General features: G+C 54.4%; 47 protein-coding genes. 35 read left to right on the top strand and 12 right to left on the bottom strand.

Annotated features, from left to right (window positions below; genetic code table 11):
* The 3 genes from BLV48_RS16735 to BLV48_RS18825 form a co-directional block, all read left to right on the top strand.
* Positions 1 to 432, top strand: a 432-nt coding sequence (locus tag BLV48_RS16735) for an IS3 family transposase (RefSeq protein WP_139253952.1), incomplete at its 5' end; no start/stop codon positions are given.
* Between the two features lie 99 nt (positions 433 to 531).
* Positions 532 to 951 (top strand): GFA family protein, encoded by a 420-nt coding sequence (locus BLV48_RS16730; protein WP_091827939.1) that lies wholly within the window; start codon positions 532 to 534, stop codon positions 949 to 951.
* Positions 952 to 1,480: 529 nt separating this feature from the next.
* On the top strand, positions 1,481 to 1,861 hold the full coding sequence (locus BLV48_RS18825; protein WP_139253951.1) for a hypothetical protein: 381 nt from the start codon (positions 1,481 to 1,483) through the stop codon (positions 1,859 to 1,861).
* Positions 1,862 to 1,889: 28 nt separating this feature from the next.
* Here the strand turns inward: BLV48_RS18825 and BLV48_RS16725 are convergent, their stop codons facing one another.
* On the bottom strand, positions 1,890 to 2,840 hold the full coding sequence (locus BLV48_RS16725; protein ID WP_091827943.1) for an IS110 family RNA-guided transposase: 951 nt from the start codon (positions 2,838 to 2,840) through the stop codon (positions 1,890 to 1,892).
* Between the two features lie 412 nt (positions 2,841 to 3,252).
* Between BLV48_RS16725 and BLV48_RS16720 the strand changes: the two genes are divergently transcribed.
* From BLV48_RS16720 to BLV48_RS16710, 3 genes are all read left to right on the top strand, one after another.
* Positions 3,253 to 6,303, top strand: a complete 3,051-nt coding sequence (locus BLV48_RS16720) for an AAA domain-containing protein (RefSeq protein WP_091827938.1) — start codon at positions 3,253 to 3,255, stop codon at positions 6,301 to 6,303.
* A 289-nt stretch (positions 6,304 to 6,592) separates the two neighbouring features.
* The gene (locus tag BLV48_RS16715) at positions 6,593 to 6,991 is read left to right on the top strand and encodes a GFA family protein (RefSeq protein ID WP_091827937.1); all 399 of its coding nucleotides are present in this window, start codon (positions 6,593 to 6,595) and stop codon (positions 6,989 to 6,991) included.
* A 109-nt stretch (positions 6,992 to 7,100) separates the two neighbouring features.
* The gene (locus tag BLV48_RS16710; protein WP_091827936.1) at positions 7,101 to 7,637 is read left to right on the top strand and encodes a hypothetical protein; all 537 of its coding nucleotides are present in this window, start codon (positions 7,101 to 7,103) and stop codon (positions 7,635 to 7,637) included.
* Between the two features lie 195 nt (positions 7,638 to 7,832).
* Here BLV48_RS16710 and BLV48_RS16705 read toward each other — a convergent pair whose 3' ends face one another.
* Complete coding sequence (locus BLV48_RS16705; RefSeq protein ID WP_091827935.1) at positions 7,833 to 8,255, bottom strand: YidB family protein; 423 nt, start codon at positions 8,253 to 8,255, stop codon at positions 7,833 to 7,835.
* 296 nt (positions 8,256 to 8,551) lie between these two features.
* Here BLV48_RS16705 and BLV48_RS16700 point away from each other — a divergent pair, with 296 nt between their 5' ends.
* A complete protein-coding gene (locus BLV48_RS16700) occupies positions 8,552 to 9,475 on the top strand; it encodes an AraC family transcriptional regulator (protein WP_091827934.1) in 924 nt (307 codons plus the stop codon).
* A gap of 228 nt (positions 9,476 to 9,703) precedes the next feature.
* Here BLV48_RS16700 and BLV48_RS16695 read toward each other — a convergent pair whose 3' ends face one another.
* Positions 9,704 to 11,236, bottom strand: coding sequence for a LamG-like jellyroll fold domain-containing protein (locus BLV48_RS16695; protein WP_091827933.1), 1,533 nt, complete (start codon positions 11,234 to 11,236; stop codon positions 9,704 to 9,706).
* Positions 11,237 to 11,570: 334 nt separating this feature from the next.
* Between BLV48_RS16695 and BLV48_RS16690 the strand changes: the two genes are divergently transcribed.
* From BLV48_RS16690 to BLV48_RS16645, 10 genes are all read left to right on the top strand, one after another.
* Entirely contained in the window at positions 11,571 to 12,863 is a 1,293-nt protein-coding gene (locus BLV48_RS16690) for a GGDEF domain-containing protein (RefSeq protein ID WP_091827932.1), read from the top strand.
* Positions 12,864 to 12,870: 7 nt separating this feature from the next.
* The gene (locus tag BLV48_RS16685; RefSeq protein ID WP_091827931.1) at positions 12,871 to 13,089 is read left to right on the top strand and encodes a VF530 family protein; all 219 of its coding nucleotides are present in this window, start codon (positions 12,871 to 12,873) and stop codon (positions 13,087 to 13,089) included.
* 13 nt (positions 13,090 to 13,102) lie between these two features.
* The gene (locus tag BLV48_RS16680) at positions 13,103 to 14,587 is read left to right on the top strand and encodes a helicase HerA-like domain-containing protein (protein ID WP_091827930.1); all 1,485 of its coding nucleotides are present in this window, start codon (positions 13,103 to 13,105) and stop codon (positions 14,585 to 14,587) included.
* A 53-nt stretch (positions 14,588 to 14,640) separates the two neighbouring features.
* Entirely contained in the window at positions 14,641 to 15,027 is a 387-nt protein-coding gene (locus BLV48_RS16675) for a guanyl-specific ribonuclease (protein ID WP_091827929.1), read from the top strand.
* Complete coding sequence (locus BLV48_RS16670) at positions 15,020 to 15,385, top strand: barstar family protein (RefSeq protein ID WP_091827928.1); 366 nt, start codon at positions 15,020 to 15,022, stop codon at positions 15,383 to 15,385. The genes BLV48_RS16675 and BLV48_RS16670 overlap by 8 nt, the downstream gene beginning before the upstream one ends.
* A 72-nt stretch (positions 15,386 to 15,457) precedes the next feature.
* Complete coding sequence (locus tag BLV48_RS16665) at positions 15,458 to 17,647, top strand: OsmC domain/YcaO domain-containing protein (RefSeq protein ID WP_091827927.1); 2,190 nt, start codon at positions 15,458 to 15,460, stop codon at positions 17,645 to 17,647.
* A 37-nt stretch (positions 17,648 to 17,684) separates the two neighbouring features.
* A complete protein-coding gene (locus tag BLV48_RS16660; protein ID WP_091827926.1) occupies positions 17,685 to 18,404 on the top strand; it encodes an SIMPL domain-containing protein in 720 nt (239 codons plus the stop codon).
* A gap of 91 nt (positions 18,405 to 18,495) precedes the next feature.
* Entirely contained in the window at positions 18,496 to 19,305 is an 810-nt protein-coding gene (locus BLV48_RS16655; protein ID WP_254775069.1) for a response regulator, read from the top strand.
* A 3-nt stretch (positions 19,306 to 19,308) separates the two neighbouring features.
* Positions 19,309 to 19,995, top strand: a complete 687-nt coding sequence (locus BLV48_RS16650) for a hypothetical protein (RefSeq protein WP_091827925.1) — start codon at positions 19,309 to 19,311, stop codon at positions 19,993 to 19,995.
* 19 nt (positions 19,996 to 20,014) lie between these two features.
* Positions 20,015 to 20,848, top strand: coding sequence for a 23S rRNA (adenine(2030)-N(6))-methyltransferase RlmJ (locus BLV48_RS16645; protein WP_091827924.1), 834 nt, complete (start codon positions 20,015 to 20,017; stop codon positions 20,846 to 20,848).
* A 3-nt stretch (positions 20,849 to 20,851) separates the two neighbouring features.
* Here the strand turns inward: BLV48_RS16645 and BLV48_RS16640 are convergent, their stop codons facing one another.
* Positions 20,852 to 21,118 (bottom strand): hypothetical protein, encoded by a 267-nt coding sequence (locus BLV48_RS16640; protein WP_091827923.1) that lies wholly within the window; start codon positions 21,116 to 21,118, stop codon positions 20,852 to 20,854.
* A gap of 407 nt (positions 21,119 to 21,525) precedes the next feature.
* Here BLV48_RS16640 and BLV48_RS16635 point away from each other — a divergent pair, with 407 nt between their 5' ends.
* Together BLV48_RS16635 and ilvN are read left to right on the top strand one after the other, a co-directional pair.
* Positions 21,526 to 23,247: an acetolactate synthase 3 large subunit gene (locus tag BLV48_RS16635; RefSeq protein WP_091827922.1), complete on the top strand. Its 1,722-nt coding sequence runs from the start codon at positions 21,526 to 21,528 to the stop codon at positions 23,245 to 23,247.
* A gap of 2 nt (positions 23,248 to 23,249) precedes the next feature.
* Positions 23,250 to 23,741: an acetolactate synthase small subunit gene (gene ilvN / locus BLV48_RS16630; RefSeq protein ID WP_091827921.1), complete on the top strand. Its 492-nt coding sequence runs from the start codon at positions 23,250 to 23,252 to the stop codon at positions 23,739 to 23,741.
* A 77-nt stretch (positions 23,742 to 23,818) separates the two neighbouring features.
* On the opposite strand, the gene BLV48_RS16625 is transcribed toward ilvN, so the two are convergent.
* The 4 genes from BLV48_RS16625 to BLV48_RS16610 all read right to left on the bottom strand — a co-directional run bounded on the left by BLV48_RS16625 (position 23,819) and on the right by BLV48_RS16610 (position 27,844).
* On the bottom strand, positions 23,819 to 24,637 hold the full coding sequence (locus tag BLV48_RS16625) for an ABC transporter permease subunit (RefSeq protein ID WP_091827920.1): 819 nt from the start codon (positions 24,635 to 24,637) through the stop codon (positions 23,819 to 23,821).
* A complete protein-coding gene (locus tag BLV48_RS16620) occupies positions 24,634 to 25,539 on the bottom strand; it encodes an ABC transporter permease subunit (RefSeq protein ID WP_091827919.1) in 906 nt (301 codons plus the stop codon). The genes BLV48_RS16625 and BLV48_RS16620 overlap by 4 nt, the downstream gene beginning before the upstream one ends.
* Positions 25,536 to 26,675, bottom strand: a complete 1,140-nt coding sequence (locus BLV48_RS16615; RefSeq protein WP_091827918.1) for an ABC transporter ATP-binding protein — start codon at positions 26,673 to 26,675, stop codon at positions 25,536 to 25,538. Before BLV48_RS16615 ends, BLV48_RS16620 begins: the two co-directional genes overlap by 4 nt.
* A 74-nt stretch (positions 26,676 to 26,749) precedes the next feature.
* Positions 26,750 to 27,844 (bottom strand): polyamine ABC transporter substrate-binding protein, encoded by a 1,095-nt coding sequence (locus BLV48_RS16610; protein WP_091827941.1) that lies wholly within the window; start codon positions 27,842 to 27,844, stop codon positions 26,750 to 26,752.
* 255 nt (positions 27,845 to 28,099) lie between these two features.
* On the opposite strand from BLV48_RS16610, the gene BLV48_RS16605 reads away from it, so the two are divergent.
* The gene (locus tag BLV48_RS16605; RefSeq protein ID WP_091827917.1) at positions 28,100 to 28,930 is read left to right on the top strand and encodes a dienelactone hydrolase family protein; all 831 of its coding nucleotides are present in this window, start codon (positions 28,100 to 28,102) and stop codon (positions 28,928 to 28,930) included.
* A gap of 7 nt (positions 28,931 to 28,937) precedes the next feature.
* Here the strand turns inward: BLV48_RS16605 and BLV48_RS16600 are convergent, their stop codons facing one another.
* Positions 28,938 to 30,770 (bottom strand): SLC13 family permease, encoded by a 1,833-nt coding sequence (locus BLV48_RS16600; protein ID WP_091827916.1) that lies wholly within the window; start codon positions 30,768 to 30,770, stop codon positions 28,938 to 28,940.
* Positions 30,771 to 30,812: 42 nt separating this feature from the next.
* Positions 30,813 to 31,697: an HTH-type transcriptional activator IlvY gene (gene ilvY, locus BLV48_RS16595; RefSeq protein WP_091827915.1), complete on the bottom strand. Its 885-nt coding sequence runs from the start codon at positions 31,695 to 31,697 to the stop codon at positions 30,813 to 30,815.
* Positions 31,698 to 31,786: 89 nt separating this feature from the next.
* Between ilvY and ilvC the strand changes: the two genes are divergently transcribed.
* The 10 genes from ilvC to BLV48_RS16545 all read left to right on the top strand — a co-directional run bounded on the left by ilvC (position 31,787) and on the right by BLV48_RS16545 (position 40,796).
* Positions 31,787 to 32,854, top strand: a complete 1,068-nt coding sequence (gene ilvC, locus BLV48_RS16590) for a ketol-acid reductoisomerase (RefSeq protein WP_302847920.1) — start codon at positions 31,787 to 31,789, stop codon at positions 32,852 to 32,854.
* Positions 32,855 to 33,301: 447 nt separating this feature from the next.
* Complete coding sequence (locus BLV48_RS16585) at positions 33,302 to 33,871, top strand: protoglobin domain-containing protein (RefSeq protein WP_091827913.1); 570 nt, start codon at positions 33,302 to 33,304, stop codon at positions 33,869 to 33,871.
* A gap of 162 nt (positions 33,872 to 34,033) precedes the next feature.
* Positions 34,034 to 34,606, top strand: coding sequence for a protoglobin domain-containing protein (locus tag BLV48_RS16580; RefSeq protein WP_091827912.1), 573 nt, complete (start codon positions 34,034 to 34,036; stop codon positions 34,604 to 34,606).
* Positions 34,607 to 34,768: 162 nt separating this feature from the next.
* Positions 34,769 to 35,353: a protoglobin domain-containing protein gene (locus tag BLV48_RS16575; protein ID WP_091827911.1), complete on the top strand. Its 585-nt coding sequence runs from the start codon at positions 34,769 to 34,771 to the stop codon at positions 35,351 to 35,353.
* Positions 35,354 to 35,430: 77 nt separating this feature from the next.
* Positions 35,431 to 36,195, top strand: a complete 765-nt coding sequence (pssA, locus tag BLV48_RS16570) for a CDP-diacylglycerol--serine O-phosphatidyltransferase (RefSeq protein WP_091827910.1) — start codon at positions 35,431 to 35,433, stop codon at positions 36,193 to 36,195.
* Between the two features lie 98 nt (positions 36,196 to 36,293).
* The gene (locus BLV48_RS16565; RefSeq protein WP_091827909.1) at positions 36,294 to 36,497 is read left to right on the top strand and encodes a DUF2970 domain-containing protein; all 204 of its coding nucleotides are present in this window, start codon (positions 36,294 to 36,296) and stop codon (positions 36,495 to 36,497) included.
* 111 nt (positions 36,498 to 36,608) lie between these two features.
* Positions 36,609 to 37,757 carry a cytochrome c oxidase subunit II gene (gene coxB, locus BLV48_RS16560; protein WP_091827908.1) on the top strand — a complete coding sequence of 383 codons (1,149 nt, stop codon included), beginning with the start codon at positions 36,609 to 36,611 and terminating at the stop codon, positions 37,755 to 37,757.
* Positions 37,754 to 39,355, top strand: coding sequence for a cytochrome c oxidase subunit I (gene ctaD, locus BLV48_RS16555; RefSeq protein WP_175527712.1), 1,602 nt, complete (start codon positions 37,754 to 37,756; stop codon positions 39,353 to 39,355). Before coxB ends, ctaD begins: the two co-directional genes overlap by 4 nt.
* Positions 39,352 to 39,915, top strand: coding sequence for a cytochrome c oxidase assembly protein (locus BLV48_RS16550; protein WP_091827907.1), 564 nt, complete (start codon positions 39,352 to 39,354; stop codon positions 39,913 to 39,915). The genes ctaD and BLV48_RS16550 overlap by 4 nt, the downstream gene beginning before the upstream one ends.
* Complete coding sequence (locus tag BLV48_RS16545) at positions 39,912 to 40,796, top strand: cytochrome c oxidase subunit 3 (protein ID WP_091827906.1); 885 nt, start codon at positions 39,912 to 39,914, stop codon at positions 40,794 to 40,796. Before BLV48_RS16550 ends, BLV48_RS16545 begins: the two co-directional genes overlap by 4 nt.
* Here BLV48_RS16545 and BLV48_RS16540 read toward each other — a convergent pair.
* Positions 40,701 to 41,003 carry a DUF2909 domain-containing protein gene (locus BLV48_RS16540; protein WP_091827905.1) on the bottom strand — a complete coding sequence of 101 codons (303 nt, stop codon included), beginning with the start codon at positions 41,001 to 41,003 and terminating at the stop codon, positions 40,701 to 40,703. The two genes, BLV48_RS16545 and BLV48_RS16540, sit on opposite strands and share 96 nt — an antisense overlap.
* A 12-nt stretch (positions 41,004 to 41,015) precedes the next feature.
* Between BLV48_RS16540 and BLV48_RS16535 the strand changes: the two genes are divergently transcribed.
* The 5 genes from BLV48_RS16535 to BLV48_RS16515 all read left to right on the top strand — a co-directional run bounded on the left by BLV48_RS16535 (position 41,016) and on the right by BLV48_RS16515 (position 44,769).
* Positions 41,016 to 41,750, top strand: coding sequence for an SURF1 family protein (locus BLV48_RS16535; RefSeq protein ID WP_175527711.1), 735 nt, complete (start codon positions 41,016 to 41,018; stop codon positions 41,748 to 41,750).
* Positions 41,740 to 42,186 carry a hypothetical protein gene (locus BLV48_RS16530; RefSeq protein WP_091827903.1) on the top strand — a complete coding sequence of 149 codons (447 nt, stop codon included), beginning with the start codon at positions 41,740 to 41,742 and terminating at the stop codon, positions 42,184 to 42,186. The genes BLV48_RS16535 and BLV48_RS16530 overlap by 11 nt, the downstream gene beginning before the upstream one ends.
* Positions 42,183 to 43,187 (top strand): COX15/CtaA family protein, encoded by a 1,005-nt coding sequence (locus BLV48_RS16525; RefSeq protein ID WP_091827902.1) that lies wholly within the window; start codon positions 42,183 to 42,185, stop codon positions 43,185 to 43,187. Before BLV48_RS16530 ends, BLV48_RS16525 begins: the two co-directional genes overlap by 4 nt.
* Positions 43,162 to 44,067: a heme o synthase gene (cyoE, locus tag BLV48_RS16520; protein ID WP_091827901.1), complete on the top strand. Its 906-nt coding sequence runs from the start codon at positions 43,162 to 43,164 to the stop codon at positions 44,065 to 44,067. The genes BLV48_RS16525 and cyoE overlap by 26 nt, the downstream gene beginning before the upstream one ends.
* A 96-nt stretch (positions 44,068 to 44,163) precedes the next feature.
* Complete coding sequence (locus BLV48_RS16515) at positions 44,164 to 44,769, top strand: Yip1 family protein (RefSeq protein WP_091827900.1); 606 nt, start codon at positions 44,164 to 44,166, stop codon at positions 44,767 to 44,769.
* Between the two features lie 166 nt (positions 44,770 to 44,935).
* Here BLV48_RS16515 and BLV48_RS19245 read toward each other — a convergent pair.
* On the bottom strand, positions 44,936 to 45,139 hold a 204-nt coding region (locus tag BLV48_RS19245; RefSeq protein WP_217633044.1), incomplete at its 5' end, for a hypothetical protein.

The following is a 45,139-nucleotide window of genomic DNA, read 5'->3' as shown; positions in this document are numbered from 1 at the left end:
TGGCTGTATCTGGCTGCGGTAATCGACCTATATTCCCGTCGTATTGTGGGTTGGTCTTTGGGTAAGCAGAAGACGGTATCACTGACGAAGGCCTCATTACAGATGGCGCTGCGTAACCGACGACCTGATCCTGGTCTGATTTTTCATACGGATCGTGGGGTTGAATACCGTGCCCACGAGATCCAGTCGCTTCTAAAGCAACACGGAATTCTAGCCAGTGCCAACCGTCCAGGTATGTGTACAGACAATGCGGAAATGGAGTCGTTCTTTCATACCTTGAAAGGTGAGCTGATAAAGGAAAATGTCTTTTATGGCGAAATGCATCTGAGAGATAAGCTGGTCGGATACATCCAGCACTTTTATAATCGAGTTCGACTACACTCAAGCTTAAATTACCTAAGTCCAGTTGAATATGAAGTAATGACGGTATGAGCAGCGTAGGTGTCCGATTTATCGGGGGAAGATCACTGGTTTTCCGCTGCACTCCAAACCAGCCGCAAATGCGGGCGTTAAGTGCCAAAGGATTGATCGATGCAAGGTGAATGTCTCTGCGGAAGCGTGAAATTCGAAATTGATGGGGAGATACGGAATCTCTATCAGTGTCACTGCTCGCTGTGCCGCAAAGCCACTGGGGCTGCCGCTAACGCTGCCACATTTGTGCAAGGTTCTAGTTTTCGTTGGGTCTCAGGCCAAAGCGAGATCCGGTCGTACCAAAAGCCAAGTGGTTTCCGGAGCGATTTTTGCTCAAGTTGTGGAAGTCCGGTTCCAAATAGCCTGCGGGGCACCGAGATGGTTTGGGTTCCAGCCGGTTTGCTCGATGAACTCGCCGTATCAAGGGTTTCTGTTCACCTCCACACAGCCTCCGCCGCGCCATGGGAGCAAGAATTCGCTGAGTGCGTTCGATTGGAGGGCGGCCCTGAGAGCCTGGAATCACTTAACAAATTGTTGTAGTACGTTCCGGGCCTTCGGTCCTACACCGGACGCCCATTTCGCTGCGCTACACGGGCGCCGCTTAATATTGGCGTTATGTTTGTGAGGCAGTATGATATTTAAGAGTTTCAGATTGAGTGCCCGTTTTGGTAAAGCTCATGGGCTACTTCTTCGGGAACAGTACGACCAGTCTTATAATCTGCTGATCAGTATCCTTGAAGCCGGTCCTGAAGACTCCATGTTGCCATTAGTCCATGAAGACCTGGGCATTATTGAATATCATCGCGGTAATTTCGCAGCATCAATAACGCACATGGACTATTGTATTCGGCACTCAGTAGAATGTCCAAGCCAGTGGAATTCTGCTGACGACGTAGATCGGCTTGAAAGGATTTCCTGGTATAAAAAAGTCTGCGAAGGGAAGCACAATGAGAATAAAACATAACAAAAGCCTGATGTTCGCCGCTATCCCGGCTGGGACCTCCACTTTGCTGGCGCTACGTTCGGCCCCATAGGCAGGGGTTAATGTGCAAAAAGAATGGAGGCATTAATGAAATACGGACTTTTTCTTCTAACGGCGCTAGCTTTTTCTATTCCGGTAGCTGCTGGTCCTCTGACATTTAATGAGGCAAAAGTTAGGGCAGACTCTTCGGAAAGTGCTTTGTCTTCTTCCGATATCCAGAAGTTGGTAAATGCTCAAGGGGAGCTTGCATCACGTGCCTTCCCGGTTTGTGTCCAACGAACAAGCTCAAATCCCACCGACTTCATTGTTGTGGTTCAAATAGATATACGAGGGTCTGTAGTATATTCTTGGCGCGAAGGTGAATCTAGATTCGCTCAGTGCTTCCAAGAAATTATGGAAAAATCGTTTTCATATAGGCCGCAAGCAGAGCCGTTTTTCACAGCATTTGAGTACACAAATACACATTAACAAGTGACTGTGGTGTCTAGTTAAATATTTAAGCCATATTTTCGCCCCATCGTGTCTCATTCTTGAGCATGGTGTTGAGCACCACGATCAGCTTGCGCATGCAGGCAATGATGGCCACTTTGGGTAGCTTGCCCTGGGCTTTCAGATGCTCGTAGAAGCGTTTGAACACAGGGTTACACTGGATTGATGACAGCATCGCCATGAACATGACCGTGCGGATACGGTGACGGCCTCCGCGGATGCGCCGTTTGCCATTCCAGGAGCCGCTTTCGCGGTTCATGGGTGCGACACCGACGAGTGCAGCGATCTCTTTGCGATTGAGTTTGCCAAGCTCTGGTAGATCGCTGAGCAAGGTATAGGCGAGGACTTTACCGACGCCCGGCACGCTGGTCAGGATCTCCGTTTTGGTGCGCCAGTGTTTGACCTGCATGACGGCTTCATCGATCTGTTTGGTGATGGTACTGATTTGGGTTTGTAATGAGCGAAGCAGTGTTTTGATGGAACGATGCAGCGCTTTGGGCAAGATTTGGAGTCGGTTTTTCTCCATGGTTTGCATCTCAAGTAGCTGGCTGCGGCGAATCAGTAAGTCCTTGATAAGGCGAGACTGCTTATCAGGAATTGGCTTGATGTCAGGCTGTATGGTGGCGGCAAAACGGGCGATGACACTGGCATCGATCTTATCCGTTTTAGCCAGTACGCCAATGGCTTGGGCATATCGCCTGATGCTGATTGGATTGACCACGACAATGGGAAGATTGGCCTGGTCACAGGCGAAAACGAAGGCGTGCTCATGGCGCCCTGTGGCTTCGACCACAATGCGTTCGATGTTGCGCTTTTTCAGTACGTGAATGACTTTGAGAATGCTTTCCTCGTCGTTCGGAATTTGGAAATGGAGGTCCAGCGGATGCAGGACGATATCGAGTTTGGATTTGCCGACGTCTACGCCGACGTTGATTTGGATTTGGCTTTCTGTGTGTATGGTCATAAGCTAACTCTGCCTTGCTATGCGGGCTCGGGGCCTGTGATGCCCTTTGGGTGCCGATGACTGTTCGAGTTATCGCTAAAGAGTCATGCAGCGCTACGCACTTGTTATCGGTCTCTCGCAAGAGGAGCCGGCGCTACACCGAGCTGCTGCATGAAGGCCCTCAATGGCCGTTGAGGGTGGGTCCCAATTCACCCGGAAAACGCAGAGAATTATCCATACAAGTCAATCAACTTCGCGCCTACGGCGCCGGACGCAGCAAAGCTGCGCCGATTATTGAAGCGTTATGTGTATCCATATGGCTCTTGACTGAATTTAAAGCATGCCTGTTCATCTGGATGCATCAGGGAGCTGAATTCGCGTGCCCCTTAGATTATTTGGGCAAAAAACCACCTAATAAGAGCCAGTAATGACCCAGTATTTCAACCGAATTAGTCGCTATTTTCGCCAGTCATTAATCGACGCCGACAGGCTCTGCCCTGAAGATAAGGATATTCTTCCGGTATTGGGTCCGGATAAAAATCAAGACCCCAGAGCGGATTATATGGCACTCTCTGCTTCCCTTTGGCAGCAGGGGCGAGTCGATCCAGACTTAGCAGAGAAAATCATTGAAGAGCGGCAACCTAAAAATAAGCCGCCTTTACAACAGCTGGAAATCGTCATTTTTCCCCGTATCGATCACCTTAATTATCAGACAGGAGAACGCGACCAGAGAAAACGACGTGTACTGATGCCCTTGGTTGTGTTTGTTAGTTTACAGCGCGATGGCAGTTTGCAACCAACCAACAAAGCACCTTGGATCCCACGTATCTGGATTGGTCCAACCCAAAGTGCCACGCAGCCTTTCACCGAAATGGGCTTACTGGATGCATTTTTTACTCAGCATCCATTTGAAGGCATAGCAAACTGGTCGCAGCTCACTGCCTATTGCACCAGGCTGTTATGCAAAGCAACCGGTGAAACCTACCGTGAAGCCAGTGATGAGCTACCTGCTACACAACTGAGTGAGCTGGCTATATCGCCCGAATATACATTAAGCGACCAGTGCTTATTGCAGTTGAATACGCCCATTGTAGGTGCGAAAGCCAAGATGCTAAAGGTACTGGACTTTATGGTAGATAAAGGGTGCTTCCCTAAGCTCTATCAAATATACAGTAATCGTAAGAGCTCCAAGCTCAGTGCATACGCTGACAAACAGGACAATGCAGAACTAGCAAAACAGCATGTGGGCCAGATGTCGGGCGAGTTTCCGCTCTCGGTGAAACAGCGCAATGTACTGCATCACTTTATTGAACAAGAGTCAGGTGAGATTCTGGCAGTAAACGGGCCGCCAGGCACGGGAAAAACAACCTTGTTGCGCTCGGTTGTCGCTAATCTCTGGACACAAGCGGCACTGAGTCAAAGTGAGGCACCATTAATAGTCGCCACCTCAAACAATAATCAGGCGGTAACAAATATTTTGGAAAGCTTTGCTCGAATTGACGAAACAGGGCTGGATGAATGCCTGAAGGGGCGCTGGCTGCCAGAGGTAGACAGTTATGGTTTGTATTTCTGCTCGGGGAAAAAAGCTAACCAATATAATCCCTATCGCTACGCTGGTCCTAAAGGCGAGGGCTGCATGGAAGGCTGGCAAACTCAGACGTTTATCATTGAGGCGCAGAAAAATTTCCTCGCCAAAGCCGAAAACTGGAAGCAAATTGAGTGTAAGAGTGTTGATGATGCACTGGCTACTTTGCACAAAGAAATGTGTGCGACTCAGCATAAGATCAGACAGGGCTTTGACTATTTAGAAGCTTGGCAGTTGGTTTTGCGTAGTATTGAACAGCAGTATGGTTCAGTGGAATCCTTGGAAACAAGCATAACTGAGTTCAAAGCAGCTTTTACCGAACACTCTCAGGCCTATAAGCAAGAGAAAGTTCTACTGGATGCGGTTTATGAACTTTGGGAGTCGCGCAAATGGTGGGTCTCTTTATTGATGTGGTTGCCTGGGATTCGAAAGCAAGAATCACGTAAGACAGCACGATTGTTGAACCAATGGGACAAGACACTCGAAGTTTTCAGCGATGATGAGGTAGAAGCGGCGCTGAACCAGCAAATAGAGGGAATCCGCACCAAAATGAGCCAACTGCAGCAACAGCTCACTAGGGCGGAAGGCTGTTTATCGAGCTTCCATTTGCAGCAGGACAATCTTAATACTTGGCTTGTGCCTGCAGAAAAGCTGGCGCTTTTTAGCAAAACAGTACCCGAGCAAGTAGCGGAGCTGAATGACCGTTACTACCGTTTCCGCCTGTTTAAGTTGGCGACACACTACTTTGAAGGACGTTGGCTAAAGGAGACCAGAGCTTTTGTTGAAAGCAACGATCAGGACAAAAAATCACCATTCAAACTACTGCGCAAGCTTCGACGCTATGCCAAGTTAACGCCTTGCTTTGTCTCTACCTTTTATATGGTACCAAATACATTCATGGGGGGAGAGTTTAAAGATGGGAGTTGGGCCGATTTACCGCAGCTAGAAGAGATTGATTTGCTTATTGTAGATGAAGCAGGCCAGGCCCTTCCAGATATTTCTGCGGCCAGCTTTGCTTTAGCGAAACGAGCCTTGATAGTGGGTGATACCGACCAAATCGAACCGGTATGGAGCATCCCCGCCAGTGTTGATCGCTCTAACTTGGCTATGTTCAATCTATTGGAGGATGAGCAAGATTATGAACAATGGCTGGGTAGTGGCATGCTTGCAAGTAGTGGTAGCGTGATGCGACTGGCGCAAAGACAATGTCATTATCATCAGTTTGAACAGCTGCAGCGTGGTTTGTATCTCACTGAACATCGTCGCTGTTTTAACGATATTGTGAGCTATTGTAATGACTTGGTGTACCAGGGAGTACTTGAGCCTCTTCGTGGTAATGCTAAACATGAGGTTCCTTGGGGTACCATGGCTTTACAGCCTGTTTATTCGCCCTCCCAATCGCTTGGTGGCAGCCGAGGCAACGCTGGAGAGGCAAAAGCGATTGCTCAGTGGCTAGTAGAGCAACATCAAGCGCTGCTGGCTTATGCAAGGCAGCAAGATAAAGAGTTTAAAACCTTGGACGATGCCAGTGTGCTTCGTCGCGCTGTCGGCATTATCACGCCTTTTAGCAAACAGGCCGACTTAATTCGCACTGAACTCAGAAACGTAGGCATTGAAGGGCTTACCGTGGGTACTGTACATAGCTTGCAAGGCGACGAGCGTTTGATCGTACTGTTTTCAAGTGTATACGGCGAAAACAATAAAGATAGCAGCAAATTCTATGATGCTGGTCCGAACATGTTGAATGTTGCCGTTTCTCGGGCAAAAGATGCATTTATAGTATTTGGTGATCCGAATGTGTTCGGAGCGAACGCTGCAGGCTCGCCGTCTGGTTTGTTAAGACAAGGCCTTGTCTTAATACGTGGTGTTCAAAGAGCAGAAAAAGCGAACTAATTGCTTTAAGCGGGGCAAGTCACGTTTGATTGATCGAGGATACATACTTAGAGGCATGCGAGCATGCAGATCGATACCGCAATAATACTGATGAGTGCTATGGTAGAAGTTCATGAGTCTTCTCCTTTTTGTGCTTGGTCGCCATCCAGCTTAGCGGGTGAACCGCTGAGCTGGGGAGAAGGCTCAATCAGTATCAAGTGACAGTAGTCGCCTACAGGGGGGCTGGGGTCACCGCTGCCACGCAGTTCCGGCCTCTAAATTACGAGTTATCACTCAAGGAAAGGAATCCATGAAACAAACAGGAAGTTGCCTCTGTGGAGGTGTTCAATACGAAATCAACGGTCCGCTGACAGATGTTCTGCACTGTCACTGCTCAATGTGTAGGAAGCTTCATGCCTCTGCCTTCAGAACCCGTGCTAAGGTCAATTCCTCGGATTGGAACACCATACAGGGCCAAGAGTTGATAAAGTTTTATGAATCATCTCCGGGGGAGCACAAAGGTTTTTGCTCTAATTGTGGCTCCAGTCTCTACACGAAATTCGATGCACACCCTGAGATTTATGGCTTCCCCCTCGGAACACTTGATACTGACCCAGGTGTACAGGCCAAATGCCATGTGTTTGTAGGCAGCAAGGCCTCTTGGTTTGAGATTACAGATGATTTGCCTCAATACACTGAATATGATTAAAAATTGATAACAAAGCAATTAAACTAGTTCCGGCCCTTTGGTCCTCCACTGAGCCCAAACAACTACGCTTTTCCGCCCGCTTGTTGCGGGTTAAAAGTACAAGGAAGTCATGAAAAGTATCGAAATATTATCAGTAGGAATTAGGTTGCTAGGTATTTATGTGTTTGTTAATGTCTTTCGTTTAGGCGCTAATCAATACCAAGCAGTAATTCAGTATCGTTCAATATCTGAAGAAGATATGAGCCTCTTTGCCTATGTCTCTATCGGACTGGTGGTTTTGATGCTCATGGCTTCAATTACTATGATTAAATACCCTGCTCTTATATCTAGATGGATATTGCCTAAAACAAAAGAAAATGAAGTGATTTTTGATGGAACAGCTAAAGATATTGAAGTATCAATATTTACTGTAATTGGTGTATATATACTTTCATGGGCTATTCCTGATTTCGTTCAAAACGCCCTCTGGTGGTGGTATTCCTCCCATAGCAGAATAAGTGGAATGTGGCAGCAAGGAAGGGGCAACGAATACATTATTGATCAAATAGTGACCGTTCTTGAAATGGCTATAGGATTTTATCTTTGTTTTAGGTCGCAAGGAATTAGTACCTTATTACGAAAATTTCGTGAGGCTGGTTTGAAGTGATTTTTAACAAGGCACCGAAAGTCTGTTTCTTCGCTCCCTGGGATCTCAATAGCTTCGCTATTGAGATCCTTTAACACGGCCTTATGTGGCGCAAGATAATTGAGGGATATTCATGAATATCGCACAACTATGGATTACCGGGACGCATCTGACCTGGCCAAGTTGTGTGGACACTTGGAGCTCGAATCCCGCAGGTTAGAAAAGTTTGCCGAGCAGGCCCTTGGCCAGGCCGCCGACAGCGTTGCCCAACAGGTCGCCGTTTTCGCTGTTCTTATCGATCAGTTCCGGCAGCATCTGCGCCAGGCCGCTGGTGGCGGTGTCCTGCCCCAGTTCCAGGCTGTTGGCAAAGTTTGCAATGCGGTCGTTGCCGAGCACATCCAGCAGGGTCGAGGGTGAAAGGGCAGCGTTGTCACCTCCACTCAGCCAGGAAGAGGCCAGGTTGGCGAGCCCTTCGTTGCCGTTGGTAAATTGTGCGATCAGGGCACTTAGGTCCAGTTCGCCATTCTGGGTCGGCAGCAGGTTCTGCAGGGCCGTGACGACACTGCCCAGATTGAGTTGGTCACCGTTGCTGCCCAGTTTGCTGATGAATAGTTGTGCTGCCATGTTGATTAGGCTCATTTTATATCCTCGTGTCCCGTGAGTGTGTTGCACTCCGGTGGTATCGGTGTAAGTGCCGGCCAGAACGCTGCGCCTCTGACCGGGTGCGTGTGGGTTAGAGCTTGTCCAGCTCGGTATCAAAGAATGCCCGAACTACGTTTCATATTCGAGTCTTAGTTGTCGAGCAAGCCTCCGTAAGCAGCAGGTGACACCGCCAGCTCACAAGAAAAGACTGACGAATATTGTCAGAAATGGTTAGATAACATGGTTTCGTTGGAGTACGGGGCTCATGACCTGTATCGAAAAGTCAGGCGCTTATGAAAAAAGAATACAAGAAACGTATAGACCGAGTAGTTCAATACATTGAAGGGAATGTATATAAGCCAATATCGCTGGCTGAATTGGCAGATATAAGTAACTTTTCTGTATACCACTTTCACCGAATTTTTACAGGCCTTGTTGGTGAAACCGTCAACGATTACATTGCCAGGAGGCGAATTGAAAAAGCAGTAAATTTATTGGTTTTCAAACGTGACTTGTCTATTACCCAGGTGGCTCTGGAAAGTGGCTTTTCATCAGGTGCCAACTTTTCAAAAGCGGTAAAACTGTATTTTGGTTTTAGTCCATCAGAGATAAGGAATCCAGATAAAATAAAAAATAGCAAGATTGGAAAAATAAATAGCAAGTATGGAAAAGATTTTGATCCTTCATGTTTGTATCCTGCTCGCATCACTAATGGTGTGATGAATGAATTAAACATTGAGGGGAAGAAAATGAATGTTGAAGTAAGAGACCTTGAGGCTAAAAGAGTATGTACTTTAGCTTCAGAGGGAGGCTATGAGCCTGAGTATATATATAAAGCATGGGATAAGCTTATAGAGTGGGCTTCTAATAATGGAATCGAAAGCAAAGAGCAGGAGCGATTTGCGTTTGCGTTTGATAATCCAGCGGTTACACCCATCGATAAGTGCCGTTACACGGCTGCGATAGTGGTTGGCGCGGATATGCAGATTAAGCCGCCATTTTCACAGTCTGAAATACCAAGTGGAAAGTATGCGGTGCTCTATTTCAAGGGCACTCCAGAGGAAACGCTTCGAGCTCAATTAAGTATCTACTCCGACTGGTTGCCTGATAGCGGATTTGAGCCCGATAATTTTCCATTAATGGAACGATATATTAACGATGCAAGAGTGGATGGCTACATAGAGATGGAAATTTACGTCAAGCTCAAAGAAATTTAAGCAGCATTATGCTGCATAACCCTGGCTGACATGGGAGGAGGTTCAAAACTCTGTGTCAGCCAACCAGCGGAGAGCTTGCAGAACTGGCGATGTACGGCTTTCACCGTCTTGGTGCTGTAAATCGCCTTGCGCAAGTAACCGAGGTATTGCCGGTTGATCAGAGAATCACGGCGCAGCGATAAAAGCCCCGCACTAGGCGAGGCTTCTGTTGGCTGCTTGAGGAATTGATCAGTCAGCTTTGCGCAGCTGACGCATTCCCAGAAGGCCTGCTAGACCGCCGAGCAGCAAGAGTGCGCCAAGGGGCAACACTGGCACTGGCGTGACAGACCCAGAGGATAAGACAGGACTGATCAGCGCAACAGGGTCTTGAATCCTCCCTGCAGTGGGATCTAGATCCAAGACAGGGTCGTTATCGGTCACAGTATACGTAACGGTGGTTTCCCCAAATGTGGCTGTGGTGATCTCTGTCCAAGTTGAGCCGTTGACCTTATAAATCTTAGTGCCAGCTGCGATCGGAGCACCAACATCAATCGTGATTGTTAAAGAACCCGAGACCCCGGTCGCGGTAAAGCTGTAAGTGCCAATCTGATCGCCAACCAAAACGCCACTTGGAGGCGTTGGGTCTGTAATCTTGCTGTAGGAGATAAGCGATCCATTGCCAGCAGGGATAGTAACGTTACTGCCGCCGGGCTCTGGTAATGTGAGCACAGCGTTAACGGTTACATCAATTGCAGCTGAGGTTGCTGAGGTATAGGTTGAGTCAGCGGCTTTGGTGGCTGTAATGCTACAAGTGCCGGCTCCCGTACCAGTTAGAGTGCTACCAGAGACTGTACAAGGGCCGGAAGCAACAGAATAAGTTACTGCGCCGGTACCGGACCCGCCGGAGGTAGATAGTGCGCTGGTATTTCCGACATTGATTGAGGTCGGAGTGGCTGAGACTGTTAGCGTTGCCTGAGGTTGTGGTGAGCTACAGTTTGCAGATGTCTGGGTTGTCTGGGTCGTTGTGTTTGCGAATGCGTTTGAACTAAAAGTGGGTTGAGTGCCAATAATTTGTGCTGTACCAAAGTCTCCAACGACTGGGCAGATCGAATTCCCCTCGAATGTAAAGAGTGCGATTAAGCTTCCGCTCCCACCGTAATTACCGGAATCACTATCTGCCGGTAGGCCAGACCCGCCGTTGTATAGTGCAGCTACTTCAGTATCAGAAAGTGCCCGGCTCCAAATCGCGAAATCATCTATCTCACCGTCAAGTTCGCTACCTGTGGAGGTCGATTGCCCACCAAGAAAAAGGCCGGAACTGCCGGTGTTGATAACGTCTGTTTTTTCGTGCGTTCCGCATTTAGTGCCATTTATATAAATGTCGTACTGGGATCCTGTCCATACAACCACCTTGTGCACCCAGGCTTGAGCATCCTGTGTATATCCACACGTTAAAACTGAACTCGGGGACCCACTGCCACCATTAATCGTCGGCCATGGCCTCTGATCGCCGAAGACGACTCCCATACCCATGCTTGAGGTGACCCCAGCTGCAAATGCATAGTAATCGCCCGATGTACCCGCAGTGTGTTTGAACCACACCTGTGCGGTGTATGGCTGGCTAGGATCTAGATTGCCTGTGGCACCTAAAGTGAAATCCGGGAATTTCACGATAGAGTCTGCTGCACTCACCATTGAATCAGTAGCAAATACACTGCCACAGAAAAACAGCAAAACCAGTGCGGATATGAGTTTTTCAAGTTTTCGACGGACGCACTTCATTAATTAACTCTCCTAAATAAGACAAACCAGCAGTAATATTTTTCCCACAGAGTATACCAACAGTGAGTATTGGTGGTAGCTTGAACAACGTGGAAGGTGTTCAAAACTCTGTGTCAGCCAACCAGCTTTATAGGCTGATGTGATGTTCCAGTCGCCCTGGGAAGTGGGTGGCCACCTGTGACAGGGTCAAGTTCCAGTTCTGCACGGGGTTCGTCCAGTGCTCAGAGGCCTTGAGTACACACAAAGACGCACTTGGTCTTGTGCCTGTGGAGCTGGCCGGCCTGAGCTAATATAGTGGCACCCTGTTCAATACCACAGAGGTCGATGTTCAGCCGTGACGCATTCAAGCCAGTATGGCCATCTGGTTCATATCGCAACCCATGAGGAATTGCGGCTCTATGAGCTGATTCCCAACGTGGTGTGGGTGTTTGATATCGACAAGCACGGCTGGTGGTGGGGCAACTCGGCGGCGGTAGAGTTCTGGGGACTGGGTTCGTTGCAAGCGCTGATCGACAAGGACCTGTCCGGTGATACTCAGGGTGCGCGCGACCGGACGCTTCAGACCTTTGAATTGGCCGTGCGTGATGGCCTGACGGTTGATCCCTGGACGACCTACCCGAATGGCAAGCCCAAGACACTGCTGATGATGCATCGGGCGGTGTTGCTGGGGCCGGAGCGGCATCGCGGCATCATTGCGTATATCAACGAGCAGGTGAACATGGGCGAGCAGCCCGAGAACCTGCTGTTGATGGAGGCGATGCGCTATACCCGTGTGCCGGCCACCACCTTTACGCTGGATGGCGATCCGGTGGTGGAAAACCCCGCCGCAACAGACGCCTACAATTACCTGTACAACCAACCGCTGGACGAGGGCATGTGTGCCTTTGTTGCCCGCTTTGCCGATCCAGCTCAGGGGCACGCCTGTCTCCAGCGGGTGCAGGCGGGTGAGGAGGGACGCTGGGACTTCATCATGCAGACTGTCGAGGGGCCGCGGCGGCACAGTGTGGATATACGCCGTACCCGCCATCCGCTCAACGGCGACTTTCTCTTTCTGATGGTGGAGTATGACTTCACCGAACTGTACGAAGCGCTGGAGGCTGTCGAATCCGCCCGTGCTGAGCTGCATGATATTGCGATGAAGGACAGGCTGACCGGTGTGCACAGCCTGCATTACATGCAGGAAGCGGCCAAGGCCGAACTAGCCCATGCGGACCGTCATCAGCAGGTGCTCTGGCTGATGTTCATTGACCTGGATGGCTTCAAGTCGATTAACGACAATTTTGGCCACAACACCGGTGATGAGGTTTTGCGTGAAGCGGCGCGTCGCCTGCAGGCGGTGATCAGGGAAGAAGACCTGCTGGCGCGAATCGGTGGTGACGAGTTTGTGGTGCTCTTTGCCCACGACAACACCGAAGCGGATGCCTCCTCCATTGCCCAACGCATGCTCGATACGCTGACGCAGCCGATCCATGCGCTCGGCCATGAGGCCCATATCAGCGCCAGTATCGGCATCGCGCGCTTCCCGGATGACGGGAAAGATCTGGAGTCATTGCTGAAGGCCGCGGATGGCGCCATGTACCGGGTGAAGAAAAGCGGCAAGAATGGTTTTGTATACGTGAGAGGATGATCCACAGATGAGCCAAACACAGCCCAACAATCCACTGCACGGCCTGACCCTTGAAAAGATCCTGACGCGCCTGGTCGAGCATTATGGCTGGGAAGGGTTGTATGACGAGGTTCGGGTGAATTGCTTCTGTAACGAGCCGTCCATCAAGTCGTCGCTCAAGTTTCTGCGTCGCACGCAATGGGCACGGGACAAGGTGGAAGCCTTGTATATCAATACGTTCTGCTGAAGGCGGATATCGCATGAACACCATACTGATCGGCAAGGGTGAGCAACCGGTACGGTTGCTAGGCCAGTACGGCAACCGACATGGCTTGATTGCGGGGGCCACTGGTACCGGCAAAACAGTATCGCTGATGGTGCTGGCCGAAGGCTTTTCACGCATGGGCGTGCCGGTGTTCATGGCGGATGTGAAAGGTGATGTGTCGGGCCTTGCCATGGCCGGTCAGTCCAGCGACAGGCTGATGCAACGTGCCGCCAAAATCGGCATGGAAGGGTTTTCCACCGAGGCGAGCCCGGTGCTGTTCTGGGATCTGTACGGCCAGGCCGGGCACCCGGTACGCACCACCATCAGCGAGATCGGGCCCACACTGCTGAGCCGCATCCTTGAGCTGAATGATACCCAGACCGGTATCCTTGAGGTGGCCTTCAAGCTGGCCGATGATCAGGGCCTGTTGCTGCTCGACCTTGACGATCTGCGCGCCCTGCTGAGCTTTGTGGCGGAAAACCGCAAGGATATTTCAGCTCAATACGGGCTGGTCAGTGCCCAGTCCATTGCCGCCATCCAGCGCAGCCTGCTGTCACTGGAACGCGAGGGCGGTACCGCCTTCCTGGGTGAACCGGCGCTTGAGATCATGGACCTGATGCGCACGGATATGAGCGGCCGCGGCGTGATCAGCATCCTTATGGCGAACCGTCTCATGTTGAAGCCGCGTCTGTATTCCACCTTCCTGTTGTGGCTGCTGTCAGAGCTGTTCGAAAACCTGCCCGAGGTGGGGGATCTGGAGCGGCCCAAGATGGTGTTCTTCTTTGATGAGTCCCACCTGCTGTTTGATGACGCGCCGGCCGCGCTGCGGCAGAAGGTGGAACAGGTGGTGCGGATGATTCGCTCCAAGGGCGTCGGCATCTATTTCTGCTCACAATCGCCCGATGACATACCGAACGAAATTCTGGGGCAGCTGGGTAACCGCATTCAGCATGCGCTGCGTGCCTACACACCGCGTGATCAGAAAGCGGTGAAAACCGCTGCCGAAACCTTTGTGGCCAACCCTGGGCTGAACGTGGCGGAGGTAATTTCACAGCTGGCCGTAGGCGAAGCGCTTGTTTCCACCTTACAAGAGGGTGGTGTGCCCATACCGGTCGAGCGCACACTCATCTGTCCACCGCGCTGTCGCATGGGCGCCCTCACCGCGGAAGAACATGCAGCCGTACTGGCACGCAGTCCGGTCGCGCATAAATATGACACGCCGGTCAATCGTGAGTCGGCCTATGAAATTCTGGCCCAGCGTGCGGCTGAAAGCTCAGCGGTTAAGGAGACAGCCAAGCCGGAACAGGATGAAGCATCTGAGTCCAAGGGGGTGGTCAGCGACCTCCTCTGGGGCAGCAAGCGGCGTCAGGGACTGGTCGAAACCATGGCCAAGCAGGCGGCACGTACGGTCGGGAGTCAGTTGGGCCGCAAGATCCTGCGCGGTCTGTTGGGCGGACTGTTGGGTGGCAAGGGACGTTAACGGACAGATTAGCAGGCCCGCGACCAGTGGTAGTGGGCTCAGGGAGTAATGCCATGAAAAAAATCCTGCTCGCACTGGTTGTCGTATTTGGCCTGTTCCAGTTACAGGGTGGTCACCTTGATGGACTGCTGGGCAGTGCCCCCGCGACAGGACAGTCCCATCTTTCTGCGCAAGAGCAGGAGCTGTACAACACGCTTGAGCGGATTCGCCAGAACGGCCCTTATCCCTATCAGCGTGACGGTATTACCTTCGAGAACCGCGAACGATTATTGCCGATCAAGCCAAGGGGCTATTACCGGGAATTCACCGTCGATACACCCGGGCTGTCACACCGTGGGCCACGCCGTGTGGTAACAGGCGGAAACCCTCCTGAAGTGTTCTATTACACGGAAGATCACTATCGTTCCTTCCGGCGTATTCAGGGGTACCAGAATGACTGAAAAGCCTGCTCCCATCATCTGGCAACACAATGCCCAGCCCGACCCGCAGGCTATCCCGTTGGATGAAAATGGTTGCCTGAACAAGGCTTCAATCCTGCGCCGCCTCAAAGCCGCGTTTCAGTTTCCGGATTACTTCGGTGAGAACTGGGATGCCGCCTATGATGTGCTGCTGGATCATGTCGACCAATTGGAGGCTGAAACCGTGTGGCGGTTTTCAATTGGTCGTGACACCAAAGTGAATGAGCCGGAGCTGGCGGTGTGGGTTCAACTGATGACGGATCTGTGTGCCTACGCCGATGCGCAAGGGCTGACGTTACAGGTGCTGATCCAGCAGCCTGCGGCAACATTCAAAACATAAAACCTGACTATCGTGGCCTAAAACCGGATAATACGGCTCAAGTTAAGCATTCACCCATCCGGTACCTCGCTCATGGAAATCAAGGTCAACTATCTCGACAATCTCCGGCTTGAAGCCAAATTCGACGACTTCACGGTGATCGCCGATCAGCCGATCCGTTACAAGGGGGATGGCTCGGCGCCCGGTCCGTTTGACTATTTCCTGGCATCCTCGGCGCTGTGTGCGGCCTATTTCGTCAAGGTGTACTGCAACGCGCGTGATATTTCCACCGAGAATATCCGCCTGTCACAGAACAACATTGTTGATCCTGAAGACCGCTACAACCAGATCTTCAAGATTCAGGTGGAGCTGCCGGAGGATATTTCCGACAAGGACCGGCAGGGCATTCTGCGCTCCATCGACCGTTGCACCGTGAAGAAGGTGGTGCAGACCGGCCCCACGTTTGAAATCGAGGTTGTGGATAACCTGGATGAAGACGCGCAGGCGTTACTGCTGGCCAAGCCGGAAGGCGAAGGTGCCACCTGGATCGAGGGCAAGGATCTGCCGCTGGAGCAGACCATCGCCAACATGACGCAGATTCTGGCGGATCTGGGCATGAAGATCGAGATCGCCTCCTGGCGCAATATCGTGCCCCATGTCTGGTCGCTGCATATTCGTGATGCGGCGTCCCCCATGTGCTTCACCAACGGCAAGGGTGCCACCAAGGAGAGCGCGCTGGCATCGGCGCTGGGTGAGTTCATTGAGCGACTCAACTGCAACTTCTTCTATAACGACCAGTTCTTTGGCGAAGAGATCGCCGATAGCGCGTTTGTGCACTACCCCAACGAGCGCTGGTTCCAGCCCGGGCCGGATGACGCATTGCCCGAGGGCATTCTGGACGATTACTGTCTGGATATTTACAACCCGGATGGCGAGCTGTTCGGCTCCAACCTGATCGATACCAACTCAGGCCGTGTAGACCGTGGCATCTGTGCGCTGCCGTTTGTGCGTCAGTCTGATGGCGAAACGGTGTACTTCCCCTCCAATCTGATCGAAAACCTCTACCTCAGCAATGGCATGAGCGCCGGCAATACGCTGGTGGAGGCACAGGTGCAGTGCTTGTCAGAGATTTTCGAGCGTGCGGTGAAGCGAGAGATCATCGAGCAGGAGCTGGCGCTGCCGGATGTACCGCTTGAAGTGCTTGAGCAATACCCCGACATTCTGGAAGGCATTCGTGCACTGGAAGAGCAGGGTTTCCCGGTGCTGGTGAAGGATGCCTCCCTCGGCGGCCAGTTCCCGGTGATGTGCGTGACCTTGATGAACCCGCGCACCGGTGGCGTGTTTGCCTCGTTTGGTGCCCACCCCAGTTTCCATGTGGCACTGGAGCGCAGCCTGACCGAGCTGCTGCAGGGCCGCAGCTTCGAAGGCTTGAATGACTTCCAGCCGCCCACTTTTAACAGCCTGGCCGTGACTGAGCCGAACAACTTTGTCGAGCACTTCATCGACTCTTCTGGCGTAATCTCCTGGCGCTTTTTCAGTGCGAAGTCGGACTATGACTTCAGCCACTGGAACTTCTCTGGCAGTAACCAGGACGAAGCCGATACTCTGTTCGGCATTCTGGCCGAGATGGGAAGGGAAGTGTACATGGCGGTGTATGAAGACCTGGGCGCGCCGGTCTGCCGCATTCTGGTGCCGGGCTACTCCGAGGTCTATCCGGTGGACGATCTGGTGTGGGATAACACCAACAAGGCGCTGGACTACCGTGAAGAGATTCTCAACCTGCACCGCTTGAGTGATGATGAACTGGCGGATCTGGCCGAGAGGCTGGACGAGAGCCAGCTCGACGTCTACACCGACATTCGGACCTTGATCGGGGTGGAGTTTGACGAAAATACCGTCTGGGGTCAGCTCACCATTTTGGAGCTGCGACTGCTGATCATGCTGGCGCTTGAACGCCATGAAGAGGCACTGGAGCTGGTGGAGCAGTTCCTGCAGTACAACGACAATACCGTTGAACGTGGCCTGTTCTACCGTGCCGTGCAGGCGGTGCTGGAAGTGGTACTGGATGATGAACTGGAGCTGGCCCATTTTCTGCCCAACCTGTCCCGCATGTTCGGCGCAGAACGGATGCAGGCCGTGGTCGGCTCTGTCATGGGCGAGGTACGTTTCCATGGCCTGACGCCCACCAGTATGAAACTGGAAGGACTGGACAGACACCTGCGTCTGATCGACAGTTACAGGAAATTGCACGCCGCGCGTGCAGCAAAGGCCGGTTTGTCTTGAGGGGCGGTCGGTTTCATCAGATCTGTGGAGGTAAGGAATGCTGACAACAAATCGTTCATCGGCGTTGATTCTGGGCGTGTTTCTTCTGCTTGGGCTTTCAGCGCTGGGTGGCCTGCTGGGCAAGGCGGCGCTGGATCATAAACAGCTTGATCGCACGGTGACGGTAAAAGGGCTGTCGGAGCGAGAATATCAGGCCGATATCGTAATCTGGCCGATCCCCTTTGCCGTGGCCAGTAATGATCTGGACTCGCTGTACACCGATCTGGAGGTGAATGCGGCACAGATTCGTGATTTCCTGACAGAAAATGGCATCCAGCCGGACGAGATCAGCTATGCGCCGCCGGTGATTACCGACCGTTCGGCGCAGCAGTATGGCGGCGACAACCGTGCCGAGTTCCGCTATGTGGCCAGCCGCATGGTTACGGTCTATTCGGAGAATATCGAAGGGGTGCGGGCTGTGATGAATGAGCTGCCCGAGCTGGGCAAGCGCGGCATCGTATTGACCGGGGGTGATTATCAGTCACAGACCGAGTACATCTTCACACGCCTCAATGAGGTCAAGCCGGAGATGATCGAAGAGGCGACCCGTAATGCACGTGAAGTGGCGCAGAAGTTCGCGGCCGACTCACAAAGCCGGCTGGGCAAGATCCGACGTGCCTCTCAGGGCCAGTTCAGCATCAGTGAGCGTGACCGAAACAATCCGCACATCAAGCAGGTACGAGTGGTGTCCACGGTCGAGTATTACTTGTCCGATTAAGTCTTTAAACAGCTGTTTTTGATCCAGCCCGGCGTCCGGGGCTTCAGTCCCGGGCCGCTTTGTGGGACAGTGTCGGCTGACAGCAGCATTGATGGAAACACAGCGTTCGATGAGCAAACTCAATATTCTGGTGGTCGATGATGCTCGCTTCATCCGCGAGCGCGTGACCTCCATGGTGCGGGAAGCCTTTCCCGACTTCAGCGTAATGGCAGTGGAAAACGGTACCGAAGCCACTCGGGCCATGCAGCAGAAACGTTTTGATCTGATTTTGTGTGACTGGGAAATGCCCGAGATGAGCGGGCTTGAGGTGCTGCAGTGGACCCGGTCGCAGGACGATTACAAACAGACGCCGTTTTTGATGGTGACCAGCCGTGGCGAGCGTGAATATGTGCTCAAGGCCATTCAGGCAGGCGTGAACGACTATCTGGGCAAGCCCTTTACCCGTGAGCAGCTGGTGCAGAAGATGGTCAAGGCGCTGGATAAGCGTCAGCAGCTGAGCCCTGAGCAGCAGGCGCGTGCGGCGGCCATGCTTGAGGCAGATAAAAAGGCTACACCTGCCGAGGCTTCGGCGCCTGCCAAGATGCGCTCCAAGCCCAAGGGGCTGGCGCAGCTGCGCAACAGCGAACAGACCTTCCGCTGCGCCATCAAGGATCTCAACCTGCGTGAAGTGAAGGTTGTGATCAAGAATGAAGGTGCGTTTCCGCAGGTGCTGGAACAGGTGGTCGTGGATATCGAACAGCTGTCAGGCGACAGCGTAGCGCGTATCAATGGCTTCATCACCTCGATACAGGCCACGGAACAGAAGCTGGATGCGGCCTATGTGGACGTGAACGTATTTTTTATGGACGATGACCCGGACAAACTGGCGCATCTGTCCAAATACATTGCCAGTGTGCGTTAAGTCATGAAACTGCGAGTTGCATTCCTGTTGACCCTGTTGCTGGGCGGTTGTGCCGCCCCGCCACCCCCGATGTCTGAGCCAAGGCAACAGGAGCTGGGTGTCTCCCCATTGCCACTATCGATCGTGCCCGTGTATGACAGCCGTGCCGAGGTACAGCTGGGGCAGGCGCTGGTGCAGCACTATCTGAGCGGCCCCTATTACCGCATTTCGGCTCCACTGCTGCTGTCGCAGCAGTATCAGGCCCGTTATGCCGCTGACACCTCTGACCCGCAACGGATGCTGGCGCTGTTCAGTCACCCGCAGGGGCATTGGGGTTTTGTGGCCGTGAGTGTAGCGCAGGGCAGTGTAATGAACCTGTTCGAGCTGCAGCATCGTAACGAAACCGGTTATGCACTGGTACTGAAGCGGGCGCGGATCTGCTTCAACACCGGCGCCGACCAGCCGCCACGCTGGCAGGGGCGCAGCTGGGTGTATGCATCACAACCGGGGCAGTTCGAGTGCAGTGGCCAAACCAACGGCTCCCTGTTTCAGCTTGGCTCCGGCCTGCCCGGTGCGCTGGGGCCCTATGCCGAGTCTGGTGATACCGTGCTGTACAGTCGCGACCGCGAGTCGCTGCAGCAAATCGCCAGTCTGTTGAAGCACCAGTTCCGTCATCTTCGGGTTCCGCAGATCCGGCCCGACCCGCTTTGATCCCATTTCAGGACACACCATGCTCAGCTATCAGCACGGCTTTCATGCCGGCAATTTTGCCGATGTTCACAAACACCTGACGCTGGTTCTGCTGTTGCAGGCGTTGAACCGCAAGGCCAAACCCTGGAGTTATCTGGAAACCCATGGCGGGCGTGCGCAGTATGATCTGCACGGTGATCAGGCGGCCAAGACCGGCGAATTCCAGCAGGGTATTGCCCGCCTGTGGCGTCAGTCGGTTCCCGAAGCGGTGCAGCCCTACCTTGAACAGGTCGAAGCCGTAAACGGGAAGGCGTTGCAACATTACCCCGGCTCTCCGCTGATCGCGGCCCAGATGGCGCGTGATGCCGATCAGATCAGTGTAATGGAGCTGCACCCGGCCGAGGCTGAAGCGCTGAAGCAGGTATTCCGTCAGGATGGCCGAGTGGCGGTACATCATCGTGACGGCTATGAAGGGGTGCTGTCGCTGTTGCCGCCAAAACCCAACCGTGGGGTGGTGTTGATCGACCCTGCCTACGAGGTGAAGCAGGAATACCAGCAGCTGGTGCGTTTTGTCAGCAAGGCGATCAAGCGTTGGCCCAATGGCTGCTTTGCCATCTGGTATCCGTTACTGCCGGCAGGGCTATGGCAAAAGATGAAGTCAGAACTGGCGGCGAGCGGGATTCGCAACATTCTCTGTTCCGAGCTTGAAATGGCGGCAGCAGAAGGCGAACGGGGCATGTATGGCAGCGGTATGCTGGTGATCAACCCGCCCTGGCAGCTGGATGCCACACTTGGGCAGGTTTCACCCTGGCTGCAGGCAACGCTGCAGCAGGGGGAAGGGCGCTGGCGCGTGGAATGGCTGGTGCCTGAGTGAGGCTCAGTACAGCGCTTTCTCGTCACGCACCACGTCGATCAGCAGCTCCAGAAACAGGCGGTCGGCATCGCTCTGTTCCAACGGAATCTTGACGTTGGTGGTGGATGACAGCTCTTCGGCGATCAACACGCCGGCGTTCTTGTCATTGAAATGCTTGCGAGCGATCTCCAGCGCTTTCTCGCTGATATCAGGCTCGACCAGCACCTTGCGGATAAAACGCAGCAGCTCGTTGATCACGCGCTCCTTGTTTTTGATCTCGGCAATGCTCATTGTTTTGCTCTCCGGCATGTAGAACGTGGACATGCGCCTACTATAACGCTAATGCCCGACAACGCCCAGAGGGCTGTCCTGTACAGTATCGGCGTCGTTCAATGGTCGTAGGCGGTTGATCGCAGCTTGTCAAGGTGCGAGAATGTCAGGCTATTTTCTTGACTTGTGGCATGCAGGAAATCCCGACGTCACAAGGGGTTATTAAGCGAACCCGGCTTAAGTCTCAGAACAGGTCTGTCAGATAAGAGATCCTCATCTGACCAGCACCGAACATGATCCAATGATGCCTGCGGGCAGGGCGCGGCCGGCGATACGATTGCTCCGCGGCCGGGTTATGTTCTCGTTGCAGAAACGCTGAAACTGTTAGTTCGCCGGCAGGTGGCCGGCGCTGAGTAGAGGGTACAACAGTGGAATTACTTTCAGGCGCAGAAATGGTGGTACGCGCCCTCAAAGACGAGGGTGTTCAGTACATCTATGGTTATCCGGGCGGGTCGTTGCTGCATGTGTACGACGCTCTGTTCCAGCAGGAAGATGTACAGCACATTCTGGTGCGCCATGAGCAGGCTGCAACTCACATGGCGGATGCTTATGCGCGTGCAACCGGTAAGGCCGGTGTCGCGCTGGTGACATCCGGTCCGGGTGCAACCAATGCCGTGACCGGTATCGCGACCGCGTTCATGGACTCCATCCCGATGGTGGTGATCACCGGCCAGGTGATGAGTCATCTGATCGGTGAAGACGCCTTCCAGGAGACCGACATGCTCGGTATCTCCCGTCCCATCGTGAAACACAACTTCAGCGTCCAGCGTCCGGAAGACATCCCGGCGATTGTGCGCAAGGCGTTCCATATTGCCGAGAGCGGCCGTCCCGGTCCGGTGGTAATTGACCTGCCGAAAGACATGACCACACCGACCGAGCGCTACCCGTACGAGTTTCCGAAACACGTCAAGATGCGTTCGTACAGCCCGATCACCCGTGGTCACAGCGGTCAGATCAAGAAGGCAACCGACATGCTGCTGGCGGCCAAGCGTCCGGTGATCTATACCGGCGGTGGTGTCATCATGGGTGACGCCAGTACCGAGCTGACCGAGCTGGCCAAACTGCTGAACTTCCCGGTAACCAACACCCTGATGGGGCTGGGCGGTTATCCGGGTACCGATCGTCAGTTCATCGGTATGCTGGGGATGCACGGCAGCTACGAAGCCAACATGGCGATGCACCATGCTGACCTGATTCTGGCTGTGGGCGCTCGCTTTGATGACCGCGTAACCAACGCCTGTGACAAGTTCTGTCCGACTGCCAAGATCGTGCATATCGATATTGATCCGGCCTCCATTTCCAAAACCATCCAGGCGGATGTCCCCATTGTGGGTCCGGCCAAAGTGGTACTGGAAGAGATGGTGCAGCTGGTCAAGGGCAGCAAGAAACAGCCGGATCAGGATGCACTGCACGCCTGGTGGCAGCAGATCGACGAGTGGCGTCAGCGTCACGGTGGCCGTTACCGCACTGATGACTCCGCATTGATGAAACCGCAACAGGTTATCGAAATGCTGAGCCAGGTGACCAATGGCAACGCCTTTGTAACTTCTGACGTGGGCCAGCACCAGATGTTTGCGGCGCAGTACTACAAGTTCAACAAGCCAAACCGCTGGATCAACTCCGGTGGCCTCGGCACCATGGGCTTCGGTTTGCCGGCGGCCATGGGTGTGAAGATGAACTTCCCGGATGACGACGTTGTATGCGTCACCGGCGAAGGCAGCATCCAGATGAACATTCAGGAGCTCTCCACCTGCAACCAGTATGATCTGCCGGTGAAGATTCTGTGCCTCAACAATCAGTCGCTGGGCATGGTGCGCCAGTGGCAGGACATGAACTATGAGTCCCGTCACTCCCAGTCCTACATGCAGTCGCTGCCTGACTTCGTCAAGCTGGTGGAGGCCTATGGTCATGTGGGCATGAAGGTCGAGAAATACTCTGACCTGGAAGGCGCCATGCGCGAAGCCTTCGCGCTGAAGGATCGTCTGGTCTTCATGGATATCGCGGTCGATCCGTTCGAACACGTATATCCGATGCAGGTACCGCGCGGTTCCATGCGTGACATGTGGCTGACCAAGACAGAGAGGACCTGAGCATGCGCCATATCATTTCAGTCCTGATGGAAAACGAGCCGGGCGCCCTGTCGCGCGTGGTAGGGCTGTTCTCCCAGCGTAACTACAACATCGAGTCGCTGACGGTCGCACCGACCGAAGACTCCACCCTGTCACGTCTGACCGTGACCACCATCGGCAACGATCGTGTGGTGGAGCAGATCACCAAACAGCTGAACAAGCTGATTGACGTGGTCAAGGTGGTGGATCTGTCCGAGGGTGATCACATCGAGCGCGAAGTGATGATGATCAAACTCAAGGCCAGCGGCCAGATGCGCGCCGAGATCAAACGGACCTGCGACATCTTCCGTGGTCAGATCATCGATGTGACCCCGACGACCTACACCGTGCAGCTGGTGGGGGCATCCGACAAACTGGATGCCTTCATCAATGCGCTGGGCAGCGCTTCCATCATGGAAGTGGTGCGCTCGGGTGTGTGTGGTATTGCGCGTGGCGAGAAAGTCCTGAGCCTTTAAAAGCTATCGGCGTCACAAAAAAACCGCTGGCCGTGCAGACGACCAGCGGTTTTTTGTTGCCTGAATCCCACCATTGATCAGTGGGCGTCGAGGCGGTTGCGTCGGTCCTGCCGCCACAGCAACACGCCGGTAATCAACACCGCGATGCTGACCAGCCCAACAATGATCGTTGCCAGCGCATTGATTTCAGGACTGACTCCAAGGCGTACGCTGGAGTAGACCACCATCGGCAGGGTGGTGGCACCGGGACCAGAAACGAAGCTGGCCACCACCAGGTCATCCAAAGACAGCGTGAAGGCCAGTAGCCAGCCAGCGATCAGCGAGGGAGCGATGATCGGCAGGGTGATGCTGAAAAAGACCTTCAGCGGGCGGGCCCCCAGATCCAGCGCCGCTTCTTCCAGCGACAGGTCCATATGTGCCAGTCGGCTTTGCACCACCACGGTGACATAGGCCATCGCGAAGGTGGTGTGGGCGATCACGATGGTGGTCATGCCGCGTCCGGCCGGCCAGCCGATCACGCTTTCCATCGCCACGAACAGCAACAGCAGCGAAAGGCCGATAATCACCTCTGGCATCACCAGTGGCGCGGTTACCATCACCTCCAGCGAGCCCCTGCCGCGAAAGCGACGGAATCGCACCAGTGCCAATGCCGCCAGTGTGCCCAGCACTACTGCTATTGTGGCGGTCAGGGCAGCAATACGGACACTGAGCCAGGCGGCGCTGAGCAGCTGGGTATTCTGCAGCAGTTCGCCGTACCATTTGGTGCTGAAGCCGCCCCATACCGTGACCAGCCGACTTTCATTGAATGAATACACGATCAGGCTGATGATCGGGCCGTACAGAAAGGCATAGCCCAGCAGCAGAATGGTAATCAGCAGTGGCATGCGTTGTTTCATGTGGCACCCTCCTCGGCGGCTCTGCGCTCAAAGTGGCGCAGCAGCACAAAGGGCACAATCAACGCCACCAGCAGCAGTGCCGCCAGCGAAGACGCCAGTGGCCAGTCCTTGTTGTTGAAAAATTCGGTCCACATCAGCTTGCCCAGCATCAGGGTGTCCGGCCCGCCCAGCAGGTCGGGAATCACGAACTCGCCCATCACCGGAATAAACACCAGCATGGCACCGGCCAGTACGCCCGGCAGTGACAGTGGCAGGGTGATCAGCAGAAACTGCTTCCAGGGGCGGCAGCCCAGGTCGGCGGCCGCTTCGAGCAGGGTCAGGTCCAGTCGGATCAGGGTGGCATAGAGCGGCAACACCACAAACGGCAGATAGTTGTAGACCACGCCGATATAGACCGCGAACGGTGTGTGCATGATCTCAAGCGGGGTGTCGATCAGGCCGGTCCAGAGCAGGAAGTTATTGAGCAGCCCGTTGCCCTTGAGGATACCGATCCAGGCATAGATGCGAATCAGGAACGAGGTCCAGAACGGCAGAATGATCAGCATCAACAGCGGCAGACGCCAATGTGCCGGCGAACGCGCGATGGCATAGGCCATGGGATAGCCGATCAACAGGCAGCAGACAGTGGAGATTGCGGCTATTTTGAGCGAGCCCAGCAGGGCGCTCAGATAGAGTGAATCTTCCAGCAGCAGCTGATAGTTGCCGAAGTTGACCATGATGGTCACCAGCCCGTCTTCGATTTCGCGGATCAGGTCCAGATAGGGAGGCTGTGCCAATACCGGCTCGGACAGGCTGATCTTGAGTACGAACAGGAACGGCAACAGGAAGAACAGCGCCAGCCAGAACCAGGGGATGGCGATGATCAGGTTGCGCGCCGGTGGCAGGTGCTGTTTCAGCTTCATTCCGTCAGCACCCCGCAGCTGTTGGCCGACCAGCCCAGCAGTACCTCTTCGTCCCAGGTCAGTGGCTGCTCGGCCAGTGCCTGCACGTTGGACTGGGTGAACTGCACTCGCTTACCGCCGGCCAGCTCCACATGGTAGATCGATACGTCGCCCAGATAGGCGATCTCTTTGATGACTCCACGCAGCTGGTTGGGCGCATCGGCATCCAATTGACTCAGTACCCGAACTTTTTCAGGACGCAGCGCGACCGTCACGGCCATTCCTGGTACCAGTGGCTGACTGTGGCGTACCAGCAGCTGAGAGTCGGCCTCGTCACACTGCACAATCACCTGATCGTCGTCCTGTTGCACCACGTAACCGTCAAACAGATTGACCGACCCGATAAAGCTGGCGACATAACGGGTGGACGGAAACTCATACAGACGTCGAGGCGGGTCGACCTGTTCTGTGCGTCCTTCATGCAACAGCGCGATGCGCGAGGACATGGTCATCGCCTCTTCCTGATCGTGGGTCACCACGATAAAGGTGATGCCGAGGCGTTCCTGAATGTTGACCAACTCAAACTGGGTTTGCTCACGCAGTTTCTTGTCCAGCGCCCCCAGCGGCTCGTCCAGCAGCAGAATCTTCGGGTGTTTGGCCAATGCGCGGGCCAGTGCCACACGCTGACGCTGTCCGCCGGAGAGCTGATGCGGTTTGCGTTGAGCCAGCTTCTCGATCTGAACAAGTGCCAGCATTTCGGCGACGCGTGCCTGACGCTCGGCCTTGGGCATGCCTTCCTGCTTCAGGCCGAAAGCGATGTTGTCTGCTACGGTCATATGCGGAAACAGGGCGTAGGACTGGAACATCATGTTTACCGGGCGCTCATAGGGTGGCACATCGGTGACATCCTGGCCGTCGATAAAAATGCGACCACTGGTCGGGGTCTCGAAACCGGCCAGCATGCGCAGCAGGGTGGTTTTGCCGCAGCCTGAGGGGCCAAGCAGAGAAAAGAACTCACCCTGATGAATGTGCAGGCTGACATCGTCGACCGCATAGAATGAGCCGAAGCGTTTAGTGAGGTTTTCGATTCGAACCAGAGGCTCCCCTTCGGGGGCCTGCCAGGGCTCTTCGGGTTTGAACTGGCGCAGTGTTGCCATCAGTGGTGGGTACTCCCGATAAAAAAGATGCCCCTGATTTCAGGGGCATCTCAGGTTCAGGTGATCGACTGGATTCAGCGGCCGGTTTTGACTCGGGTCCAGCTGCGGTTCATGTCGCGAATCTGACGTTCTGTCGGCGTTTTCAGCACGATCAGCTTTTCACGCGTTTCCTGCGGCGGATAGATGCCGGCGTCGTTGCGGATCTCTTCGTCGATCAACTCGGTAGCCGCCGCATTGGCGTTGGCGTAGGCCACATAGTTGGTGATCGGTGTGATGACGTCCGGCTGCAGCAGGAAGTTGATGAACTGGTGCGCGGTATCCGGGTGCGGTGCATCTGCCGGAATCACCATTACATCGGTCCAGACCACGGCACCTTCGGAGGGTACAGCATAGGCCACTTCAACCCCGTTGCCGGCTTCGGCCGCACGGTCACGGGCCTGCAAAATGTCACCGGAGTAGCCGTGGGCTACACAGATATCGCCATTTGCCAGATCGTTGATGTACTGCGAGCTGTGGAAGTAACGAATATTCGGACGTACGACCATGACGGTTGCAGCCGCCTTTTCCAGTGCAGCCTTGCTGAAGTCGGTGGTATCCTCGCTCAGATAGGCACGTGCCGCGACAAATACTTCGGTCGGATCGTCCATCAGCGTCACGCCACAGCCGGCCAGTTTGGCTACGATTTCCGGATCAAACACCAGGCGCCATGTATCCAGTGGCATCTCATCGCCCAGAATCTCACGCACCTTCTTTACGTTGTAGCCAATGCCGGTGGTGCCCCACATATAAGGCACCAGATGTTGGTTGTCCGGGTCGATGTCGGCCAGTGACTTCATGATGACCGGATCAAGGTTATCCAGATTGGTCAGCTTATCTTTGTCCAGTTTTTGATAAAGGCCTGCCTTGAGGTGACGGTCGGCAAAAGGGCGTGCTGTTGGGAACGCCAGATCATAGCCGCTGCGACCGGCCAGCAGTTTGGCTTCAAGCACCTCGTTGGAATCATAAACGTCATAGACGACCTTGATTCCGGTCTCCTGTTCGAACCGCGCCAGTGTGTCTTCAGCGATATAGTCAGACCAGTTGTATACGTTGAGTTCCTGCGCTGATGCGGCTCCCGCCAGCAACATGCCAGGGAGCAGTTTTCCGAGTTGCTTGAACACTTTTTTCATCGCCATGGGTCTCCGGCAACGCTGTGAATGGTGGAGGCTCAAGAGTGCCTCACGGTGTGTCCGGCAGCGAATGCAGCGGACGGATTCAAAGCGTGAATATGGAACAAAAGACTGGCAAAAAAAAGTTTTTTTTTGCAACTGCGGTTAAACAGGGCGGTTGAGCCTGATCAGTTTTATGAGTTGATCGCGTACAGCTGACTGAAGCAGTGTGTGGTCTATAGTGAGACACACCACAGGACGACAAGGAGAACGGGCATGTGTGATATCAAGGGGTGTGGCAACACGCAGTCGAGCCAGCCTCTTCCACGGGCAACCGGTGAAGAGCGACGCAGTTTCCTGAAGGGGATGCTGGCACTGCCACTGGCAGTGGTGCTGGCGGATCCGTTGCTTGCGCAAGCAGCGGGCAACCGAACTCGGTCAGTGCAGCTGGCACTGGGAGGCGGCGACAAGGTGCAGGCACACTTGGCCATGCCCGAGGGTGATGGGCCTTTTCCTGCGGTGGTGCTGATTCACGAATGGTGGGGGCTGAATGACCAAATCAAAGCGGTGGCGGCTGAGCTTGCCAATTTAGGCTTTATGGCGCTGGCGGTGGATCTTTATAAAGGCGGTGTGGCTGATACCCGTGAGGATGCAATGGCACTGATGCAGGCGGTCAATGAAGAAGAGGCAACAGACACACTGACCGGCTGGATTGACTGGCTGCGGCGGCACCAGCGCTGTAATGGCAAGGTCGCTACCATGGGATGGTGTTTTGGCGGCGGCTGGTCGCTCAATGCGTCCATGGAAACCCCGGTCGACGCGACCATCATCTATTACGGCAATGTCACCCGTACCCCAAAACAGCTGTCACGCCTGCGAGGGCCGGTGCTGGGTCATTTCGGAACGCTGGACAAGAGTATCGACGAAGCGATGGTGGGCGGCTTTGAGCGGGCCATGGCCGAAGCAGGCAAAGCCGATAGGCTGAACGTTTACTGGTATGTGGCGGACCATGCCTTCGCCAACCCCACCGGCGCCCGTTATGACGCCGATGATGCAGCCTTGGCATGGACGCGTTCGGTCAGTTTCCTGTATCGACAGCTTGGTTAAGCTGCTATTAGAACGGAAACAGCAGAGGCGTCAGTATCAACGTGAGCGCCAGTGCCAACAGCTGCAACGGAATACCCACCCGAGCGAAGTCGGCAAAGCGGTAGTTGCCCGGGGCCAGTACCAGGGTGTTGACCGGTGACGCGATGGGGGTGGCGAATGCGGTCGAGGCTGCAATAGCCACGGCCATCATCACCGGTTCCGGGTTGACGCCGGTCAGCTGGGCGGTAGTGATAGCGATAGGTGCCAGCAGGACCGTAGTGGCAGTATTAGAGATGAACTGACTCAGCAAGGAGGTCAGCATGAAAAGGCTGGCACAGAGAACCAGCGGACTGCTGTCGCCGACCAGGCTGACGAGGTGTTCAACTACCCAGGCTAGGGCGCCGCTGCGCTCCATCGCCAGTGCCAGCGGCAGCATGCCAGCGATCAAAATCAGACTGGTGGCGTTGAGAGAGCGGTAAGACTCCTGCAGTGATACGCAACCGGTGAGAATCATCGCCAGCGCTGCCAGCAGAATGGCGGACAGGTTGTCCAGCCAGCCCGTGGTCATGCACACCAGCATTGCCAGCAGAATAATCAGAGCAACCGGCCCACGGCTGCCGTGGGTGGGAATCTCTTCCAGCTCGGCGGGTGTCTGCAATACCACCAGCTCGCGCGAACCCTGCAGGCTGCGGATCTGTTCCCAGCTGCCGGCCAGCAGCAGGGTGTCGCCGGGTGTAAGCCGAGTTTCGGTAAAACTTGTATCCATGGCGGCCTGGTCTCGGCGGATACCCAGCACGCTCAGTCCATAGCGCTCGCGAAAATGTCCTTCCTTTATTGAACGATCACACAGCGGTGACTCAGGGGGCAGCAGTACTTCGGCCATACCGAACCGACGTTCCAGTTGACTGATCTCCCGCGCCGGAAAGCCCATCCGCTTCAACTTCAGTGTTTCGCACAGGTGTTCCAGCCGTGCTTCGTCGGCATATACGATCAACTGATCCTGATCCTGATCCTGATACTGCATGCGGGTGTTGCTCAGTACCGGCACTAAACTGGAGAGTAGCCCGCCACTGCGGGAAATGGCGATCACGGTGACATCATATTCGGTGCGCAGTGCCGCTTCGGCCGGTGTTTTCTGCGCCAATGGGCTGCCTGGCGTGATCATCAGCTTGTGTAGCTGACGACTCAGGGCATAACGGCCACTGATGGCGGCGACGCCCGGTGCGGTGTTTTCCGCCAGTTGCTGTGCTCGTTCGGGCAGCAGCTTGCGGGCCACCAGAATCAGATAGCCCATGCCTGCAATCAGAATCGCCAGCCCCAATGGAGTAAAGTCAAAGAAGCCAAACGGCTCAAGGCCTGCACTGCGCATCTGGCTACTGACGATAATATTGGGCGGTGTACCGATCAGCGTCAGCATGCCGCCGATAAGGGCGGCGAAGGCCAGCGGCATCAGTAACTGTGAGGGTTGCATGCCGGAGCGGCGTGCCATGCTCAGCACCACAGGAATCAACAGTGCAACGGCACCAGTGGAACTAATGAATGCGGACAGCAGCGCCACCACGGGTAACAGAAACAGCAGAAGCCGGGTTTCGCTGCTGCCGCCCATGCGCAGTAGCCAGTTGCCTGCGGCAGCGGCGATGCCGGTGCGAAACAGCGCTTCACCGACCACAAACAGGGCGGCGATCATGATCACCACCGGCTCACCGAAGCCGGCTACTGCTTCCGCCGGAGTGATGATGCCGGAGAGTGCCAGCGCAACCACAACCATAAGTGCAACCAGATCCATGCGGATACGATCGCTGACAAACAGGGCGATGGTAATGCCGAGGGTGGCAAACACAAACAGCATGTCGGGTGTCATGGAGCGGGGGCCTCTTTGAAAGTTCAGCCGGCAGTGTAGGGGTTAATCCGTGACAGAGCCATTATCCAGCAGTGACCAGAACGCCCGGATCAACGGTGAGCGCAGTTTGCGCTCCAGTGCAAACAGGCCGATTTCGTAGGGCTCCAGTGCCGGTGATACCGGCAACACCCGTACCCGATCTGCCAGAGGGCTGTTGTCCAGCACTATCTGGGGTACAACGCCGATGCCGAAACCCAGGCTGACCATGCTGACGATCGCTTCGTTGCCGGCGACCTGGGCATAAATGCGTGGCTGAATATGGCGGCGGCTGAACCACTGGTTGACGCGATCACGTGAGATACCGCTTTCCGGCAGGATCATCGGTTGGCGGCTCCACTGTGCTTCATTGCCGAGGGTATCGCTCGGCTCGCTGGCAGGGGCGATGAACAACAGCGGGGTGCGGTCGATGGGCCGAAAGGCCACCCCAGCCGGCAGGTGAGCGGGGCGGGCGGCGATGGAAATCTCCTCACGACCGCTCTGCACCCGGGCGATGGCATGTTCGGGGTCGCCGGTATGCAGCTTGATCTCGACACGTGGGTACAGCTGGCGAAACCGGCTCAACAGTGAATACAAAAAGCTGTAACTGGCAGTGACCGAGCAGTATACGCTGATCTCGCCCTGCAGTTCGCTGGCGCTTTCCAGCAGTGAATGACGTACCTGTTCCCACTGCTGCAGCGCTTCGCGGGCGTACTGGGCAAAGCGCATACCCTCGGGCGTGAGCTGGACGCTGCGGTTGTCACGCAGGAAGAGTTCAACCCCCAGCGAGTCTTCCAGCTGCTTGATGGCGCGACTCAGGGTTGAGGGGCTGACATGGCAGGCTTCACTGCTGCGACCGAAGTGCAGGGTGTCGGCCAGGCTCAGAAACAGGCGCAGGGTACGGGTATCCATTATGTTTCTTTAAATGAAATATGATGTTGCAAATATATCATTTTACGCAATGATTCCTATCCCTTAATGTAGGCGCCATTGCTATAGTCATCACGGCTAGATGCACCCAATCACTCCATTCAAGTCAAAGGATCAGAACCATGCAGGTTTATTACGATAAAGACTGTGATCTCTCCATCATCCAGGGCAAGAAAGTTGCCATCATCGGCTACGGCTCTCAGGGCCACGCTCATGCGTGCAACCTGCACGATTCCGGCGTTGATGTGACCGTTGGCCTGCGTGCCGGCTCTTCTTCCCGTGCCAAGGCTGAAGCCCACGGCCTGAAAGTGGCTGACGTGGCTGACGCCGTTGCCGCTGCCGATCTGGTGATGATCCTGACTCCGGACGAATTCCAGGGCCAGCTGTACAAGGCCGAGATCGAGCCGAACATCAAGCAGGGCGCTACTCTGGCCTTCGCTCACGGCTTCTCCATCCACTACAACCAGATCGAGCCGCGCAAGGATCTGGACGTGATCATGGTTGCTCCGAAGGCACCGGGTCACACCGTGCGTAACGAATTCGTCAAGGGCGGCGGTATCCCTGACCTGATCGCGATCTTCCAGGATGCGTCCGGCAACGCCAAGAATGTTGCTCTGTCTTACGCTTCAGGCGTAGGCGGCGGTCGTACCGGCATCATCGAAACCACTTTCAAGGACGAGACTGAAACCGACCTGTTCGGTGAACAGGCTGTTCTGTGTGGCGGCTGTGTTGAGCTGGTCAAGGCCGGTTTCGAGACTCTGGTTGAAGCTGGCTACGCGCCGGAAATGGCTTACTTCGAATGTCTGCACGAACTGAAACTGATCGTGGACCTGATGTACGAAGGCGGCATCGCCAACATGAACTACTCTATCTCCAACAATGCCGAGTACGGTGAATACGTAACCGGCCCTGAGGTGATCAACGAAGAATCACGTCAGGCGATGCGTAACGCGCTTAAGCGCATCCAGGATGGCGAGTACGCCAAGATGTTCATCAGCGAAGGTGCGACTAACTACCCGTCCATGACGGCCCGTCGTCGCAACAACGCTGCTCACCCGATCGAGCAGACCGGTGAGAAACTGCGTGCAATGATGCCGTGGATCGCTGCCAACAAGCTGGTCGACAAAGAAAAGAACTGATCCCGCATTTGGTTGTGTGATTAGATCAACTGCCGGGCTTTGCCCGGCAGTTTTGTTTCGGCGCTGCGGTGCTCACCAACGGTGCTGCTTGCACCGGTTTGACGCAAAAGCTGAACTGCCTTCTCTTCTTTCTGCTGCAATATCCCTGTCATCCTTGATAACCATAATTCCCGCAGGGTTTTGGCACGGCATCTGCTTGTGTCACCCATGCGTAATAAAGTGACAGGCCCAGCCTTGCTTGGGCTTTGTTCGTATTACGCCAAAGTATTAGAGGAAGAACCACTTTTCTTGATCCAGGTCGTGAAGTGGATTCCGGAAACTTGAACTCCGGTATGGGCGTGCTATGAATGGCTTCACTAATAAAAATAAAACGCTTGGTAGTGCGCCCCGGCCCTTAGGCTGTAACCGGATGTGCTTGTGCTACCAACAGTCAAGGATGCGTCCATCATGAGTAATGTCGATTTTTCCGTTCTGTGTGAGCAGGCGAAGGCCTATGCCGGGTTTGAGCCGCAAGATGAACTGATCCTGGTTCAGGAGGCCTCCAGGCTACAGCCACACTTCTCCGCCATCACCGATGCCTTTTACGCCGAGTTGCAAACCATTCCAGAAGCCCTGCCATTTCTGGAGGGGCGTGTCGATACTTTGAAAACCACCCATACTGCATGGCTCAGCAAGGTTTTTACCGGCCCTTACGATGCCGATTTTGCTGCCTATATGCACCATGTTGGCGTGGTGCATGTGCAGGTGAAGCTGCCTGAGAAGTTCATGACCAGTGGTATCGGACTGATCAGCAAACACCTCATTCCGTTGTTGCCTGAAATCTATGCCAATGATGTGGGTAAAATCGGTCAGGTACTCAAGGCGCTCAACGCCGCTACCAGTTTTTGCCTGTTGATCATGCTGGAATCATACCGCGGTCATGAACTGGAGCGTTTCATGGAGGTAACCGGCATCAGTCGAGTGCTCTACAATAATTTGGCGGCCGCCTATCGCAGCCATCATGGCCATGCGGCCTGAGTTGAATCGAACTCCCCCTGTATCCGTCACCCGGCGCCTGTATTCATCCACCGCTGGGTGATCCTTAAGTGATAGACGTTTCGAACCATAACAAGTCAAAATCAGCCTTTTCTGGAAAGGACTCTGCCACTGTGTGCCGGGTCCATTGCAAGGATGTGTTTAATGCGACAAATCGATTTTTCCCACCTGAATCAACAGGCTAAGCTGTTTGCCGGCTTTGATGCTCAGGATGAGCATGAATTATCACGTGCTCTGCCTCAGTTGATGGCAGAGCTGGACTTCGTGACGGATGCCTTTTATGCGGAACTGGCCGGGATCCCCGAAGCAATGCCCTTCCTTGAAGGGCGACTGGATGCGCTGAAAGCGACTCATCGGAAGTGGCTTGAAAAGATATTTACTGGTCCCTATGACGATGAATTTGCCGCGTACATGCATAAGGTGGGTGTTGTTCATGTACAGGTGCGCCTGCCTGAGCGCTTTATGGCCAGTGGCATTGGATTGATCAGCAAACACCTTATTCCTGTATTGGCACAGCAGTTCCGTGATGACCCGGAACGCTTGGGTACGCTGATGAAAGCCGTGAACGGTGTTACGGTGTACTGCCTGATCATCATGCAGGTTTCCTATCGCGAACACGAACTGGAACGGTTTATGGATGTGACCGGGATCAGCGAAGCGCTCTATGCCAACTTGTCGGCAGCTTATCGCAAGAAAACAGGTGTGTCGTCAGACTGAGTCAAAGCGACATGCAAGTGAGGCATTGATTGTTTTCTTTAAATAACAGTGGCCTGTATTAGTTTAGCAAACCTTGATATTTGTGGTTGGCGTGAGAAAATAGCGCCCCTTTCGAGGGTCGCCGGGAGTGACCCTGAGCCAACACATGCAAGGACGTACCTGATGAGCCAGACAGATTTTGCCACCCTGTGCCAGCGTGGGAAGCTGAATTCCGGGTTTGATTCTGAAGACGAAAAGCTGCTGATTCAGGAGGGAGGCCGGCTGCTTCCCTACTTGGCGGAGGTGACCGAAAAATTCTATGACGAATTGCAGCAGATACCGGCGGCAGTGCCTTATCTTGAAGGTCGCGTCGAAGGGCTTAAAGCGACTCACTTGGCTTGGCTGCAAACCATTTTCAGTGGTCCCTACGATGCGAATTTTGCCGCCAGTATGCACAAAGTGGGGGAGGTACATGTCCAGGTCAAGTTACCGGTCGAGTTCATGGCCAGTGGTACCCTGCTGATTAAGAAACATCTGGTACCGATCCTGACACAGGTTTATGCCGGTGATGCCCTGCGTATGGGGTTGATGATGAAAGCGGTTAACGGTGTAACGGGGTTCTGCCTGATCATCATGCAGGAGTCCTATCAGAGCTCCTTGCTGGCACAGGAATTGGATAAATTCATGGCGATTACCGGTATCAGCCGGGCGTTGTTTAATAATCTTGCCAATGCCTACAAGGATGATGGTGGGGCTGGGATGGTCTGATCTTCTCGGGGCGTTGGGTTTGGCCCTTGCTGTCGGGTAGAATGAGGCTTCCGGTTACACCAAAGAGGCAGCCTTGAATGAGTGATCAGCAACAATCGCCGAGAGATGAGAGTGAGCATCAAGACAACAGTGCCCAGCGTCACCGTGGTGTTTACCTGTTGCCAAACCTGTTTACCACCGGCGCCCTGTTTTCGGGTTTTTATGCCATCGTTGCTGGGATGAACGGACAGTTCATACCTGCTTCCATTGCCATATTTGTTTCCATGCTGCTTGATGGGCTGGATGGGCGAGTGGCTCGCATGACCAATACTCAAAGCGCATTCGGTGCCGAATATGACTCGCTGGCCGACATGGTCTCCTTTGGAGTGGCGCCGGCGCTGGTAGCGTATAACTGGTTGCTGTTCGATCTTGGCAAACTGGGCTTTTTTGCCGCGTTCGTATTTGCGGCGGGTGGTGCATTGCGGCTGGCGCGTTTCAATACTCAGATCGGTTCGGTCGACAAGCGCTATTTCATCGGTTTGCCAAGTCCTGCTGCGGCAGCGGTCGTGGCTGGGCTTGTCTGGACGTGTGCTGAATACGAGCTCGACATGAGTGGTACCGCCTATCTGGTGGCGTTCTATGTGGCGCTGTGCGGTGTATTGATGGTCAGTAACGTGCTGTATTACAGCTTCAAGGATATTGACTTCAAGGGCAAGGTACCGTTCTGGATTCTGGCGGTGATCGCGCTGGTTCTGGGGGTCATTTCGATCAGTACTTCTACTTTCCTCTGGTTGCTGTTCCTGCTGTATGCCCTTTCTGGACCACTGCTGTGGTGCTGGCGCCGCTTTAAACATCGCCACTGATTCTTAAAACGGGCTTCGGCCCGTTTTTGCCATCTGCTCTTCACCATCACTGGCCGTTTGGTGTATTTGTCAGCTATACCTCAATTGAGGTGATTACCATGGCAAACAAGCCTGATTGGCTGCAGGCGTTGCTGAGCGTGCTGGCAGCCTTCTTTGGTGTGCAGTCTGAACGTAATCGTGAGCATGATTTCAGCCAGGGGCGCCCGCTGCATTATGTCCTGGCGGGCCTGCTCTTGGCGCTGGTGTTTGTGCTGGGTGTGATCCTGCTGGTGTGGTGGGTGCTCAGTCTGGCGGGTGTTTGACTCAGATCATTGCGCTTGCGATTTTTTCAGGGCTGCTATACTCCAGTTACCGGATCGCCTGTCGGGCAGCATGATGAGCCTGGCCGCAGGCCAAGACGGGGAGGCCTGGAGATGGGACTTAGAATAATAAAAACCATCGGCTCAGGGGTTGGATTGGCGCTGCTGGCACCTGCATCTTTGCGTGCGGAATGGGGGCTCAATCTTACACCCGGTGTCACGGATGTCAGCCGTTCGGTATATGACCTTCACATGACAATCTTCTGGATCTGTGTCGCCATAGCACTGGTGGTGTTTGGTGTCATGTTCTGGTCGATCTTTCATCACCGCAAGTCGCGAGGGGCCAAGGCCCACCACTTTCATGAAAATACACTGGTTGAAGTAATCTGGACGTTGATACCGGTACTGATACTGGTTGGTATGGCTGTTCCTGCAACTGCCACCCTGATCAAAATGTACGATCCGTCCGAAGCTGAACTGGATGTGCAGATTACCGGCTATCAGTGGAAGTGGCGTTACGACTATCTGGATCATGAGCTGAGCTTCTTCAGCAACATGTCGACCCCGCGTGAACAGATCACCAATGTCGCTGAAAAGCAGGAAAACTATCTGCTTGAGGTTGACCGACATCTGGTGTTGCCGGTGGACACCAAGATCCGATTTCTGCTGACCGCCAACGATGTTATCCACAGCTGGTGGGTGCCTGCGTTGGCCGTCAAGAAGGATGCCATTCCCGGTTTTATCAATGAGGCCTGGACCATCATTGATGAGCCGGGTATCTACCGGGGGCAGTGTGCCGAGCTTTGTGGGCAGGATCATGGCTTCATGCCAATAGTGGTCGAAGCGGTCAGCAAAGAAGACTTTGATGTCTGGCTGATGGCGGCTCGGGCAGAAAAAGAGGCTCAGGTTCAGGCTGCTGAGCGCAGCTGGACACTGGATGAGTTGATGCAGCAGGGCGAGCAGGTGTATCTGCAGGCCTGCGCGGCCTGTCACCTGCCGAGCGGTGAGGGGGTGCCGGGTGCATTCCCTGCCCTGAAGGGCAGTCCAGTCGCATTGGGTGATGTGTCTGCACATATCGATATCGTGCTGAACGGCAAGGCGGGTACCGCCATGCAGGCGTTTCGTGATCAGCTCAGCACCGTTCAACTGGCCGCTGTGATCACCTATGAGCGTAATGCCTGGGGCAACAGCTTGGGTGAGGCGGTATCACCGGCTCAGATCTCGCGCTTGTTGCAGTCGGCCGATGGGGAGGGGGAGCAATGAGTACGCTTGATACCACTCTGGAAACGCATTCAGATGAGCATCATGGCCCTGCCAGTGGTCTCGGGCGCTGGTTGTTTACCACCAACCATAAAGATATCGGCTCCATGTACCTCTGGTTCAGCCTCTTGATGTTTCTGGTGGGTGGCTCCATGGCGCTGATGATCCGCGCCGAACTGTTCCAGCCGGGGCTGCAACTGGTGGAACCGGGCTTCTTCAATCAGATGACCACCATGCACGGGCTGATCATGGTGTTTGGGGCGGTGATGCCGGCGTTTGTGGGGCTGGCCAACTGGATGATACCGATGATGATCGGTGCCCCGGACATGGCGCTGCCGCGAATGAATAACTGGAGCTTCTGGATCCTGCCATTTGCGTTCGCCATGCTGATCTCGACCCTGTTTATGACGGGAGGCGCGCCAAACTTCGGCTGGACCTTCTATGCACCACTGTCGACGACCTATGCCCCGCCGAGCGTGACCTACTTCATCTTCGCCATTCACATGATGGGAATCAGTTCGATCATGGGCGCGATTAACATCATTGCGACGATTCTCAACATGCGGGCGCCGGGCATGGCGATGATGAAACTGCCACTGTTCTGTTGGACCTGGTTGATCACCGCTTTCCTGCTGATTGCGGTCATGCCGGTGCTGGCGGGGGTGGTAACCATGATGTTGATGGATATCCATTTTGGCACCAGTTTCTTTGATGCTGGTGGCGGTGGGGATCCGGTGCTGTTTCAGCATGTGTTCTGGTTCTTCGGTCATCCCGAGGTCTACATCATGATTTTGCCGGCCTTCGGCATTATCAGCCAGATCATTCCCGCCTTTGCTCGCAAGCGTCTGTTTGGCTACGCCTCCATGGTATATGCCACCGCTTCGATCGCGATACTGTCGTTTCTGGTTTGGGCGCACCACATGTTCACGGTCGGTATTCCGCTGGCCGGTGAACTGTTCTTCATGTATGCCACCATGTTGATCGCAGTGCCTACCGGGGTGAAGGTGTTTAATTGGGTGGCTACCATGTTCCGCGGCTCGATGACCTTCGAAACGCCAATGCTGTTCGCGCTGGCATTTGTAGTGCTGTTTACCATCGGCGGTTTTTCGGGGTTGATGCTGGCGATCGCACCGGTGGATTTCCAGTACCACGATACCTACTTTGTGGTGGCTCACTTCCATTATGTGCTGGTACCGGGGGCCGTTTTTGCCATTATGGCAGGTGTCTACTACTGGTTGCCGAAGTGGACTGGTCACATGCTGGATGAGCGCATGGGTCGGTTTCACTTCTGGCTGAGCTTCATTGGCGTCAATATCACCTTCTTTCCCATGCACTTCATCGGGCTGGCCGGCATGCCACGCCGCATACCGGATTACGCACTGCAGTTTGCCGACTTCAATATGGTGGCCTCGGTGGGTGCCTTTCTGTTTGGCCTGTCACAGTTGATCTTTGTCTGGAACGTGATCGCCTGTGTACGCGGTGGCCGCAAGGCTGAAGCCAGAGCCTGGGAAGGTGCCGAAGGGCTGGAGTGGGAAGTGCCATCACCGGCGCCTTACCATACCTTTGCCGAGCCGCCGAAACTGCCGGAGTCGCTGCGATGAGCCCGCAAGCAGCCAATCGCAGGCTGGTAAGGCGGCTGGTATTGGGTTGTGTGCTGATGTTCGGTTTTGGCTTTGCGCTGGTCCCTTTGTATGACGTGTTTTGTGAAGTGACGGGGCTAAACGGAAAGATTACCAATACCGGCCCGGTTGCGGCATCGGAAGCGGATACCAGTCGAGAGATCAGGGTGAGATTGATTGCGGTTCATAACGAGGCAATGCCCTGGAAATTCGGGCCGCAGCAGAATCTGATTCTCACCCACCCGGGAGAGATGAAGCAGACAGCCTTTATGGCAACCAACCCGACCGGCCGGCGTATGGTGGCGCAAGCTATCCCGTCGGTTGCTCCTGCAGAGGCTGCGCGCTATCTGCATAAGGTGAACTGCTTCTGTTTTGAGCAGCAGGTCCTTCAGTCTGGTGAATCGGTCGAAATGCCGCTGCTGTTTGTGGTCGACAAGAACCTGCCGGAGCATATTCGCTCGCTGACCTTGTCCTACACCCTGTTTGATATCTCGCCGGCGATTTCATCAACAGAGCAGGTTGAAAAGGAGCAATCGTTATGAGCAGTTCAACCTATTACGTGCCTGAGCAAAGTCGCTGGCCGATTTTGGCATCCATTGCACTTTTCCTGTTGGCCTATGGTGCCGGTACCCTGATGAATGCGTTGAGTGCGCAGCAGGGAGGTGGGCTTGGCGTCGCGCTGTTGTTGGCGGGGGCGTTGATGATGGGGCTGATTCTGGTGGGATGGTTCGGCAATGTGATTCATGAAAGCCGCAGCGGGCTGTATTCCGAGCAGATGGACCGTTCCTTTCGCTGGGGTATGAGCTGGTTCATCTTCTCGGAAGTGATGTTCTTTGCCGCGTTTTTTGGCGCTCTTTTCTACGTGCGTGTGCTGGCGCTTCCCTGGTTGGGAGGTGAAGGTGACAAGGGGGTAACCGAGCTGCTCTGGCCCGGGTTTGTGGCAGAATGGCCCCTGCTCAACCCGCCCGACAGTGCGCGTTATCCCGGACCTGAAGCTGTCATCAGCCCCTGGCACATACCGCTGCTCAACACCTGCCTGCTGGTGACGTCCAGCTTTACTCTGACACTGGCACACAAGGCCCTGTTGCGAGACGAGCTGATTATGGTGCGCCGCTGGATGACACTGACAATTCTGTTGGGTCTGATTTTTATCGGCTTCCAGGCTTATGAATATGTGCATGCGTATCAGGAGTTGGGACTGACGCTGCAGTCCGGTGTTTACGGTGCCACCTTCTTTATTCTGACCGGCTTCCACGGTCTGCATGTCACCTTGGGTACGCTGATGTTGATGATCATTCTGGGGCGCGTGGTATTGGGTCATTTCAGCTCACGCCAGCACTTCGGTTTTGAAGCGGTGGCCTGGTACTGGCATTTTGTGGATGTGGTCTGGATTGGGCTGTTCCTGTTTGTGTATGTGCTCTGAGCTCTGCCAGGGAGCATGTGAGCGAAGACGGCCGCTGCTGAAACCGTAGACCAGAAGCAGTATCAGCAATACGCTGAAAATGACACGCCAAAGCAGGCGATTGGCCGTGGTGCCATCGGCTGAAGGTCGTCGAAGCAGAGACCAAAGACTGCTGAACAGTGCGATCAATATGGCAATAAACAGCAGGACGATCAGAAGATGCAACATGGAAATTTCCTTATGTCTGATCAACCAAGTAAAGCGGATAGCCCCGCTGCATTCAAATATCTGCGCTGGCTGTTGGCGCTGCTCGGTGTTCCGTTGCTGTTTGGTCTGGGCTACTGGCAGCTGCAGCGTGCCGAACAAAAGCAGATTTGGCTCGATCAGCAGGCCGTTGAGCCGATGACGCGTGCAGCCACTGCGCTCAGGCAGCTTGAACGCCAGGCGTGGGTGCCGGTACGACTGGAGGTTGAGCTGTTGCCATATCGTATTTTTCTGCTGGATAACCGTACCCTTAATGGGCGTGTGGGCTACGAAGTGATCGTTCCGATGCGCGTCGATGAGGGCTCCTTGTGGCTGGCCAGTTTGGGGTGGGTTGAAGCGCCATCCCATCGAGACCGGTTGCCTGCCTTGCAACTTGAACAACAACGCATACAGGTCGATGGGGTGCTGGCTCATCCAACCGGGTCGATGACGCTGGCAGACCTGCCCGCTGAAGTAGGCTGGCCACGACGAATTCAATCCGTCGATCTGGAGCAGATCAGGCAGGCTTTGGAGATGGAAGTTGAGGCGGTCATGCTGCACCTCAAGACGCCAGTGAGTGATCAAATCACGCCAAGGAACGCTATTCATCAAGGAGTCAGTCCACAGCGGCATCAGGGCTATGCAGTGCAGTGGTTTGCGCTGGCCATCACATTGCTGCTCTGGCTGTTCTGGGCGGCTCGACATGGCAGGAGGCAGGGCGATGGCAAGTAATAGGTGCACTTTCTGGGCTATCTGGGCATTGGGCATGTTGCCAGTGTTGCTGGCCGTGGCGGTATATACCACAGGCGTCGGTATACCGAATGAACAGGTGAATACTGGCAGGTTGTTGCAGCCGGCAGTGCCGCTGCAGCAATGGGGCGGGCAGGCTGACCGCTTTACGCGTCATTGGTCGTTGCTGCTGGTGCACCGGGGTGGGTGTGACCATGGATGCTTGCGGCAGGAGGAAAGGCTTAAACGTATACATGATGCTTTGGGTCGGGATGCTGATCGCTTTCGGGTAAGAATGGAGGCTTCAGACGCATTGGCGCCAGGTGTTTGGGTTGTTGATCCGTTGGGCAATCTGGTACTGCATTACGGACAAGCCTATGAGGGCAAGGCAGTGCTGACTGATTTGCGACGACTGCTGAAAGCATCGAGGCTGGGATGAGTGCACTGAAGCTGGTAAGAAGCGCGATAGTACTGGCGTTGATTGTTGTGCTGCTGGGCGGCTGGACACGGCTGAATGACGCAGGCCTTGGCTGTCCCGACTGGCCGGGATGTTATGGAACGTGGGTGTTGCCATCAGATCATGTTGAGCTGGCTCAGGGCTATCCAGGAGTTGTGATTGATCTACGCAAAGGCTGGATCGAAATGATACATCGGTATGCGGCCGCTTGTCTGGGACTCGTTGTACTGATGCTGGCAGTCATCGCACTGAAAAATCGCACGGTGACAGGGTATCCGTCGAAGCTGTCGCTGCTGTTGCTGGGGCTAGTAGTATTGCAGGGGCTGTTTGGAATGTGGACCGTCACATTGAAGCTGTTACCGGTCATAGTGACGCTGCACCTGATGGGTGGTCTTGCGACATTGACGCTGCTGGTACTGCTGGAACAGCGATTGAGTCATTTTTACAACCCACAAGCTCAACCAACAGGGGGTCATATGGGAACACGCATACTGCTGTTCTGCCTGTTCCTGCAGCTGCTGTTAGGTGGCTGGACCAGTACCAATTATGCCGGCTGGGCCTGCAGCGATTGGTTGTTGTGCAATTCAGATGAAACAGTTGGATACGACTTTTCAACCGGGCTTAATCCTTTCATGGCCATAGGGCCCAACTACGAAGGTGGGCTGCTGGATGCTCCGGCAAGAGCGGCCATTCAGGTTTCACATCGCTTGGGGGCGTTACTGCTTATAGTGGTGTCGTGTTGGGTTGCGCTGTCGCTTTGGCGAAGGAGGTATCTGCGCTTTCATATCACGTTGTTTCTGGCTGCGCTGGGTGTGCAGGCGCTGCTGGGTATTGCCAATATTGTATGGATGTTGCCACTCGGGCTGGCAGTTGCACATCACGCGGTAGCCGTGTTGCTGTTGTTGTTGGCGCTGAATCTGCACGACCGGGCGAGAAGTCCGGTAATGGAGGCAAATCATGAGTATCGTGTCGTTTGCGGGTAATACCGTTTCAGATGCTGGCTGGAGAGACTATCTGGCGCTATGCAAGCTGAAAGTTGTCGCCGTAATGTTGCTGACATTGGTGGTTGGTTTCTGTCTGGCTGAACCCGGAATGCCATCGCTGCCATTGCTGCTGATAACCAGCATGGGAGTCGGGCTAGCTGCAGCCTCGGCAGCGGCGGTCAACCATGTTCTGGATCACAATATCGATCGTTGTATGGCAAGGACCGCGCGACGACCGCTACCGCAGGGGCGAGTCAGTCCGGGTAATGCACTGCTGTTCGCTGCGGTTATTGGCTGCATCGGGCTGTTACTGCTGGCCACATTGGTGAACCCGCTTACGGCGGGTCTGACACTGGCATCACTTATCGGCTATGCCATTGTATATACAGCTGTTCTGAAACGAGCCACACCGCAGAATATTGTGATTGGTGGCGTTGCGGGTGCGGCTCCACCGTTGCTGGGTTGGACGGCCGTAACAGGCTCGCTGGACTCGCAGGCATTATTGTTGATGCTGATTATTTTTGCCTGGACACCACCTCATTTCTGGGCGCTGTGTATTGCTAGAAAGGATGACTATGCCCGTGCCGGAGTGCCGATGCTCCCCAATACCCATGGTGAGTCCTATACACGGCTGCAAATTCTGCTGTACACAATACTCACAGCAGTGGTGACATTGCTGCCGTTTATTAATGGTATGAGCGGACTTATCTATCTGGCAGGGGTCAGTATCATCAACTACCGCTTCATTGCCTGGGCTGTACGATTGAATATTTCACGTAATCCGGGCGATCCGATGAAAATGTTTCGTTACAGCATTGTGTACATCATGTGGCTGTTTGCCATACTGCTTGTAGACCATTATTGGCAGCTATTCGTATAACGGTTGTGGAGAAAGTAACGCGAACGGATTCGGGCTGAATCAATACAATAAAAATTGTAGCCCGGGGCCAACCCGGACTGCGAGGAGGATAGTGATATGTTCCTGCAGCACATGATGGGGGTGTTCTATCACCCGAAGCAGGAGTGGCGCTCGATACGCAAAGAGCATTACTCGGCGATGCATGTATTTCTTGCCCAAATAAGTGTACTGGCAGCAATACCCGCCGTGTCACTTTTCATTGGTACCACTCAAGTTGGCTGGAGTCTGGGAGGGTCAGAGTTTGTCAAATTGAGTGTGGCCAGCGCGTTACCGGCAGCACTCGCATTTTATGTGGCAATGTGGGTGGCTGTCGGTTTCATTGCCTGGTCCATTCACTGGATGGAGAAAACCTATGGTGGGAATGTAAGCTATGAAGAATGCTTGGTGCTGACAACCTTCACCGCGACACCACTTTTTCTGTCGGGTCTTGCAGGCCTCTACCCGATGCTTTGGTTCAACGTGATTGTTGGCATGATGGCATTAGCCTATACAATCTATCTGTTATACACGGGCGTACCGGAAATCATGCAAATTCCGGAAGAGCGCGCATTTTTCTTTGCCACTTCAATTCTAACGGTTGGAATCTGTGTGTTGGTTGGGTTGCTCGCGGCAACCGCCATTCTATGGGGCACGTTTGTGCCACTTACCTATACCGCCGGTTAGGACGCTTCCAGTACATGAGCAACAGGCGCCCTGGCGCCTGTTGTTGTTTTGGGGTCGGGCAATGCCGGTTTTCATCTTTCTGAAACTTTTTTACACGCAGGTGTTGACTCCCTCAGTGGTGTCTGTAGAATTCGCCTCCTCGCTTGAGACGCCCACCGGAAACGGTTCAGGGCAGATCGATTGAGCAAGTGGTAAGATGTTGAATTAAGTGGTTTTTTGGTTCATTATTACGCTTCTTGAGTGACTGCCGAATCGTTGTTTGAGTGCTCAGCACTGAAACAGAAAACGAAAAAACGGTTGACACTGAAACGGGTTGCGGTAGAATACGCGCCTCGCTTGAGACAACAGGTTGCACCGAACGGTGCGGTTG

The organism is Marinobacterium iners DSM 11526 (genome assembly GCF_900107855.1).
Classification (GTDB): Bacteria; Pseudomonadota; Gammaproteobacteria; order Pseudomonadales; family Balneatricaceae; genus Marinobacterium; species Marinobacterium iners.
This window is presented reverse-complemented; position numbering and strand designations above follow the sequence as displayed.

Bases quoted from the DNA above. Each gene is read 5' to 3' on its own strand.
- BLV48_RS16730 (WP_091827939.1), top strand. From the start codon at position 532: ATGCAAGGTGAATGTCTCTGCGGAAGCGTGAAATTCGAAATTGATGGG.
- BLV48_RS18825 (WP_139253951.1), top strand. From the start codon at position 1,481: ATGAAATACGGACTTTTTCTTCTAACGGCGCTAGCTTTTTCTATTCCG.
- BLV48_RS16720 (WP_091827938.1), top strand. From the start codon at position 3,253: ATGACCCAGTATTTCAACCGAATTAGTCGCTATTTTCGCCAGTCATTA.
- BLV48_RS16715 (WP_091827937.1), top strand. From the start codon at position 6,593: ATGAAACAAACAGGAAGTTGCCTCTGTGGAGGTGTTCAATACGAAATC.
- BLV48_RS16710 (WP_091827936.1), top strand. From the start codon at position 7,101: ATGAAAAGTATCGAAATATTATCAGTAGGAATTAGGTTGCTAGGTATT.
- BLV48_RS16705 (WP_091827935.1), bottom strand. From the start codon at position 8,255: ATGAGCCTAATCAACATGGCAGCACAACTATTCATCAGCAAACTGGGC.
- BLV48_RS16700 (WP_091827934.1), top strand. From the start codon at position 8,552: ATGAAAAAAGAATACAAGAAACGTATAGACCGAGTAGTTCAATACATT.
- BLV48_RS16695 (WP_091827933.1), bottom strand. From the start codon at position 11,236: ATGAAGTGCGTCCGTCGAAAACTTGAAAAACTCATATCCGCACTGGTT.
- BLV48_RS16685 (WP_091827931.1), top strand. From the start codon at position 12,871: ATGAGCCAAACACAGCCCAACAATCCACTGCACGGCCTGACCCTTGAA.
- BLV48_RS16680 (WP_091827930.1), top strand. From the start codon at position 13,103: ATGAACACCATACTGATCGGCAAGGGTGAGCAACCGGTACGGTTGCTA.
- BLV48_RS16675 (WP_091827929.1), top strand. From the start codon at position 14,641: ATGAAAAAAATCCTGCTCGCACTGGTTGTCGTATTTGGCCTGTTCCAG.
- BLV48_RS16670 (WP_091827928.1), top strand. From the start codon at position 15,020: ATGACTGAAAAGCCTGCTCCCATCATCTGGCAACACAATGCCCAGCCC.
- BLV48_RS16665 (WP_091827927.1), top strand. From the start codon at position 15,458: ATGGAAATCAAGGTCAACTATCTCGACAATCTCCGGCTTGAAGCCAAA.
- BLV48_RS16660 (WP_091827926.1), top strand. From the start codon at position 17,685: ATGCTGACAACAAATCGTTCATCGGCGTTGATTCTGGGCGTGTTTCTT.
- BLV48_RS16655 (WP_254775069.1), top strand. From the start codon at position 18,496: ATGGAAACACAGCGTTCGATGAGCAAACTCAATATTCTGGTGGTCGAT.
- BLV48_RS16650 (WP_091827925.1), top strand. From the start codon at position 19,309: ATGAAACTGCGAGTTGCATTCCTGTTGACCCTGTTGCTGGGCGGTTGT.
- BLV48_RS16645 (WP_091827924.1), top strand. From the start codon at position 20,015: ATGCTCAGCTATCAGCACGGCTTTCATGCCGGCAATTTTGCCGATGTT.
- BLV48_RS16640 (WP_091827923.1), bottom strand. From the start codon at position 21,118: ATGAGCATTGCCGAGATCAAAAACAAGGAGCGCGTGATCAACGAGCTG.
- ilvN (WP_091827921.1), top strand. From the start codon at position 23,250: ATGCGCCATATCATTTCAGTCCTGATGGAAAACGAGCCGGGCGCCCTG.
- BLV48_RS16625 (WP_091827920.1), bottom strand. From the start codon at position 24,637: ATGAAACAACGCATGCCACTGCTGATTACCATTCTGCTGCTGGGCTAT.
- BLV48_RS16620 (WP_091827919.1), bottom strand. From the start codon at position 25,539: ATGAAGCTGAAACAGCACCTGCCACCGGCGCGCAACCTGATCATCGCC.
- BLV48_RS16615 (WP_091827918.1), bottom strand. From the start codon at position 26,675: ATGGCAACACTGCGCCAGTTCAAACCCGAAGAGCCCTGGCAGGCCCCC.
- BLV48_RS16610 (WP_091827941.1), bottom strand. From the start codon at position 27,844: ATGAAAAAAGTGTTCAAGCAACTCGGAAAACTGCTCCCTGGCATGTTG.
- BLV48_RS16605 (WP_091827917.1), top strand. From the start codon at position 28,100: ATGTGTGATATCAAGGGGTGTGGCAACACGCAGTCGAGCCAGCCTCTT.
- BLV48_RS16600 (WP_091827916.1), bottom strand. From the start codon at position 30,770: ATGACACCCGACATGCTGTTTGTGTTTGCCACCCTCGGCATTACCATC.
- ilvY (WP_091827915.1), bottom strand. From the start codon at position 31,697: ATGGATACCCGTACCCTGCGCCTGTTTCTGAGCCTGGCCGACACCCTG.
- BLV48_RS16585 (WP_091827913.1), top strand. From the start codon at position 33,302: ATGAGTAATGTCGATTTTTCCGTTCTGTGTGAGCAGGCGAAGGCCTAT.
- BLV48_RS16580 (WP_091827912.1), top strand. From the start codon at position 34,034: ATGCGACAAATCGATTTTTCCCACCTGAATCAACAGGCTAAGCTGTTT.
- BLV48_RS16575 (WP_091827911.1), top strand. From the start codon at position 34,769: ATGAGCCAGACAGATTTTGCCACCCTGTGCCAGCGTGGGAAGCTGAAT.
- pssA (WP_091827910.1), top strand. From the start codon at position 35,431: ATGAGTGATCAGCAACAATCGCCGAGAGATGAGAGTGAGCATCAAGAC.
- BLV48_RS16565 (WP_091827909.1), top strand. From the start codon at position 36,294: ATGGCAAACAAGCCTGATTGGCTGCAGGCGTTGCTGAGCGTGCTGGCA.
- coxB (WP_091827908.1), top strand. From the start codon at position 36,609: ATGGGACTTAGAATAATAAAAACCATCGGCTCAGGGGTTGGATTGGCG.
- ctaD (WP_175527712.1), top strand. From the start codon at position 37,754: ATGAGTACGCTTGATACCACTCTGGAAACGCATTCAGATGAGCATCAT.
- BLV48_RS16550 (WP_091827907.1), top strand. From the start codon at position 39,352: ATGAGCCCGCAAGCAGCCAATCGCAGGCTGGTAAGGCGGCTGGTATTG.
- BLV48_RS16545 (WP_091827906.1), top strand. From the start codon at position 39,912: ATGAGCAGTTCAACCTATTACGTGCCTGAGCAAAGTCGCTGGCCGATT.
- BLV48_RS16540 (WP_091827905.1), bottom strand. From the start codon at position 41,003: ATGTTGCATCTTCTGATCGTCCTGCTGTTTATTGCCATATTGATCGCA.
- BLV48_RS16535 (WP_175527711.1), top strand. From the start codon at position 41,016: ATGTCTGATCAACCAAGTAAAGCGGATAGCCCCGCTGCATTCAAATAT.
- BLV48_RS16530 (WP_091827903.1), top strand. From the start codon at position 41,740: ATGGCAAGTAATAGGTGCACTTTCTGGGCTATCTGGGCATTGGGCATG.
- BLV48_RS16525 (WP_091827902.1), top strand. From the start codon at position 42,183: ATGAGTGCACTGAAGCTGGTAAGAAGCGCGATAGTACTGGCGTTGATT.
- cyoE (WP_091827901.1), top strand. From the start codon at position 43,162: ATGAGTATCGTGTCGTTTGCGGGTAATACCGTTTCAGATGCTGGCTGG.
- BLV48_RS16515 (WP_091827900.1), top strand. From the start codon at position 44,164: ATGTTCCTGCAGCACATGATGGGGGTGTTCTATCACCCGAAGCAGGAG.